The organism is Brachybacterium sp. AG952 (genome assembly GCF_004362645.1).
Classification (GTDB): Bacteria; Actinomycetota; Actinomycetes; order Actinomycetales; family Dermabacteraceae; genus Brachybacterium; species Brachybacterium conglomeratum.
Genome location: NZ_SNXV01000007.1, coordinates 55,248 through 112,918 on the forward strand (window position 1 = coordinate 55,248; position 57,671 = coordinate 112,918).

The following is a 57,671-nucleotide window of genomic DNA, read 5'->3' on the forward strand; positions in this document are numbered from 1 at the left end:
GGCGAGGGTCTGGTTCTCCGCCTTGATCTTCACCCCCTCCTTCGCCTCGATGGCCTGGTGCATGCCCTCGTTGTAGCGGCGGCCGGCGAGGATGCGCCCGGTGTGCTCGTCGACGATCATCACCTCGCCGTTGAGGACCACGTAGTCCTTGTCGCGCTTGAACAGCTCCTTGGCCTTGATGGCGTTGTTCAGGAAGCCGATCAGCGGGGTGTTCAGCGACTCGTAGAGGTTGTCGATGCCGAGGTGGTCCTCGACCTCGTCGATCCCCGACTCGAGCACGCCGACGGTGCGCTTCTTCTCGTCGACCTCGTAGTCGCGGTCGCGGCGCAGGTGGGTGACGACCTTCGCGAACTCGCTGAACCACTTGTTCGCGTCCCCGGAGCCGGGGCCGGAGATGATCAGCGGGGTGCGGGCCTCGTCGATGAGGATCGAGTCGACCTCGTCGACGATCGCGAAGAAGTGACCGCGCTGGACCCGCTCCTCCGGGGAGAGGGTCATGTTGTCGCGCAGGTAGTCGAAGCCGAACTCGTTGTTCGTGCCGTAGGTGATGTCCGCGGCGTACTGCTCGCGGCGCTCCGCCGGGGTCATCCCGGACTTGATCACGCCCGTGGTCAGGCCCAGGGTGCGGAAGACACGGCCCATCAGGTCGCTCTGGTAGCCGGCGAGATAGTCGTTGACCGTCACCACGTGCACGCCCTTGCCGGCCAGCGCGTTGAGATAGGCGGGGAGGGTCGCGACGAGGGTCTTGCCCTCACCGGTCTTCATCTCGGCGATGCGGCCGCGGTGCAGGGCGGCGCCGCCCATGATCTGCACGTCGTAGGGGCGCTGGCCGAGGGTGCGGTGCGCGGCCTCGCGCACGGCCGCGAACGCCTCGACCTGGATGTCGTCGAGGGTCTCGCCGTCCTCGAGGCGCTGCTTGAAGTGGTCGGTCTCGGCGCGCAGCTCGTCATCGCTGAGCTCCGAGAAGACGTCCTCCGCCTCGCCCACGCGCTTCGCGATGGATTCGAGCCTGCGGACCTCCCGGCCTTCGCCGGCGCGCAGGATCTTGTCGAAGAGGTTGGCCACTCGTGTGCTCCCGTAGATGGTGGGGACGTCCCCATGGACGGCTGATGCCCGACCCATCGTAAGCGTCGTCGCCCGTGGAGGAGAGCACCTGCGGGTCTCCTCACGCACCCGGGCGGGGTCGGGCGGGCCGCGGCGCGGGACCTGCACCGCTCCGCGCGGCGGGTTCAGCTCGCCGCGATCACGGCGGCGAGAGGTCGGGAGAGCTCCCCCGCCCCCTCCCCGGTGCGCACCTCGACGGCCTCGAGGCCCTGCCAGCGCGCGGCCCGGTCCAGCTCCGCGGCGAGCGCGGCGACGACGCGGCCCGTGCCCGGCCGCTGCCGGGCGGGCAGGTGCGGGAGCGGTTCGGCGAAGACGCCGCGCACCTCCAGCACCCCGCGCTCGCGGTCCGCGCGCAGATCGGTGCGCGCCGGGATCACGTCCCCGAGCAGGAGGAGCAGGGAGTAGTAGCCGGTGGTGCGCTGCGGCGCGGGGGTGTAGATGCCGATGCGGTACTCGACGTCGAAGAGCTGCTCGAGCCGGGGCCGGTGGAAGACGATCGGGTCGAAGGGGCTGACCAGGGCGGTCGTGCGCAGCGGGCTCGGGCCGGGCGCGTCGCGGTGGAGGAGCATGGTGCGGGTCCCTGCGGGATGGGCGACCTCGACCTCGGTCAGCTCGCCGCGCGCGAGCAGCTCGTCGATCGCGGGCCGCACCTGCCCGATCCGGAGGCGGAAGTAGTCGGCGATCGCGCCCGGGTCGGAGATCCCCAGCGAGCGCGTGGCGAGAGCCGTGAGGCGGGCGACCGCCTCCGCCTCGGGGACGGGCGGCTCCTCGCGCGGGGGCGCCGGCGTGTAGAGCCGCTCGAACTGGGAGTTGCGGCCGACGCAGTCCAGCTCCCCGCTGCGGAAGAGGTACTCCACGGCCCACTGGCTGCGGGTGCGCCGCCATCCCCAGCCCTCGCCCCGTTCGGTGTCGCCGAGGTGGCGGGAGAGGGCGGCCGCGCTCGCGGGGCCGATCTGGGCGAGCGCCTCCCGGACCTGGGGGAACAGGTGCGGGGAAGTGGTGGCGATCTCGCGGATCACTCCCCAGTCGCGCTCGGAGGTGGCGCGGCGGCGGAAGTCCAGCAGGGTGTGGACCTCCTCGGTCGTGAACGCGGCCTCGTGGGCGAGGGTCTCGCGGACCAGGCGGGAGCGTCCGGGCTGGGAGGCGCGGTCGAGGGCGGCGGGGTCCCAGATCCCGGTGCGGGTGAAGACGGGCAGGTGGTGGGCGCGGGCGAAGACGCTCACGGAGTCGATCTGCAGCAGGTGGGTGCGCTCGAGGGTGCGGACGAGGGCGCGCCGGCTCGCGGCGGCCTGCGGCATCGTCGTCCGGCGCGTGCCGCCCATCCCCTGGGCGCGCAGCGCGATGCGGCGGGCCGCGCTCCAGCTCAGCGCTTCGACCACGGCGCGCTCCGTCCCCCGTGCCCCCGATGCGGTCCTCGGCCGCGCTGCACCCGCCGGCCCCTGCACCGCCCCGAGGGCAGAGGGTGTTGTCCCGGGCGCACGGACGGGCGGGAGGACATCTCGCGATGCCCTCCCGCCCTCTGGAGCTGGTCCCGGATCAGGACGCCTTCTGCTCCCCGTCGAGCTCGATCACGCCGTAGCTCCAGCCCTTGCGGCGGTAGACCACCTTGGGGTTGCCGGACTCGGCGTCGACGAACAGGAAGAAGTCGTGGCCGACGAGCTCCATGTGGTAGAGCGCGTCGTCGACGCTCATGGGCTTGGCGGTGTGCTTCTTCTCGCGAATGATCACGGGGCTGCCCGCCTCGGCCAGGTCGGCCTCGCGGGTCTCGCCGGGCTCGGGGGCCTCGGTGCTCTCGGCGGCCGGTTCCTCGGCCGGTCGCAGCGACTCGGGCATCTCCTGGTCCGCGGGCATGGTGCGCAGGCTCGCGCCGGTCCCCTGATGGGCGCGGTCGCGTCCGCGGCGATGGTCCTTGCGCCGGTCACGGGCGCGACGGAGTCGTTCGAGGAGCTTGCCGTAGGCGATGTCGAGCGCGCCGTAGAGGTCGTCGGCACGGGCCTCGGAGCGGATCACCGCGCCGTTCTCGTGCACGGTGAGCTCGACCCGGTCGCTGAGCTCGGCCTGACGGGGGTTCTTCTCCTGCGAGACCTCCACGTCGACGCGGAGCGCCGCGGGAGCGAACTGGGTGACCTTGTCGAGCTTCTCGGTGAGATGACGGCGGAAACGATCCGGGACGTCCATATGACGTCCGACGACATTGATCTCCATGAGTGGTTTCTCCTCCTGTCCGGGTGCGGCCGCTCGGAGCCCGGCCGCGATGGCTCTTGGTCGGGGTGCGCACCTCCTGATCGAGGACTGCTCGCCCATGTGTGGCGAGGAACACCAAGCATGCCACGTTTCCCTCAGCGTTTCCTGGCCATCCGTCCCGAGGTTCCCTTCCGTGCGCGTGCTGTTCACCCGGGTTCGTCCGCTTCGCCCGGCCCCGGGGGCGCTTCGCCCGGTCCCGCGGACGCGACGACCCCGGGCACCCGCGCGGAGGCGATCACGGCCGCGCCGAGCACCTCGATCCCCTCCGCGTCGAGCGCCTCGTGCATGCCGCGCAGCGTCGCGCCGGTCGTGACGACGTCGTCGACGACGATCACCGGGGCGTCCAGGGCGCGGGCGCGCCGCGCCTGCGCAGGGTCCAGGCGGATCCGCCGCAGCCTCCTGGCCCGGGCGCCGCGTCCCTCCTGCGCGGTGGTCGGTGCGGCGCGCAGGAGGAGTGCGCGCCCGGCGCCCTCCCGATCGAGCGCCCGCACGAGCTCGGCGGTGTGGTCCTCCCCGCGGCGCAGCCGGGCCGCCGGCCGGGAGGGCACCGGGACGAGGAGGGGCTCGGCGACGCCCGATCCCTCCGCGAGCCGCCGCACCGCGGGGGCGAGTCCTGCGGCCAGCGCCCCGCACAGGTGCAGCATCCCGCCGTTCTTCCAGGCGAGCACGAGCCTCTGCAGGTCTCCCCCGTACTCGCCGAGCGCGAGCACGGGCAGGAGCGGGCTGTGGTCCACGCCCGCGGGCAGAAGCAGCCCCTCCCGGCTCTGCTCCCGCACCCGGGCGGCGCTGAGCACCTGGAGCGCATCGCAGCAGGCGTCGACCCGCAGCGGCGAGGCCTGCAGCAGCGCCGCGCAGTCCGGGCAGAGCCGGGTGCTGTCCCGGCCGCAGGGGCAGCTGCGCGGCGCGACGAGGGAGCAGGTCTGCGCGGCGACCTCCGCGAGCAGGGCGAGCGCGCGCTCGCCCCGGCCGGCCCCCGGGTCAGGCCGCGTGCGAGGAGAGGCGTGCCGTGGCGCTCCGCTGTGCATGGGCCGATCCCAGCACCGGGAGCGTCCCGGCACGAGCGGCGTGGCCGAGCGGTGGACGGGGCGGCGCTGGGGAGGGGAGGTCGACGGCGGTACGCGGAGCGGCTCGGGCGGCGTCAGCAGCTCAGGTGATGTCAGCAGCTCGGGCGGCGTCAGTAGAAGCCGGGATCGCGGCCGGTCACCTCGACGCCGCGCCAGCCCTCCCCGTCGGTGCGGCGCAGGTTCCCCTCCGCATCGGCGGCCCAGACCGTCTCGGCCACCACGGAGCCGGTCAGGCGCACGGTGCCGGGCGGCGGGGTGGGCAGCGGCTCGATGGTGCCGGAGAGGTCCTGCAGCTGGGCGCGCAGCTCGCCGGTGCCGGGATCGGTCCCGAGCACCACGACGGTGCCCTCGTCGTACCAGCTGACCTGGCGCACGTCGGCGAAGAAGGTGCGCACCAGGATCGGCTCGGTGAGGGCGGAGGGGACGCCCTCGGCGTCGCGCACCACGGCGCACAGCTCGAGCCGGCCCTCGCCCGCCTCGTCGGAGAGCACCAGCATCCGCGTGTCGTCGGCGGCGATGTCCAGGGAGCGCACCTCGCGGCCGGCGAGCCAGGGCGCATCGACCTTCGCGTCGTGCTCGGCCCCCTTGCCCGACAGGGCCAGCAGCGCGCCCGCGCTCGAGCCGACGGAGGTCCACACCCAGCCGGCGCCGTCGATGCGAGGAGGGACGAAGCCCGTGCCCGTCGCGGCCTCGCGCAGCGGGACCGAGCCGTCGGTCGAGGCGATCAGCACCTGCGCGCCGTCGAGGCTGCGGGCGGCGGCGAGCCCGCCGTCCGGGGCGATCGCCGGGGAGGCGATCTCCTGTCCGGCGAGGTCGGGGACGAGCTGCGGCGGGTCCGCGCTGCCGGGATCGGCCAGGGAGATCACGCCGGTGGGTCCGGCGGCGATCGGCCGGTGCCCCGGCAGGGCCCGCTCCACCCGGCCGTCCTCCTCGAGCGACAGCTCCCTGCCGTCCTGCACGAGGCGCACCACCGAGAGGCTGCGCAGGGAGCGCAGCGAGGACTCCAGCTGGGACAGGGCCAGGCGTCGCGGCTCCGCGGCCAGGCCGGTGATCACGCCCGGCACCTCGACCTGGGCGGTGCCGTCGGCCCCGCTCTCCACCTCGGCGTCCGTGATGCCGGAGCCGCGGGGGATCTGGCTGCCCACGGCCCCCTCAAGGAAGCTCACCGGTCCTGCGGCGAGGCCCTCGAGCACGGCCGTGGCGCCGCGGCGCAGCGGCAGCCAGCGGTGGTCGGGCACGAGATGCCGTTCCCGGGCGTCGAGGAAGTACAGGCGCGCCGGGGAGTAGAGGGTCTCGAAGGCCGCCTCGGAGAGGAAGATCCCGTCAGGCACCTCGCTCAGGCGCCACTGGTCCTCGACCTCCTCCACCGCGACGGCGAGCTCCTGCGGGGTGGGGCCGGCGAGCGCGCTGCGCACTCCGCGGGCATCGACCACGGCGACCGCCTGCAGGCCGAGCACCAGGCGCCCCTCGCTCTCCTCGCGCACCTGCAGCTCCTGGCTGCCGGAGTAGATGGTGATCCGGGCCTCGGGGTCCCAGCCGGCGCTCGCCTCCTCGGTGAGATAGGCGCGGGCGACGGCGAAGTCGTCCTCGGAGCCGACGCCGGCCTGGACGAAGCCCGCGAGGACCTCCTGGGCGGTCGCGCCGTCGGCCGGGGGCAGGGCGCGCACGTAGGGCGCTCCGGGATGGGAGCTGCCGGTCAGGGTGCGGCTGTCGATCCCGGAGTCGACGGGGATGCGGGCGCAGCCCGCGCCGAGGCCCAGCAGGGCGGCGGCGCCGAGGGCGTGCAGCACGGTGCGGCGGTCGGGTCTCATCGCGCTCCTGCGTCCTTCTCCTCGGCCGCGGCGTCCTCGGCCGGGCCCTCCCCCTCGGGGTGCCGGGCCGCGGCGTCCTCGCCGGCGGGATGGTCGAGGTCGGTGGTGTCGAGATCGGGCAGCAGGTCGGGGCCGATGCGGATCTCGCCGGTCGGCGTCGGGGAGACGGCGGCGTCGGCGAGGGCGCGGTCGAAGGGCCGCTCCAGCCGCAGCGGGGAGCGGACCAGCTCGGTGCCGGGGCGGCGCGGGAGCGTGAGCCGGAAGACCGCGCCCTCGCCCTCCTGTCCCCAGGCCTGCAGCCAGCCGCCGTGCAGGTGGGCGTCGGAGGCGGAGATCGACAGGCCGAGCCCCGTCCCGCCGAGGGTGCGGGCGCGGGAGGGGTCCGCGCGCCAGAACCGGTCGAAGACGCGGCGGGCGTCCTCCGGGGAGATGCCGTGGCCGAAGTCCTGCACCACCACGGCGACGGCGTCCTCGTCGCCCGCGGTCTGGACCAGCACCGGGCTGCCCGCGCCGTGCTCGATCGCGTTGGTCAGCAGGTTCCGCAGGATCCGGTCCACCCGTCTCGCGTCGACGACCGCGGTGGAGGCTCCCTCGCCGAGGCGCACGTCCAGCAGGCAGCCGCGTGCCCCGGCGAGCGGGCGCACGTCCTCGACCGCACGCATGACCAGCGCATCCATGTCCTCGCGCAGGGCCTCGAGCTGCGCCGCGCCCGCATCGAAGCGGGAGATCTCCAGCAGGTCGGCCAGCAGCACCTCGAAGCGCTGCACCTGCGCGGCCAGCAGCTCGGTGGTGCGCTGCAGCTCCCCGGGCAGCTCCTGGCGGCGCGAGTCCAGCACCGAGGAGGCCATCCGGATCGTGGTCAGCGGGGTGCGCAGCTCGTGGGAGACGTCGGAGACGAAGCGCTGCTGGACGCGGGAGAGCTCGGTGAGGTCGTCGACCTTCTGCTCGAGGCTGCGGGCCATGTCGTTGAAGGACTCCCCCACCCGGGCGAGCTCGTCGGCGCCCGCGACCTCGACACGACTGGTGAGGTCCCCGGCGGCCATCCGCTCGGCGGCGTGCGCGGCGCGCTTGAGCGGGGTGGTGACCATGCGCGCGATGGCGATCGCGATGCCGAGGATGAGGCTCAGCAGCACGAGCCCTCCGCCGAGGATCACCCGCTGGACGAAGGCGAGGGTCTCCTGCTCCTCCTGGAAGGAGTAGATGAGGTACAGGTCGTAGGAGCCCGCGCCGGGCACCACCACCCGGGTGCCGACGAGCAGCGCGGGCTCGGTGCGCCCCGTCTCGTCCTCCCTCCCGATCGAGCGCCAGGAGACGGCGTCGGGCTGCGCGGCGACGGCGGCCGCGAACTCGTCGTCGACCTCGTCGAAGAGGGTCCGGTCGGAGGAGGCGACCGGGAAGACAGTCCCCGTCGTCTCCACGGGCACGAGCGCGACCTCGCGGCGGTCGCCGCCTCCCTGCCCGCCCGTGGACTGCACGAACGCGCTGACCGCGTCCTGCTGCTGGGTGCTGGTCGCGCCGGAGAGCTGGGCGAGGGACTCCCCCAGCTCGTCGCGCACCTCGACCGTCTCCTCGAGGACCCGGTCGCGGCGCTGCTCGTAGAGTCCGTCGGCGATGACGGTGGAGAGATAGGCGCCGACGGCCAGCAGCGCCAGCGTCGACAGCAGAGTGGTCACCAGCACGACCCGCAGCGCGAGGGACCAGCTGCTCGGGTCCGCGGCCTGGCGGAGACGGTCGCGCAGGAGCGCCGGGGGCCGGGCCCTCTCCGGAGCGCTCACCGCGGCGCGGGCACGCTCAGGACCCGCTCCCCGCGCGGTAGCCGACCCCGCGCACGGTCACCACGATCGAGGGGTTCTCCGGGTCCTGCTCGATCTTCGAGCGCAGCCGCTGCACGTGCACGTTGACCAGGCGCGTGTCGGCGCTGTGGCGGTATCCCCACACGTCGCGCAGCAGCACGTCGCGGGTGAAGACCTGCCAGGGCTTGCGGGCCAGCTGGGTGAGGAGGTCGAACTCGAGCGGGGTGAGGGAGATCAGCTCCCCGTCCCGGCGCACCTCGTGGCCGTCGACGTCGATCGTGAGGTCGCCGATGGTCAGCTGCTCGGTGGTCGGCGGCTCGACGCGGCGCACCCGCGCCTTGATCCGCGCCACCAGCTCCTCGGGCTCGAAGGGCTTGGTGAGATAGTCGTCGGCGCCCGCCTCGAGCCCCTCGACCACGTCGGCGGTGTCGGTGCGGGCGGTGAGCATGATGATCGGGACCCCTGACTCGCGGCGGATCCGGCGGCACACCTCGATGCCGTCCATCCCGGGGAGCATGAGGTCCAGCAGCACGAGGTCGGGACGCAGGCGAGGGAACGCCTCCAGGGCGGAGGCGCCGTCGGGCGAGGTCGCGACCTCGAAGCCCTTGCCGCGCAGGACGATCCCGACCATCTCGGCGATCGCCTGATCGTCGTCGACCACGAGGATCCGTGAAGGCGTCGTCATGGGGGCCATTGTGCCACCGGGCGGGGCCGACGCCGGGGAGCCCGGCCGCCGGGGTGTCCGGACGGTAGCCTCGCGGGCGCCCCGAGCACCGCACCCCGCCCCACGACGCCCTGCACCGCGACGCCCGGTCGCCGGAAGACGCCGGGGTGTCGACGTTCGTCGTATCGGCGGCGGGCCACCACTCCGTAGGGTCGGCTCCAGCAGTCCTGCTCGACCCGCTGCGACGGGGACGAGCACCAGCCGATGGAGGAGCACCGATGAGCAGTCCGTGGACCGCCCCCGGGGCGGAGGTCCCGAGCGAGCCGACAGGCCCGGGAGGCTCCGGCGGCCCCGGCAGCTGGGGGCGGCCGGCCCCCTCCGCGCCCGACGGTCCCGCAGGGCCGGGAGGTCCGGCCCCGACGGGCGCGCCGCAGCGCGAGCTGGTGCAGTCCGTGCCGCTGTTCCCGCTGCGGCCGCTGGGGCTCGGCGAGATCCTCGGCGCGGCCGTGCGTATCTATCGCCTGCGCACCCGTGCGGTGCTCGGCGTCTCCGCGGCGGTGTACGGGGTCGCCTTCGTGCTCATCACCCTGTCCACCGGGGCGGGGATGATGCCGATGATCGGCGACATGCAGGCCGCGATGCAGGACCCCACAGGCTCGAGCGAGGTCCCCTTCACCGGCACCGTCGGCGACATCGTCCTGACCGTGGTCACCAGCGTGATCACGGGCCTCGTCACGATGATCGCGGCCTCCCTGGTCACGGTCGCCCTGACCCGCCTCGCGCTCGGCGAGGCCACCGGAACGCCGCTCCCGACCTCCGAGATGTGGGCGACGATGCGGCGCCGGGGCCTGCCCGCCCTCGGCGTCAGCCTGCTCATCGCGCTGATGTCGACGATCCTGTTCACGGTGCCCTTCGCGCTGGGTCTGGCGCCGATCCTGATCGTGCAGGAGCCGGGCTGGCTGACGATCCTCCCGATCCTGCTCGGCACGGTCGTGGGCTTGCTGGCGATGCTGTGGCTGTGGGCGCGGACCGTGCTGGCGATCCCGGCGCTGGTCCTCGAGGAGACGGGCGTGCTCGGCGCGATCCGCCGCGGCTTCGCGCTCACCCGCGGCAGGCGCCTGTGGCGGGTGCTAGGCATCGCGGTGCTGCTGTACGTGCTGTACATGGTCGTCACGTACACCGTCTCCGGGGTGTTCGGCATGGTCGCCGGCATCGCATATTTTGCGATCCTGCTGGTCAGCGCCGGGGAGGCGGTGGTGCTGGGCGTGGCTCTGCTGACCATCCTCTCGATGCTCGGCACGTATCTGGCGACCTTCCTCCTGGCTCCGTTCCTCTCCGCCGGGTACACCGCGCTGTACGCCGATGTGCGGATGCGCGACGAGGCCTGGGACGTGGAGCTCACCCGCCGGGCCCGTGACGCCTGGGCGGCGGACGGGGCCCGATGATCCCGGCCGCACCGCGGCTCGGCCCCGACGAGGCGCGCGAGCGGATCCTCGAGGAGCTCGCGAAGGACGAGTACGACGACTCCCCCGGCTTCGTCGCCTGGCTGCTCGGCGCGATCGAGGACTGGCTGGCGCGCATGGTCGACGGCGTCGACGGGTCCTCGGCCACGCAGACCGTGATCGCGGTGGTGCTGGCGCTGGTCCTCGCCGCGGTCGTGGTGCTGGTGCTGCGGCGCACCGGCCTGCTGCGCCGCAGCCCCGCCCTCGCCGTCGACGCGGCGCTCGACGCCGAGCCGGTGCTCAGCGGGGAGGAGCTGCGCGGCGCCGCCCGCGACGCGATCGACGCGGGACGCACCGACGACGGGACCGTGCTCGCGCTGCGCGCGCTGGTGCGCGACCTCGAGGAGCGCACCCTGCTGGACGTCGCGACCGGCATGACCGCCCACGAGGCCGCGACTCGTGCCGCGCTCACCTTCCCCGACCTGCGGGGCCGGCTCCAGCGCGGGGCGGACGCCTTCGACACGGCCGCCTACTCGGTGCGGAGCGTCGGGGGGAAGCCGGCCGAGGACATGCTGCGCCTGGCCGAGTACATCGCCGAGACGTCCCCCGACCTCTCCGCGCTCGAGCAGGCCGAGGCGGGGACCCCCGCATGAGCGCCCCCGCACCGACCGAGCCCGCCGCGCCCCGCGACGCGGCGGGGACGGACGCCGCCCCGCCGGGAGCGGGCGCTCCCTCCGGCGCCGCGCAGGAGCGGCGCCGGCCCTGGCTCGTCGCCGCCGTCGTCCTCGCGGTGATCGCCGCGGTCCTCGTCTCCGTGGCGCGGGGCCTGTACCGCGACGGCCCGCTCGAGCCCGACGCCCCCACCGGCCAGGGCGCGAAGGCCGTCGTCCAGGTGCTCGGCGACCTCGGCGTCGAGGTCGAGACGAAGCGGCACACGGCCGACGCCGCCGAGGACCTCCGGGCGGGCGGGACCGTGCTGCTGACCGCGCCGAAGAGCCTCAGCGGCGAGCAGCTCACGACGCTCGCGGAGGCGCGCGAGGAGGGCGGGGGCCGGCTGATCGTGCTCCGGCCCGACTTCGTCGCCCTCTCGTATCTCACCTCCGGCATCACCCCCTCCGGCGCGCTGCGGGAGCAGACGCGGGTCGAGGCGGGCGCGGCCTGCGGGGACCTGTCCCACGGCGCCCGCGTGCTGGAGGTGCCCGATGAGGAGGACGCCCTGGACGGGCCCGCCTCCCTCTACTCCGCGAGCGGCGCCGGGACCACGAGCTGCTTCGGGTCGGAGAGCGGCGCGCTCGTCGCCGAGTCCGACGGGGTCCTCGTGCTCGGCAGCCCGGACCTGCTCACCAACGACGGCGTGGGCCGGGCCGACAACTCCGCGCTCGCGCTCAACGCCCTGTCCGCCTCCGAGGAGCTGACCTGGTACGTGCCCTCGGCAACGGATCCCCAGGGGACCTCCTCGCCGTCCCTCGTCGACCACCTGCCAGGGTGGATCGGTCCGGTCGCGGCGTGGCTCGTGCTGGCCGCGGTGCTGGCGCTGATCGCGCTGGGCCGACGCCCCGGCCCCGTGGTGGTCGAGCCGCTGCCGGTGACCGTGCGCCCCCAGGAGCTGGTGCTCGGCCGGGCACGGCTCCTGCAGCAGGCCTCGGCCCGCGACGCGGCCGCCGCCGCCCTGCGCGCCGCCGCCGCGACCCGCCTCGCCGACCGGCTCGGGCTGCGCCACGAGTCCGCGCTCGACGGGCTCCTGGCGGCGCTGGCCCCGCACGTCGAGGAGTCCCCGGAGCAGCTGCGTGCGCTCCTCGGCCCCGCCCCCGTCGCAACCGACCGCGACCTCGTGCGCCTCGCCCACGACCTCGACCGTCTCGAGAAGGAGATCGACCGATGACCGACCCCGTCCCGCCGCGGCCCGACGCCCCCGGCGCCGGCGCGCCCCAGCCCTCCCCCGCCCCGCAGGGCGGCCAGCCCGATGCGTCGGCCGTCGCCCCGTCGACCCCCGCGGTCGACGTCGACACCCGTGCTCAGCTGCAGGGGCTCGCCGCCGAGATCCACAAGGGCGTCGTCGGCCAGGACGCGGCGATCACCAGCCTCGTCGTCGCCCTGCTGTGCCGCGGGCACGTGCTGCTCGAGGGCGTGCCGGGCGTCGCGAAGACCCTGCTCGTGCGCTCGCTCGCGGAGGCGCTCGACGTGCGGATGCGCCGCGTGCAGTTCACCCCGGACATGATGCCCGGCGACATCACCGGCTCCCTCGTCTACGACAACTCCACCAGCGACCTCGTCTTCCGCGAGGGCCCGGTGTTCACGAACCTGCTGCTGGCCGACGAGATCAACCGCACGCCCCCGAAGACGCAGTCCGCGCTGCTGGAGGCGATGGAGGAGCGGCAGGTGACGATCGACGGGGCGAGCCGCCCCCTGCCCGATCCCTTCCTCGTCGTCGCCACGCAGAACCCGATCGAGTTCGACGGCACCTACACCCTGCCCGAGGCGCAGCTGGACCGCTTCCTGCTCAAGGCGGTGATGCCGCTGCCGGAGCGGGAGGTCGAGGTGGACGTGCTGCGCCGCCACGCCGACGGCTTCGACACCACCGATCTCGCCGCCATGGGCCTGCGCGCCGTCGTGGACGTCCCCTCCCTGCACCGCGCCCAGCAGGACGTCGCCCGCGTCGCCGCGGAGGATCCCGTCGTGCGGTACATCGTGGACGTGTGCCGGGCGACGCGCCGCTCCCCGAGCTTCACCCTCGGCGTCTCCCCGCGCGGCGCGATCGCGCTGCTGCGCACCGCCCGCGCCTGGGCGTACCTCTCGGGCCGGGACTTCATCACCCCCGACGACGTGAAGGCCATGGCCCCGGCGACGCTCTCGCACCGGGTGCGGCTGACCACCGAGGCCGAGCTGGAGGGCACCCAGGTCGAGGCCGTGCTCGCCGCGACCCTCGCCTCCGTGCCGGTCCCCCGCTGAGCGTCCCATGAGGATCTCGTTCACCCCGCGTGCGGCCCTGGCCGCGCTGCTCGCGCTGCCCGTGATCGTGCTGTGGCCGCTGTGGTGGGTGGTCCTGATCCTGCTTGCGCTGTGGGCGCTCGTGGTCCTCGCCGATGCGCTGGCCGCCCCGGCCCCGCAGCGGATCCGGGTGCGTCGCGAGGCGCCGGCGCAGGTGCGTCTGGGCGGCACCGTCCCCGGGCGCCTGCTGCTGACGAACACCACCGCGCGCCGTGCACGGCTCGAGGTGCGCGACGCCTGGAACCCGACCGCGGGCCTCGCCTCCCAGCACAGCCGCCTCGACCTGCCCGGCCAGGAGCGGCGCGCGATCGCCCAGTCGTTCACCCCCACGCGGCGCGGCGAGCACAGCTCCCGGCAGCTGCTGATCGGCTCGCTCGGCCCGCTGGGCCTCGCCCGCCGCAGCGCCCGCGTCCCGGCGCCCGGGCGGATGCTGGCCCTGCACCCCTTCGGCTCCCGCAAGCACCTCCCCTCCCGCGTCCAGCGGCTGCGGGAGATCGAGGGGCTCGCCGCGATCCACCAGCGAGGACAGGGCACCGAGTTCGACTCCCTGCGCGACTTCGTGGACGGCGACGACGTCCGCTCGATCGACTGGCGGGCGACCGCGCGCCGGCGCAGCGTGGTGGTGCGCACCTGGCGGCCCGAGCGGGACCGTCACGTGCTGATCGTGGTGGACACCTCGCGCACCTCCGCCGGACGCCTCGGCGAGGCGACGAGGCTCGATTCCGCCTTCGACGCGGCGCTGCTGCTGACGGCGCTGGCCGGGCAGGCCGGGGACCGGGTGGACCTGCTGTGCGTGGACCGGATCCCGCACGTCTCGGTGCTCGGCTCCACCCGCACCAAGGTGCTCCACGACATGGTCGCCGCGACCGCGGCCGTGGAGCCGGCGCTGGTGGAGACGGACTGGGAGCGCGCCGCGGCCGCGATCGAGTCCCGCACCCGCCGCGGCTCCCTCGTCGTGCTGATAACGCCGGTGGAGGCTCAGGTGCTCCATGCCGGGCTGCTGCCAGTCGCGGCGCGCCTGGCCAAGGACCATCCCCTGGTGCTCGCCTCGGTCGCCGATCCCGCGCTCGAGGAGCTCGCCGGAGGGCGCGGCGATCTCGAGACCGTCTACCGGGCCGCCGCCGCGGAGCGCGCCCGCTCCGAGCGCGCCGGGGTCTCCCATGCCCTCGAGCGCGTCGGCGCGCACGTCGTCGACGCCCCGCCGGACCGGGCCCCGCAGGCCCTCGCCGACGCGTATCTCTCCCTCAAGGCCGCCGGCCGGCTCTGATCCGGCCGGCATCGCGTTCCAGGGGCCACTGCGCCCTCGCCCTCACCAGGAGGAAGGTCAGCCACGGGCGCTGGGCGTACTAGTACGCCAATATCGTCGTACTGGTACGCCCAGCGCCACTGCGTGACCATGCCGCTGCCGTGTGAGAACAGGATGGGGCGGGGTGAGCCGCTCAGACCGTCCCGGCGATGTGCCGCGGCTCGCGGACGATCAGCTGGTAGGTGTGCCAGTGCTTGGGTCCGGCGAAGGAGCGCCCGTCGTGCTCCTCCTCGTCGAGCGCGAGCACCTCGAGCCCGGTGAGCAGCTCCTCGAGATCCGCTCTGGTCAGGAAGGTGCCCTCCGTCCCCGCCCAGTCGTCCCGGTCGCCGAAGAGGTCCACCGCCAGGACGCCGTGCGGCCTCAGCGCAGAGCGCACGGCTCCCCACAGCTGCGGGAACGCCGCCCGGGGCACGAAGGACAGCGTCGCGCAGGACAGCACGAGGTCCGCAGGAGGGATCGGGAACGGGACGGCGAGGTCCGTCGTGGTGTGGATGATGTCCAGCGTCCGTGCCATGCCGGCCATCCCCGCCTCGACGCTGACGTCCGCGTCGAAGGTGTGCACGCGAAAGCCGCTGTCGGCGAGATGGCGTGCCTCGATTCCGGCACCGCTGCCGAGCTCGACCGCGACGAGCCGGTCATCGGGCGTCGTCCGAAGTGAGCGCCCGCGCTCCTCGAGCACGAGCTGCGCGGCGCGCACTGCAAGAGGCCGCACCGGCCGGCCCTCCTGGGCCTCGTTGTAGGCCGCGAAGTCACGGTCGGCGCTGCGCTCCTGCATCCCCCGAGGCTAGAGGACGTGCCGTCTCGCCCCGTCGCGCGCGGCCACGAGGCCCGAGCGGCGGTGACCGGCGCACGGCCACGAGGCCGCACCATCGGTGCTCGGCCCCCAGCCCTGGCCGCCGTCGCAGGGCTCGGCCCTCAGGCGGCGATCACCGGGCTCGGCGCTCAGGCGGCGGTGGCGACGCGGGAGCCGACGAGCTCCTCGGAGAGGTCGCCGGAGATCCCGGCGCGATGCGCCTGGCGGCCCCGCACGAGCATGTACGCGAGGAACGCCAGCCAGGCCGCCGCGCCGACCGCGATCCGCAGCGCCGGAGGCAGGGAGCTCGGCGTCACGAAGGCCTCGATGAACCCCGCGACCAGCAGCACGGGCACCAGCCCGATCGCGACGGTGACCAGGGAGCGGGCGGCGTGGGAGAGCGCCCACGGGCGCGGCAGCGGGCCGGGGCGCACCCAGGCCCAGAAGGTGCGCAGCCCCGCACCGGCGCCGACGACGATCGCGGTGATCTCCAGCAGGCCGTGCGGGAGGATGAACACGAAGAAGGTGTCCAGTCCCCCGTAGGCGCCCAGCACCCCCGCGGACAGGCCGACGTTCAGCCCGTTCTGCAGCAGCATGTAGACGGGCCAGAAACCGGTCACCCCCAGCACCACGGACTGCACTGCGATCCACGCGTTGTTCGTCCACACCCGGGCGGCGAAGCCCGAGGCCTCGCCCTCGAAGTAGTAGGCGACGAAGTCCCGCTGGGCGAGGGCGCGCTGCTGCGCCTCCGGCACCACGAGCTCGCGCGCGGTCGCGTCGAGGCCGAAGTACAGCCCGGAGACGAGGGAGGAGAGCAGGAAGATCGAGGCCGCGAGCGCGACCGTCCAGCGGGCCTGGAACAGCGCCGAGGGGAGGTCCTCCCAGAAGAAGGTGCGCGCGTGCTTCCACAGCGGGATCCGCGCCCCGGTGATCCGCAGCCGGGCGCGGTGGACCAGGAGGGAGAGCCGGGAGATCAGCGCGGGATCCGGCACGGTGGAGCGGACCGTGGAGAGGTGGGTGGAGACCTCCTGGTAGAGCGCGAGCAGCTCGTCGATGCCGCCCGCATCGAGGGTGCGGGCGCGGGTGAGCTCCTCGAGACGGTCCCACTGCGGCCGGTGCACGGCGATGAAGGCGTCGGTGTCCACGCAGACAGGGTAGGCGGTGCCCTCCCCCGTCCACGGCCGACGAAAGTCGGGGGCGGCCCGGCCGGAAGCCGACGCTCGACGCTGACGGCACCTCCTCGCTCCTGCCAGGATGGGGTCATGGCACTTTCGGGCACTGCGGCGGCCGTCTCTCCCTCGAGCCGCCGCGACGCGCTGATCACCGGCGATGCGGTCCTGCTCGACCTGCGCACCGCCTCCTTCGCGACCCGCATCGTCTCCGCCGTGATCGACGGGGTGCTGCAGCTGGCGCTGCTGATCGGGGGGATCCTGTCGGTCGCATGGTTCGCGGACCGCGCCGCCCTGGACGACGGCTTCCTCGCCGCCGGGGTCCTGCTCGCCTCGGTGCTGGCCTATGTCGGCTATCCGGTGCTCAGCGAGCTGCTGCTGCGGGGCCGCTCCGTGGGGCGGCTGGTGATGGGCACGCGGGTGGTGCGCGACGACGGCGGCCCGGTGCACGTGCGCCAGAGCGTGCTGCGCGCGGTGATGGCGATGTTCGAGATCTGGTCGACCACCGGCGCCGTGGCGCTGGTCTGCTCCGTGATCGACCGCCGCTCGCGCCGGATCGGGGATCTGCTGGCCGGGACGATGGTGATCCAGGAGCGCATGCGCACGCATCCCCCGCAGCGCATCGAGGTCCCGCTCTCGCTGCGCGACTGGGCGCAGGCGGCCGACGTGGGCCGGCTCCCGCTGCCGCTGCTGCAGGACATCCGCGCCTTCCTGCCCCGGGCCGGGCAGATCAACGCCGAGTCGCGCCATCAGCTCTCGCGGGACCTGCTGCGCCGCACGCTGCCGCATGTCGCGCCCGCACCGCCCCCGGGCACCCCGCCGGAGGAGTTCCTCGCCGCGGTGCTCGCCGAGCGCTCGCGACGGGACGAGATGCGGCTGCGCAGGGCGCAGGAGCGTCAGCAGGAGCTGGCCGCCGAGGTGCGGGCTGTGCCCTTCTCGGCCTGATCAGTCCGCCGACGGCGCCTCGGCGCGGCCGGCGATCAGCACCGGGATCCCGCCCTCGACCGCGTGGACGCGCCCGCAGTCCGTGCACTGGAGGGCGGCGTCGACGTCGTGCAGCTCCCCGCCGCAGTCCGGGCAGCGCAGCGCCGCACGCACCCAGCCGGGCACGTCCGCGCCGCTCGCCCCGGCCGGCAGCTGCGCGGGAGAGACCTCGGGAGCGTTCGCGGGAACGGCAGCGGGGACGGTCTCCGGGGTCGGCTCGGCAGAGGCCGGCTCGGGAGTCGACTCGGCGGCGTCCGCCACGCCGAGCACGAGCGTCCGGATCTGGTCCAGCACCTGCTCCATCGTCGTCCGCTCCTGCGCCTCGACGTTCAGGCGCAGCAGCGACTCGGTCTGCGAGGAGCGCAGCGAGAGCCACCAGCGCTCGTCCGGGGCGAGGTGCTCGTCCCAGTGGTGCACGGAGAGCCCGTCGAGCTCGTCGATCCGCGCGGCGGGCAGCGACTCGGCGTGGGCGCGCACCCGGGCGGTGGCCGCGACCGCGTCGTCGACGGGGAAGTTGTGCTCGCCGCTGCCGGCGTACGGGGAGTGCTCGGCCACCAGCGCGGAGGCGGTGCCGTCGGTCTCCGCGAGCGCGGCGAGGACGTGCAGCGCGGCGAGCATGCCGGAGTCGGCGAAGAAGAAGTCGCGGAAGTAGTAGTGGGCGGAGTGCTCCACCCCGGCCACCGCGTCCTGCTCGGCCATGATCCGCTTGATGCCGGCGTGGCCCACGGGGGTCAGCAGCATCTCGCCGCCCGCCGCCGCGATGACCTCGTGCACGTGGCGGGAGGCGACTGCGTTGACGGCCACGCGGGGACGCTCCTCCCCCGCGGCGCGGGCACGGGCGATCTCGCGCGAGGCGATCAGCGCCCCGATCGCCGAGGGCGGGACCGGGGTGCCGGTCTCGTCCAGCACGACGCAGCGGTCCGCGTCGCCGTCGAAGGCGAGGCCGAGGTCCGCGCCCTCGCGGCGCACCGCCTTCTGCAGGTCGCGGAGGTTCTCGGGCCGCAGCGGGTCGGCCGGGTGGTGGGGGAAGGTGCCGTCGAGGCCGAAGTGCAGCTCGATCAGCTCCACCTGCTCGAGCGGGCCGAGCACGGCGGGGGCGGTGAGGCCTGCCATCGCGTCGGCCGCGTCGACCACCACGCGCAGTCGCCGGCCCGCGGGCAGGTCGACCAGGCCGTGGAGGGTGCGGGCGTAGTCCTCGAGGGTGTCGATCCGCTCGGAGCGGCCCTCGCCGCGCACGGGGATCTCCCCGGCGGCGAGATACGCCTCGGCGCCCCGGCGCACGTCCTCGAGCCCCGAGTCCCGGCCGACGGGACGCGCGCCGGGCAGGCACAGCTTCATCCCGTTGTCGCGGGCCGGGTTGTGGGAGGCGGTGATCATCAGCCCCGCCGCGCGGTGCAGGCCGGAGGCGCAGTACAGCTGGTCGGTGGAGGACAGTCCGGCGTCGGCGACGATCGCGCCGCGGCGCACGGCGCCCTCGATCACGGCGCGGGACAGCTCCGGGGAGCTCAGGCGCATGTCGTGGGCGACGATCAGCTCAGGCTCCTCCAGGACGTCCGCGAAGGCGGCGCCGAGCGCGCGGGCGATCTCGGCCGTGAGCTGCTCGCCGGCGACGCCGCGGATGTCGTTCGCCTTGACGATGGCGGACAGGTCGTGGGTCGTCTCAGTCATCGCTGTTCCTGATCACGTGGAGGTGGCGGTCGCGCTCGGCAGGACGGCCGGCGGGGCGGCCGCCGGCGTCGCGGGGGCCGTGGCCTCCTGCGCGCGACGTGCCGCGGGGTGCGCCGTCGGGGGTGCCCGGGCCGGCGCTGCCGACCGGGCCGTGCGGGCCCTGGCCGGGAGCGGGCGCGACGGGGCGGCGCACGGCGTCGGCGAGGGCGACGAGGTCGTCGCTGACGTCCTCGCCGCCGGCGACCCGCAGCAGCTCCCAGCCGCGCGGCGGGGTCATGCGGGCGGCATGCTCGTGGCAGAGGTCGTAGGCATGGGGCTCGCTGAGGCGGGAGAGCGGGCCGAGCACCGCGGTCGAGTCCTGGTACACGAAGGTCAGGGAGCTGACTGCCGGCTGCGAGCAGGCGGTCCGGGAGCATTCACGAGCTGGCACGCACAGCAGTGTACGCAGGTCGCGGGCCCGGCGGGCGCGGCGCGCCCGTGGGAGGCGAGGGTGGGGTCCGGCACTGCGGGAGCGGGGCTACAGTGCACGGCATGGACCTCGAACCCGGCCGTGCCCCCGCCCCGCGAGGACCGCTCGGCCCGCGTCGCCGCGACCGCCGCGGCCGCGGCCGGCGCTGGGACCTCATCCCCCCGCACCTGCCCGGCCATCGCACGCGCCGGGAGCGCTTCGACGATCTCGTCGCCGATGCGGGGGCCGCGCTCACCGAGCGGTTCCCCCGGCGTCTCGCGCACCTGCAGGTGCTCGTCGAGGAGGTGCCGTCGGCGGATCCGGCACCCTGGGAGGAGGCCCAGGTGGTGCTGGGTCGTGCGGTGCCGGGCACCCGCGAGCACCCGCCGCGCGTGGTCGTCTACCGCCGGCCGCTGGAGACGCGGTGCGTGACCGCGACGGAGCTGGAGATGCTGGTGCGGCAGGTGCTGTCCGAGCAGATCGGCTCGCTGCTCTCGATCGCGCCGGAGGACGTCGACCCGGAGGCCTGGGACCTCTGAGCCGCCGCGCGACCGGCGCGGTGCGCGCACCGTGCGACGGTGATCGCAGCCCGAGCGCTCCGCGCGGCTGTCGCGGAACAGCAGGCACGGAACAGCAGGCGCGAAGCGGCTGTCGTGGGACCGGGAGCGCCTCTCAGTCGGTGAGGACGACCGGGACGCTGTCGACGTCGCCCGCGTCGGGCAGGACCGGCAGCGAGGAGAGCAGCACGCCGCCCGCCCCGTCGGACTGGCGCTGCGTCCAGCTCGCGTGGACCGCGCCCGGCACCTCGGGCACGATCGACAGGCCCGCGGCGCCCTCCCCGCCGAAGCGGAGCTGCTCGTGGGTGAGGGTGCTGGTCGCGCCTGCGGCGAGGTCGACCGCGATCGGCTCCCCGGCCGCACCGTCGGCGCCGATCGGGATCACCCGGGCCTCGGTGTCCTCGTCCGCGGTGAGGGTGAGCGCACCGGTCGCGCCCTGCCCCGGCAGGGCGCTGACCGCATGGGTGCCGAGCGCCGGCGCGGGGGCGACGAGCGTGAAGTCCACCGGCGCGCCGACGGTGTCGCCGGGCAGGTCCTTCCCGGTGCGGGCGCTGCGGGTGACGGCGTCGAGCGGGCCGTCCGCGGAGACCTGCACCGCGTAGGTGCCGTCGGCGAGGCCCTCGAGGGCGGTGGGCACCACGGCGCCGGCGGGGACCTCGATCTGCGCGCGCGATGCCCCTGAGGCGGCGCCGTCCGCGCCCAGGACCTCGACGTCCGCGGTGACGGTGGAGCCCGAGGGGTTCGAGAGCACGAGGGTGGGAGCGGTCCCGGCGACGTCCACGCCGGGCATGACAAGCTCCTGCGCGGGGGCGGGCAGCGGATCGAGGATCTCGGCGCCGCCGGGGGTCAGCCCGTCCCGCTCGGTGGTCTGCACGTGCAGGGACAGGGGCGCGCCGAGCACGGAGACGTCCACGCCGACCGCGTCCTCCCCCGGCACCACGGACTCCAGCAGCACCCGCTCCTCGTCGCCCGGCGCGACGACGACCTGGCTGCGCCCCTCCATCGCCGCGGGCCCGTCGGCGGTGCGCAGCTGGACCGAGGCGGTGGCGGGGCGGTCGGAGGAATTGGAGAGCACGAGCACGGAGCTGTCCCCGGTCTGCGTGGAGACGCCGAGGAAGGACGCCTCGGTGGTCGGCTCCGCGCAGCGGGACAGGGACAGGGAGCGGAAGTCCCCGGACGCGGTCCAGGTGCCCTGGACGGCGTCGGCGACGGGACGACCGCCCTCGGAGGTCTGCGCCGTGACCCGGGGCGCGGTGCGCACGTCCCGCAGGGTCTGCACCGCGATGCCGAGATCCGTCGAGGCGGCATCGCCGGGAAGCTCCTCGCCCTCGGCGTCCGCGGCCGTGATCGCGGGGGCGGGCACGGCGCCCTCGGCGTCCTGTCGGGTGCTGGATCCGCTCACCTCGCCGAACAGGACGGAGGACGCGGGCTCGGCCGCGACGCTGCGCAGGGAGACCGACGGGGTGGGCGGGGTGACCGCGAGCGCGGCGTCGCCGCCCGTCTGCAGCGCCTCGTCCGGCACCTGCAGCGGACCGTGGCAGGCGAGGCTGCGGGGGCCGGGGCTCGCCGTGGTCGCGACGTGCTCGGCCGCGGCGGGCTCGCGGTCCGGGGCGACGGCGAGCGCCCCGGCGGCCAGCAGCAGGGGGACGATCGCGGCGACGCCCAGCAGCAGGCGTGCGGGCCGTCCGTGCGCGGTGGGCGCCCGTCCCGTCCCGCGGGCGGTCCCGGTGCGGGCCTCGGCTTCGAAAGCGGGCTCAGCCATACATCTCCTCCGCGGTGCGGGTGCGGACCCGCCAGGGGATCGCGATCAGCGCGGTGGCCGCGGTCGCGCCGTACAGCAGCAGCTTCCAGAGCGGTCGGGCGGGCTGGTGGCGGTGGATCTCGAGCTCTCCCCCGGCCCCGGCCGGGACGGTGAAGCCCTGCGCCCAGCCGTCGACCGCGACCGCGGCGAGCTCGGTGCCGTCGAGGCTCGCGCGCCAGTCCGTGTCGTGCCGCTCCGAGAGCACGACGGTGCGCTCCTCGTCGGCGGAGGCGATCTCGCCCTGCGCCTCCACGACCCCGCTGTCCAGGACGGTCGGCTCCTCGCCGCCGGTGACGACGGCGCGCGGCAGGGCGTCGATCACGCGCCAGGTCCCGCCCTCGGAGCCCTCGGTGACCTTCTCGAGCAGAGGGGAGCTGTCGAGGGTGCTCATCAGCTCGGGTCGGCTCTCGCGGCCCCCGTGGACCACCACGTAGGCGATCGCGGGATGGGCGAGGTCCGTGCCGTCCTCGGCGCCGCCGGAGAGCATCGCCGCCACCTCCTCGCGCAGTGCGGCGGAGGCGGGATCGTCGTCGACGGGCTCGCCGGCCAGCGCCGCCTCGACGTGGCGGGCGTCGACGAGGGCGGAGTGCTGGATCACGGTGTCCTCGCCGTGGACCACGAGGCGGGCGGCGACCGCGCCGTCCTCGGCCTGGTCCAGCACCAGCACCCGGGAGCGGGCCTCGGTGCGGCCCTGGTCGGCGGCGGCCGCGGGCACCTCCCCGCCCTCCACGCGCCCGATCTGCAGCGCGCGGGGAAGCAGCGCCATCCCGCCGACGACGGTGAGCAGGCAGGCCGCGGCGGTGAGGGCGCCGATCACGGAGGTGAGCAGGCGCCGGAGGCGCGAGTCGCGCTCCTGGCGGCGGGCGAGGGTGTCGAAGGTCGCCGCGGCGCCGAGGGCGAGGCAGAGCAGGGCCGCGCTGAGCAGGGCGTGCAGCGGCGGGGTCAGCACCTGTCCCTGGCCGACGGAGGTCCCGGTGGAGCGGGCCGCCAGCACGGCGAGCGAGCAGCCAGCGGCGGCGAGCAGGCTCAGCCGGCCCGCGCGGCCGGCCGCACCGCGCAGCAGCGGGGAGACCAGAGCGCCGAGCACCACCGGCGCGACGGGCAGCAGCACCAGGAGACCGGCGGCGTCCTCGCCGAGCATCCCGGCGAGCGGCGCGGCGAGATCGGGGGCGACCGGCCACAGTCCCAGCAGGTCCCGGGCGCTCGCCTCGCCCGCCGCGGCGGGCACGCCGGCGACGGCCAGGAGGGTGCGGGGGTGGCCGAGGTAGGTGGGCAGGTAGGGCGCGTGGAGCGCGAGCGAGGGCAGCAGCACCCACAGCAGGCGCAGGCGCCGACCGGGCGCGGCGATCGCGACCAGTGCGAGGGCCGGCGCGACGAGCAGCACCAGCACCGGCTGCACCGCCCCGATCACCAGCAGCAGCAGACCGCCCGCGGCGGCCGCGGAGACGGAGGCCTGGGAGACCTTGTGGGGCAGGCCGATCGCCCGGCCGATCGCGAGGGCCAGCAGCGGCAGCAGCACGTGCACGGCCAGCAGCGGCCACGCGCCGACGGCGAGGGCGGTCAGGAGCGAGGGGGCGAGCGCCCACACGCAGGCGAGCACGAGGCGGGCGCCGACCGCGCGGGTGATCGCGCCCGAGGCCCACCAGGCGGCGACCGCCGCGGCCGGCACCGCGGCGAACACCAGCACCTCGACGAGCAGGGAGCCGCTGCCGGGCAGGTGCCCGAGCAGGCGCACGAGCGGGTCCCCGGGCCCGCGGTCCCCGAGTCCGCCCGGGACCCAGGTCGGCCAGGCCGCGGCCCAGCGGTCGGCGGCGGTCTCGGGCACGGCGCGCAGACCCGCGCCGGCGAGCTCGCCGCGGCCGAACAGGCTCCGCAGTGAGAACAGGCCCAGGATCGAGGCGCCGAGCACCACCACCGCGGTCCACACGATGTGGCGGCCGTAGTCGGCGTCGTCCAGCCCGTGCCGGGTCCCGGCGATGCCCCAGGTGGTGCGGCGGATCTGGCGGCGACGGTCGTCGTCGGCGAAGAGACGGGTGCCGACGTCGTCGAGCCAGCGCCGCAGGCTCGCACCGCGCGGGAGGTAGAGCGGGGCGAGGCGTCGCCGGGGCACGCGGGCGCGCCGGCGGTCGCGGGCGCCGCGGCCGAGGACGCGTCGCATCCGCGGCAGGGCGGCGAGGACGGCGCGCAGCTCCATCAGCGCGGTGCGCGGCGCGGTCGCCGCGAGCGCCCCCGCCATCCGCAGAAGGGTCTCGAGCGGGAGGAGCAGGAGGGTGAGCAGCGCGTGCAGGAGCGGGCGGTGCTTGAGCACCGTGAGCAGGCGCCCGGTGCGCTGGTCCTGGAGGCGCTCGAGGACGGGCCGGGTGGGATGGGGGTGCAGGATCCGGGCGGCGGACTGCACCGCGACCCGCTCCCCGGAGCGCCACACGCGCTGGCACAGGTCGATCTCCGCCCAGGGGGCGGGGAGGTCGGGGTCGAGGCCCCCGAGCTCGCGCAGCGTCTGCTCGCGGATCAGCATGCCGGGCAGCGGCACGGCGAGGACGTCCTGGCGCCAGTCGGCCTGTCCCTGGTCGATCTCGCCGGGGTCCACGCCGGTGATGATGCGCCCGCCGTGGGTCAGGGTGATGCCGACGTCGACCAGGGCGTCCGCGGACTCGGCGGTCTGCGGGAGGTCGGCGCCCGGCTCGGCATGGCGCACCCGCTTCGCCCCGACCACCGCGGTGGTCGGGGCCTGCCGGACGCTCTCGAGCTCGCGCTCGAGCGCGTCGAGGGCGGGGATCTCGGGGTCCTCGAGGAACCACAGCCAGCTCTCCGCGGGGGCGCCCTCGGCGAGGCCCGCCCGGCGGCCGCTGCGGGGCCCCTCCTCGCGCAGCCGCACGGGCACGAGGGCGAGCGCCTCCGCGCGCTGGGTGCGCTCGCGCTCGAGGGCGTCGACGTCGACGGCGCGGGCACGCCGGCCGGCCCGATGCGTGGAGGACTGCGTGGCGGGCTCCGGGGCGTCGACGGGGCCGAGGGTGCGCTCGTGCTGCGCGGCGAGAGCGTCGAGTACCTCCTCGACGGCGGCCGCACGACCGGGGAGCGAGGGATCGGGGCGGGCGGGGACGTCGACGAGACGGTCCACCTCGCCCGAGGCGGTCAGGCTCTCGAGCGCGGCGCGCACGTCCTCGTCGAGATCGGAGGGTGCGGCGACGACCACCCGGTCCGGGAGCCGGGTCTGGGTGGTCAGTGCTGCATGGAGCGCGTCGTGGGTTCCCGCGGTCGTCGCCCCGCTCAGCAGGACGACCGCGGTGACATGGCGCTCGTTCACCGGGTCAGGATGTCAGACCACCCGGCGCTTGAGCTTGCGTCGCTCGCGCTCGGACAGACCGCCCCAGATGCCGAACCGCTCGTCGTTCTCGAGCGCGTACTCGAGGCACTCGGCGCGCACCTCGCAGGAGACGCACACCTTCTTCGCCTCGCGGGTCGAGCCGCCCTTCTCGGGGAAGAACGCCTCCGGGTCCGTCTGCGCGCACAGGGCGCGCTCCTGCCAGCTCAGCTCTGCATCGTCGGAGTCCTGCCCGGCGAGGTCGAGCAGGGACAGCTCTGCACGCGCATCGTCGTCGACTCGTTCCTCGTCCATGGCCACCACTCCTTCCACTGCTGTGTTGACCTGTCATGACCAGCGAAGGCCTCTTCCGGCCCCTAAAGTACACCGGTGTAGTTATGGTGCGTCAAGCGGCGTCGGCGCGTCGCGGAGCACATCACTGCGCGAACGGCCGTGCACGACACGGCGGTCGTCGCCCGCCGTTCCGACCGCCCACGTCCCGCGCCGCCGTTGCACTTTCCGGGGCGACGCCGCCCCTCCGATCCCTCGTCCCGGCTCCCCGCCCGCCGCAGGAGCCCGCCCCCGGGAGGCACCGTGACCACCACCCCGTCCCCATCCGATCCCGCCGACGCTCCCTCTGTCGCGTCCGCCACGAGCGCTCCCCCGCCGCAGGTCACGGTGCTGCCGCTGACCGGCCTCGGCGAGGTCCGGGAGGGCGCCGACCTCGCCGCCCTGCTCGCCGGGGCGCTCGCCCCGCTCGCCCCGCGCGAGGGGGACGTGCTGTGCGTCTCGACGAAGATCGTCTCCAAGGCCCTCGGCCTTCGGGTGAGCTCCGAGGAGCGGGACGCGGCGATCGAGCGGATCGCCGTGCGCACCGTCGCCCGCCGCCTCCACACCCGGGTGGTGACCTCGGTGGTCCAGATCCCCTCGGGCCCGGTCATGGCCGCCGCCGGGGTGGACGGCTCGAACGCGCCGGACGGCCCGCTGCTGCTGCCCGAGGACCCCGACGCCTGCGCCCGCGAGCTGCGCGAAGGGCTCGTCGCCCGTCTCGGGGTCTCGATCGGGGTGGTGCTCACCGACACCTCCTCGCGGATCTGGCGGGTGGGGGTCTCCGACATCGCGCTCGGGGCGGCCGGGGTGACCTCGCTCGAGGACCTGCGCGGCGGGGTCGATGCCGACGGGCGGCCCCTGAGCGTCACCGTGCGGAACCTCGCCGACGAGCTCGCCGCCGCGGCGGACCTCGTCAAGGGCAAGGCGAGCGGGATCCCGGCCGCGCTCGTGCGCGGGGTCCCCGGGGCGACGGGCGTCGACGTCCCGGCCCGGGAGCTCTCGCGCACGGGGGCCGACGACTGGTTCCGCAGGCCGAGCCTGGAGTCGGTGTGGGCGGCCCTCGGCCTCGCCCCGGAGCAGGAGCCGATCGCGCGGATGTCCCCGGAGCCCGCCGAGGAGCGGATAGCCCGGGCGCTCGAGGTCGCCGCGCTCCCCCGCCCCGGCGCCCCCCCGTTCCTCTCCCGGGCCGCCGCGGTCCGGGACCGCTCAGGCTCGACGCATATCGTGGTCGAGCGGGCCGATGCCTCCGCCACCGCGCTCGCCGACGCCGCGACCCTGGCCGAGCGGGTGCGCACCGCGCTCGGCGCCGAGTCCCTCGGCGAGGAGCTGCCCCAGGTGCCCGTGCTGATCGTCCCCGATCCCGAGGAGGACCCCCGATGACCTCGTCCCCGACGCCCGACCCCTCGACGACGGGCCGTGCACTGCTCGCGGCGCTCGAGGCGCTCGGCCCCACGCCGGCGCTCGCCTGGTACGGCGAGGCGTCCCGGATCGAGCTGTCCGGGCACGTGCTCGCCAACTGGGTCATCAAGGCGATCGGGCATCTGCACGACGAGGTCGCGCTGGAGCACGGCGACACGGTGGTCCTGGACCTCGCCCCGCACTGGAAGCGCCTGGTCCTCGCGCTCGCGACCTGGTCCCTCGGGGGCGAGGTCGCGCTGCTGCCGCGGACCGGGGCGGGTGATCCGTCGTCCGACGACGCCGCGGCCGCGCCGCCGGGCGACGGCGAGGACCCGCGCGTGGTGGTCACCGACCGTCCGGACTCCGCGCTCGCGGACACGGCCGACGAGGTGCTCGCCGTGCAGGGGGTCTCCCTCGCGCCCCGCTACGACGGGGAGCTGCCGCCGCTGGTGCGTGACTGGCTGGTCGAGGTGCGGGGCAGCTCGGACCGGCTCGGCGTGGCGCTGCCCGCCTGGAGCGGCCCCGCCCCCACCCCTAGCTCGGGCGGTGCCGCACCGCGACTGCTCGTGGCGGGCGACGGGCTCGAGACGGCGTCCCGCACGCTCGGCGCCTTCCTGGAGGGCGGCGGGATCGTCGGCCCCGCGGCGGCGGTCGCCCCGGAGCGTGCCGAGGTCGAGGGCGTCACCGACCGGAGCTGAGCCGCCGCCCCGGCCGGGGCGCGGCGGGCGGGGCTCAGCTCGCGCGGAGCGTCGCGATGGCCTCGGTGGGGTCGCCGTCGAAGACGGTGCGGCCCTTGCGCAGCACGACGATGCGGGTGCAGAGCTTCTCGAGCATCTCCAGCTCATGGGAGACGACGACCATGGTGCGCCCGGCCTTCTGCAGCTCCCGGATCCGCTCCAGGCACTTGCGCTGGAAGGGCTCGTCGCCGACGGAGAGGATCTCGTCGACCAGGAAGATGTCCGGCTCGGTGTGCACCGCGACGGAGAAGGCCAGCCGCAGGAACATGCCCGAGCTGTAGTACTTCACGTCGGTGTCGATGAACTCCTCGATCTCGCTGAACGCGACGATCTCGTCGAACTTCGCATCGATCTGCTCGCGGGTCATGCCGAGGATCGCGCCGTTGAGGTAGACGTTCTCCCGCCCGGAGAGGTCGGGGTGGAAGCCGGCGCCCACCTCGATCAGGCCGGCGACCCGGCCGCGCAGCAGCACCCGTCCCCGGTCGGGGAAGAGCACCCCGGAGATCGTCTTCAGCAGGGTCGACTTCCCGGAGCCGTTGAAGCCGATCAGGCCCACCGTCTCCCCCGCGTGGACGGTGAGGTCCACGTCGTCGAGGGCCAGGAAGGTGTCGGCGAGCTTCTTGCGCTGCAGCGCCGAGAACACCAGCTCTTTCAGGGAGTGGTCGTGGCGCAGCGAGAACTGCTTGGTGACGTGCTCGATCCGGACCATCTCGCGGTCGGTGGGGCGTGCGGCGGACTCGGGCACGGCGTCGATGTTCGGGCTCATCCTCGTCCTCCCCTCACAGTTCCTGGGCGAAGCGCCGCTTGGAGCGCTCGAAGACGACGGTGCCGATCACGAAGGTGGCCACGGCGATGAGCAGACCCGCCCACCACAGGCCGTAGGGCTCGTGCGGGGACAGCAGCGAGGGGTCGACGGTCGCGCGCTCGACGACCTGGGGGCTGTAGCGCCAGAACGCGACGTGGAACAGCTCCACCACGATCGTCAGCGGGTTCAGCTGGTAGAGCCAGAACCAGATCGTGCCGCCGATCGACTCCTCCACCATCGAGACGCGGTACAGCACCGGGGACAGCCAGGTGGCGACCATGACGATGAGGTCCACGAAGTTCTCCACGTCGCGGAAGGCCGCGTTCAGCGCCGCGGTGATCATCCCCAGCCCCATCGTGAAGATCAGCAGGATCGCCATGCCGAGCACGAAGGCGAGCGCCGCCGTCGGCGAGGGCAGCCAGCCGAACAGCAGCGCGCCCACGACCAGCACCAGCAGCTGCGGCAGGAAGTGCACCAGCGCCACGATCATGCTCGACCAGGGGAACAGCTGGCTGGGCAGATAGATCTTCGAGACCAGCGCCTGGTTGCCCGTGATCGAGCGGGTGGCGTTGCCGAAGACCTCGCCGAAGAGGTTCACCACGACGATGCCGCTGAACAGGTACACCGCGTAGGCCGGGGTGTCCCGCTGGAGCTGCAGGAAGACGCCGAGGGCGATGTAGAAGGTGATGAACTGGACCGCGGGCTTCACGTAGCTCCACAGCATCCCCAGCGCGCTGCCGCGGTAGCGGACGCGCAGCTCCTTGCGCACCAGCAGGCGCAGCAGGAACCGCTCCGTGACCGGGTTCAGCCAGCCGGCGTCCTGTCCGGGCGCGCGCCAGCCCTCGGCCTGCTCGGCCCGGGTGGGGAGCTGGCCCGCCCGCGTGCGGGGGGCCTCGCTCACGCCGAGGTGCTCTTGCCGCTCGCGCCGCTGCCGGCCGTGCCCGTGCCCGCGGCGCGGTCCTTCTCGCGCACCGGGGCGGGGTTCTCCGCGAAGGTCCGCTCCCACGCCTCGAAGGAGGTGATCCGGCCGGCGGACTCGCGGTACTGCGCGGCCAGCTCGTTCCAGCGGCGGTGGAGGTCCAGGTGCGCGGTCAGCGCCTGGGCGAGCTTGTCCCGCACCTGCTTGGGATCGCGCTTGTACCAGGCGACCTGGGTGCCCTCGGCGTTCGAGACCAGCGCGCTGTCGTAGGCGGACAGGCGCCACCACTTCGCGTCCAGGTGCGGCACGACCGCCTGCGGGTTCTCGTCCGCGCGGGGCGAGGTGGGCTTCAGCAGCTGCTTGGCCAGCGTCTTCGCCGTCCACACCGGGAGCATGAAGCGGTGCGGCTGGGTGAAGGGGCGGCCCTTGCGCGGGGGCTTGTCGACGTGGACGGGCGGGTAGGAGTCCTGGTCCTTCTTCGCGCTCGCGTCGGCGAAGTCGGAGGCCATGGCCCGGATCTCGGGCAGCTTCGTGCCGATCGAGGGGTGGAGCGCGTCGGGGCCCTCGAGCACGTCGCGCTGGGCCATCAGGCGCCCCGCCTCGGTGTAGTACTGCATCGAGATGAGGTGCTTGACGTCCATGAACTGCGACTCGCGCACCACACGACCGCCGCGGGGGTAGGGCGAGTGCAGCAGCGCGGTGATGATGCGGTTGCGCTCGTGGAAGTAGGCCTGCCAGCCCACCAGGTCGTCCTTGTCCACCCAGCTCATGTGCCACACGCCCGCGCCGGGCAGGGACACGGTCGGGTAGCCCGCCTTCTTGGCGCGCAGCCCGTACTCGGCGTCGTCCCACTTGATGAACACCGGCAGGCTCAGCCCGATCGCGCGCACCGTCTCGGTGGGGATCAGGCAGGACCACCAGCCGTTGTAGTCCACGTCGGCGCGGCGGTGGAGCCACGGGGTGGAGCGCAGCGGCTCGGCGGAGAAGTCGTGGCCCAGCTGGCCCTCGGTGTTCGCCAGCGCCGGCTGGATCCGCCAGGGGTTCACGACCTCGCCGAAGGTGTGCAGCACGCTGCGGTTGTTGAGGTCGAACATGTGAGCGCCGACGAGGGTGGGCCGGGTGGCGAAGTCCGCGAAGGTCACCAGGCGCACGAGCGTCTCGGGCTCGAGCACGATGTCGTCGTCGCAGTTGATCACGTAGGTGGAGGTGCCGTTGGTGGACGCCTCGTACATGCCGCGGGAGAAGCCGCCGGAGCCGCCGATGTTGCCCTGCTCGATGATGCGCAGCTGCTCGCCGAGCTCCGCCTGGAGCGGGGCGAGGTCCTCGGGGTGGTCGCCGAGGCGGTCCGCGCCCTGGTCCACGATGTACATCACGTCGAGCTTCTCGCGCAGGTCGGGGTTCTCCGCGACGGTGGCGATGTTGTCGAGCACGTAGTCGACCTTGTTCATCGTCGTCATGGCGATGGAGAAGGTGCCGTCGGTGCGGGCGAGGTCCGCGTCGGCCGTCCACTCGGCGCCGATGATGGTGAGGTCCTCGGCGCCGGCGTAGGCGTCGAACCAGTACCAGCCGCCGTCGCCGAAGGCGGTCAGCGGCAGCTCGAAGACGGTCTCGCCGGTGCCGGTGACGCTCACCGAGTCGTGGCGCTGCAGGCTGCCGCGCGCCGTGGAGCGCATGACGACCAGGGTGCCGGAGCCGGCGGTGCGCACCACGAGCCGCAGCGCGCGCACCGGGGTCCAGCGCCGCCAGTAGCTGGCGGGGAAGGCGTTGAAGTAGGTGCCGAAGGACCGCATGGACTGCGCGGGGATCCGCACGGAGTGGCGGTCGCTGAGCTCGCTGACGTCGACGGAGGCCGCGCTCGCGGCGGGCTGGCCGGAGGCCCCCGAGTCGGACGAGTCGCCGCCGCCGAGGCCGAAGGCGCTGCCGCTCGCGCCGGAGCGCGCGTCGGAGGCCTCGATGTACAGCGGGGCGATGTCGGGGGACGCCTCGGTGGGCAGGATCAGGCGCTGCAGCACGCGCTGCGGCGCGGTCGTCTCGGGCGCGGCGTTCTCGGGGGTTGCCGTGGCGGCAGGGGTGGCGTTCATGGTGCTCCTCGTCGGCGGTCGTCTCGGGCCCCGCGCTGCGGGGCGGTCGGGTCAGCCCCGCAGCAGGTCGGGCAGCTTGTTGTCGGCCATGGACAGGGCGGAGCCGATGGCCATGTGCATGTCGAGGTACTGGTAGGTGCCCAGGCGCCCCCCGAACAGGGTGCGGGGCTCGACGTCGGCGCGCTTGCGGTACTCGAGCAGCCGCTCGCGGTCGGCGCCGGAGTTGATCGGGTAGTACGGCTCGTCGCCGGACTCGGCGAAGCGGGAGTACTCGCGCTGGATGACGGTCGCGTCCTTGGTGTAGTCACGCTCGGGGTGGAAGTGGCGCGGCTCGATGATGCGGGTGTAGGGCACCTCGGCATCGGCGTAGTTCATGACGGAGGTGCCCTGGAAGTCGCCGACCTCCAGGTGCTCGGTCTCCAGGTCGATGGTGCGCCAGCCGAGCTCGCCCAGGTCGTGGTCGAAGTAGCGGTCCACCGGGCCGGTGTAGACCACCGGCAGGTTCCCGCGCACCGCATCGCGGTTCAGCGGCTGGGAGGTGTCGAAGTAGTCGGTGTCCAGGCGCACCTCGATGTCCGGGTGGTCCGCCATCCGCTCGAGCCACGCGGTGTAGCCGTCGGTGGGCAGGCCCTCGTGGGTGTCGTTGAAGTAGCGGTTGTTGTAGGTGTACCGCACCGGGAGGCGGGAGATGATCGAGGCGGGCAGGTCCTTGGGATCGGTCTGCCACTGCTTGCCGGTGTAGTTCTTGATGAACGCCTCGTACAGGGGGCGACCGATCAGGGAGATGCCCTTGTCGTTGAGGTTCTCGGGATCCTTCCCGGCGAACTCGCCGGCCTGCTCCGCGATCAGGGCGCGCGCCTCGTCGGGCGTGTAGGCGGCCTGGAAGAACTGGTTGACGGTGCCGAGGTTGATCGGCATCGGGTACACCACGCCCTGGTGGGTCGTGTAGACCTTGTGCTGGTAGCCGGTGAAGCTCGTGAAGCGGTTGACGTACTCCCACACCCGGTCGTTCGAGGTGTGGAAGAGGTGGGCCCCGTACTTGTGGACCTCGATGCCGGTGACCGCATCGGCCTCGGAGTACGCGTTGCCGCCGATGTGGGAGCGACGGTCGATGATGGTCACCTTCGCGCCGTGCTCGGCCACCGCGCGCTCCGCGATGGTCAGGCCGAACAGGCCGGAGCCGACGATCAGGAGGTCAGGAGTCGACACAGGGGGTCCTTTCGATGCTGGCGGGTTCTCCGCCGGGGACTCGATCACAGTAGCGGAGGCGCGACCGGGGGACGGCTCCCCGCCTCGGCGCGCCGGAGCGTGTGGCAGTGGTCATGCGGTGCGGCCGTCGTGCTCGACGAAGCGCCGGTAGGCCAGGCGGCGCGCCCATCCCGGGGCGAGGCGGTAGACGCCCCGCTCCCCCAGGTTGCGCAGGAAGCCGGCGGGGGTGGTCACGCGGTCCCTCACGAAGCGGCGCTGCAGGCGCAGGTCGCTCGCGAAGAGCCGCCACCCGCCGCGGCGGGCGAAGAGGTGCTCGTCCACGCGGTAGTCCACGAGCACGTCCGGGAGGTTCGCCATCCGCGCCCCGCCCAGCATCATCCGCTCCCAGAGCCAGTAGTCCTCCAGCAGGGGCAGGTCGCGGTAGCCGCCGACGGCGAGCACCGTGGAGCGGCGCAGCACCATCGTGGGGTGGTGGAAGGGGCTGTGCCGCGGGAGATAGGCGGTGATCTCGGCATGGGTCAGGGGCCGTGTGCGCAGCGGCCCCCGGCCGGGGGCGACGCGGTCGCTGAACTCGCGCATCGCCCCGCCCAGGAGATCGAGGCGGTCGCGCCGCATCCGCGGGATCTGGAGGGCGAAGCGCTCGGGGCGGCACATGTCGTCGGCGTCGGCCCGGGCGACGAGCTCGTACGGGGAGGTCTCGAGGCCGTCCTGGAGCGCGGAGGCGACCCCGCGATGGGCGCTGTGGCGCAGCACGGTCGCCGGGCCGTGGTCGCCGGCCTCCACCCGCTCCACCAGCGCCTCCAGCGGGGCGGGGAGCGGCCCGTCGACCGTGAGGATCAGCAGGTCGGGGCGGAGCTGCTGCGACTCGGTGGCGGAGACGATCGCCTGCCGGACCCGGTCCGGCCGGTCCTTCGCCCACAGCGGCATGAGCACCGCGAAGGGCTCGGCGCCCTCGACCCTGCCCGCGGGGCGGGCGGGTGCCTCGTCCTCGGCGCGGCGGGCGGACGGCTCTCCCCCTCCGCCGCCGACGGGCGGGGCGGGCTGTGCGGGATCGGTCACCGGCCGGCCGCCCGTTCGATCGCGCGCACGTCCGCGGCGGCCTCGCCGTCCGCGGCGAGCACCGCCGCGGAGGGGCGGGGGCCGCGACGCAGCGCCGCGAGCACGCCGCGCAGGCCCACCCCGGCCACGTCGCCGCGGTGGCGGGCGAGCACGCCGAGCCAGCCGAGCGCGGTGCGCCCGCCGTGCAGCACCCGCTCGAGGGGGCTGAAGGAGTCGGTGCGCAGCAGCGCCCACAGGCGGTTGCGCACGTCGTAGTAGAAGCGGCTGCCGGGGCTCGTCTGCGCGTTGCCGAAGCGGGCGGTGCGGTGCTCGACGACGGAGGACGGCACCTGCAGGCCGCGGCCGTGGCGCAGCAGGCGCCCGGTGTGCTCGAAGTCGTCGGACCAGATGAAGTAGTCCGCGTGGGGCAGGCCGAGGCGGCGCACGTCCTGGCCGTTCAGCAGCGCGGAGACGTAGCTGGCGGTGCGGATGGGGCGGCCGCCGGCGCGGGCGGCGTCGCGCTTCTCGCGGGCGCTCGCGCCGAGGCGGGTGCGCTGGGTGTTCATCGGGTGGTCGCGGCCGTCGGTCCAGACCGCGCGGGAGCTCAGCACGCTCAGCCGCACCGGCGAGCTGCCGAGGGCCTCCAGCAGCGCGGCGAGCGCGCCCGGCCGCGGCACCGTGTCGTCGTCCATCACCCACACCCAGTCCGCCTCGTGGCGCACGAGCGCGCGGGCGATCCCGGCGGCGAAGCCGCCCGCCCCGCCGACGTTGCGGTGCAGGTGCACCACGTCGGCGCCGAGCGGGTGCTCGTCGGCCACGCGGCCGCTGGCGTCGGTGGAGGCGTTGTCGATCACGACGACCGCATCGGGCCGGCGGTCCTGCGCGGCGAGGCCGTCGAGGCACTGGGCGAGCAGCTGCTCGCGGTTGTAGGTGACGACCACGGCGACGACGCGCTCGCTGAGCGCCTCGGGATGGGCGGCGGCCTCGACGTGGCCGGGCCGGCCGACGGTCGGACGGGTCTCGTCCGCGGGTGCGGTGTCGCTCACTGCGCCTCCTGCTGGGGGTTCCGTGTCGCCTGCGCGGCGCGACCCCAGTGTACGGAGGCGCCGCCTCCTCTCCGCGACGCCCGGGGGACGGAGCTGTGAAGGTTCTCGGGAGGTTCTCCGAATCCTGGCCCGCTCCCCCGTGCCCCTCGGGCGAGTCGGACGCCGCGCCCGCTACTCTGGCGAGCGCCGCAGGCCCGGAGCACCCCACCGAGCACTCTCCCCATGCCCGGATCCGATCTGCCGCAGACCGCCGGGACAGGGTCCCGGCCGGGAAGGAGACCGCTGTGAGCGACCAGCATCCGCCCCGCTCCCCGCGTCCGGGCGGGCCCCGCCGTCCCAGCGGGCACCGGGCCCGTGCCGGAGGCAGCGCCCGTGCGGTGCCGCGCCGCACCGACGGCGCCCCCGCTCCGCGCCCCCGCGGCGAGGGCCAGGGGCCCCACCGCTCCTCCGGACACGCGGACCGGGCCGGCGGCCCCGGCCGCAGAGGCGATGCCGCAGGTCCTGCGCCGACCCGTCCCCTGCCGCGCGTCGAGGGGTCCACGGGCGCCGGCGGTCCCGGGGAGCGTCCAGAGGACGCGCGCGCCGGAGCGTGGGGCGAGGAGCCGCAGCCCGTGCACGACGGCCGCGGACACGGCGGCCCTGCCGGGCCCGGCGGCCCGCCGCGCACCCGACGTCGCCGCTCCCGGATCCCGCGCCCGATGCGGCTCGGCGCGACCCTCGCGGTGCTGCTGCTGGTGATCGTGCTGGGCTGGGGCGCGGGCCTCACCCTCTGGGCGAACAGCCGGATCGAGCACGTCGACGCGCTGTCCGAGGCGGAGAACACGCCCGGGACCACCTATCTCATCGCCGGCTCCGACAAGCGCGACGGCGAGGCCGTGAACGCCGACGGCACCGAGGGCGCCCGCACCGACACGATCATGCTCCTGCACAAGGCGCGGGGCGGGAAGAGCTACCTGATCTCCCTGCCGCGCGACACGCTCGTGGACATCCCCGGGCACGGCGGGTACAAGCTCAACGCCGCCTACTCCTTCGGCGGCGCTCCCCTGCTGGTCGAGACCGTCGAGGAGTTCACGGGGCTGACCATCGACCACTACGTCGAGATCGGCTTCGACGGCGTCTCGCAGGTGGTCGACGCGGTCGGCCACGTGAACCTGTGCATCGACCAGGACGTGGACGACGAGAAGTCGGGGCTGAAGATGACGGAGGGCTGCCATGACGTGGGCGGCGAGCAGGCCCTCGCCTTCGTGCGCGCCCGCTACTTCGACCCGACCGCGGACATCGGCCGCCAGGCCCGCCAGCAGCAGTTCGTCTCCGCGCTGATGGACCGCGCCACCTCCCCCGCGGTGCTGCTGAACCCGATCGCGCAGGTGCGGCTCGCGGGCGCCGGCTCCGGCGCGCTGACTACCAGCGACGGCACCGGCATCGTGGACGTGGCCCGGATGGCGCTGACCGCCCGCTCCGCGATGGGCTCGGGCTCGCTGTCGATCCCGATCGAGGATCCCGAGTACCAGACCAACAACTCCGGCGTCGCGATCCTCACCGACGACGAGGACATCAAGGCGTTCTTCGAGTCGGTGGCCGACGGCACGGCCGAGCCCGAGCCGGCGGAGGGGTGAGTCGAGGGCGCGTGCGAGAGCGCCCTGCACGACGAGGAGCGGCCGACGTCCCGAGGGGACGACGGCCGCTCCCTTGTCATGGGTCCGTGCGGACCGGGGCCGCGCCCCGTGGGGCGCCCGGCTCAGCGGAAGAGCATGTCGATGACGATGTTCACCGAGTTCAGCACCGACTGGCCCTTCGAACGGGAGTAGTCGGTGTAGAGGATGTGCACCGGGTGCTCGGCGACGGTGAGGTCGTGGCGGCCGATCTCCTCGACGAGCTCGGAGGCGTGCGCCATCCGGTTCTGCTCGATGGTGATCTTCTCGCACGCCTCGCGGCCCAGGACCCGCAGCCCGTTGTGGGCGTCGGTGAGCTTCACCCCGGAGGTCAGGTTCGAGTACCAGACCGCCCCGCGCAGCACCATGCGCTTGATCAGGCCGGGCTTGGTGCGGGCGTCGAGGAAGCGGGAGCCGAGCACGATGTCCACGCCCTCCGCATCCCGCTTGAGGATCATCTCCGCGGCGTCGTCGACCTGGTGCTGCCCGTCGGCGTCGAAGGTCACGATCTGCCGCATCTGCGGGTCGCGCAGCGCGTAGTCGATGCCGGTCTTCAGCGCCGCGCCCTGGCCCATGTTGTAGGGGTGGCGCACCACGGCGGCCCCGGCCTCCTCGGCGATCCGGGCCGAGCCGTCCGCGCTGCCGTCGTCCACGCAGACCACGAGCGGGTAGCGGGAGCGCAGGTCACGGATCACGTCGCCGATGACGACGCCCTCGTTGAACAGCGGCACGACGAACCAGGTGCAGTCGGCCCCGGGCGCGTTCGTGGCGCGCGAGGGGTCAGGGCTGTCCATGGGTTCTCCTCGTGTGACGGAGCATTCGGCGGCCGGGAGGCGCACGCCCGAGGAGGATACCCTGTTGCGGTGGACACTCTGCTCGAAGCGCTCGGCCCCGCCCTCGGGGTGAGCGGGCGCACCTTCATCATCCAGCTGCTGCTGGTGGCGGGGATCGTGGCGATCGTCGCGTGGCTCTTCGTCAAGCGCGGCGCGAAGCAGCTCGCCGTCCGGCGGCTGCTCGTCATCGCCTTCGCCGTCTTCGCGGCGCTGACCGTGCTGTTCCCCACGATGCTCACGCGCGTGGCGCACATGGTCGGGGTGGGGCGCGGCGCCGATCTGCTGCTGTATGCGACGGTGCTGGTGCTGCTGGGCTTCCTGGCCCTCCAGGAGGCGCGGACGAAGAACGCCGAGAAGCGCACCACCTATCTGGCCCGACGGCTCTCCCTCGACGAGGCGGAGCCGGCCGCGCAGTACCGGGAGCGCTCCCTGCGCGAGCACGACGGATGACGGGCGCTGCGAGCCTCCTCCTCGTCGTCCTGATCGTCCTCGCCGCCGCGTACGTCCCCGGCTATCTCGCCGTCCGCGCGCTGGCCGGGTCCCGCCTGATCGCCCTCGCGTTCGCGCCGGCGATCGGGACCGCGGTGGCCGGGATCGGCGCGATCATCGCCTCCCTGGCGGGGGTGGCCTGGACGCTGCTCCCCTTCGCGGTCCTCTCCGCGCTGCTGGTGCTCCTCGCCCACCTCCTCGCCCGGCGCGGGGTGCGTCTCCCCTCGACGGTGCTCGACGGCCCGCTGCTCGCCCCGCGCCCGCTCGCGGCGCATCTGGGCTGGGCCGGCGTGCTCGTCGCGGGGCTCGCGGTCGCGGTGGTCCCGATCGCGCGGCAGGCCGGCGGCGCCGGCGCCGTGCTGGAGCGCTACGACACGCTCTACCACCTCACCGCGCTGACCCACATCCGCGAGACCGGCGACGGCTCGAGCCTCACCCTGAACGCGGTGACCAGCAGCACCCGGGCCCCGTCCTCCTATCCCGCGGCCTTCCACGACCTGGCCGCGCTGGTGCCCGGTGTCGACATCCCGATCGTGCTGAACGGCTCCGTGCTCGCGCTCGCGGTGGTGCCGTGGGTGGTGGGCCTCGCGCTGCTGGCGCGGACCCTGTTCCCGCAGGTGCGGTGGGCGCCGCCCGCCGTCGCTCTGGTCGCCGCGGTGATCCCTGCCAGTCCGCTGAATCTGTGGATCCATCTCTCCCCCGTCCCGAACCTCACCGGCTTCGCCGCCCTGACCGGGGCGCTCGCGGGCGCGGTCGCGCTCTGGCACGCCCTGACCGGCCCGGTGCGCGCCCGGGCGGGCCTCGACGAGAACGCCTCGGTCTCCGTCCTGCAGCCGGCGTCCTCCCCTGCCGGGCACGATGCGTCGGACGTCCCCGATGACGCGGCCCCGGTGCGGCCTGCGGTCGGGGCGGCGCTCGGGGTGGTGGGCGTCTCCGGGATCGGCCTCACGCTCATGCAGCCGAACGTCGGGGTGATGGCGCTGATCCTGATCGCGGTGCTGACGATCGTGACGGGGCTTCCCCTGCGGCACACCCGCCGGCGCCTCCTCGCCGTGCCGGTCCTCGCGCTGCTCCCCGTCGCGCTGCTGACGTACACCCCGCTGGGCGCCCGGGTGACGGGCTTCTCCGGCGGTCTGCAGGTGCCGTGGTGGTCGGCGCTGGGCGAGGTGGGCCTCGGCCTGCTGACGGTCTGGCCGATGGCGCTGGGGACGGTGATCGCGGTGCTGTGGTGGCCGGGCCTGGTCTCCACGCTGCGCGGGCCGCTGCGCTGGCTGCCCGTGGCCTGGATCGTGGTCGCCGTGATGTACCTCGACGCCGCGGTCGACTCGCCGCTGAACCTCTCGGTGCTCTTCTTCCGCGGCCAGGACCGGATCGCGATCCCGCTCGCGATGCTGTCCGCGCTGCTGGTGGTGCCGGGGTTGCAGGCCTGGGCGCGCCTTCTGCGGCGCTCCCTGCCGCTGGGCGGGCCGACCGTCCGCGGCCGCGCCGTGGTCGCGGTGCTGGTCGTGCTCGCGACCCTCGCGGCCCTCGGCTCGGTCCCGCCGCGGCTGGACAACGCCGAGAAGAACCTCGCCGCGGAGTATCCCGGGCGGGGCCGCTTCCTCCAGGCCGACGAGCTCGAGGCCTTCGCCCGCATCGCCCCGGAGCTGGACCCGGACAGGTCGATCCTGGCCAGCCCGTACTCGGGCGCGGCGCACATGTACTCGCTGCACGGGCTGAACGTCCATCTGCCCGTCGCGGGCACGGCGCTGACCGACCAGGACCGCGCCGCGATCGCGGCGGTCCCCTACGCCGACCGGTGGACCTGGCGCTGCCGGACCCTCGCGGACGCGGGGATCGGCTACATCTACCAGGAGCGGCAGCCCTACCAGTACGACCCCGCCTTCAGCGCGATCGAGCACGGCGGGGAGTCCCTCGGCACCGTCCTGTTCGAGACGGACCACTCGCGGCTGATCCGGATCGAGTGCGATCCGACGCTGTGACCCCGCCCGGTCGCTGATCGCGGCGGAGCGCCGCCCCCTGCAGGGGGCCTGCCGCCGCTGCCCCGGCAGGGCGGCTCTCCGCCGCCCCGCTCCCCCGCACGGACGGCGAGAGGGCGCCACGGCTCGCAGCCGTGGCGCCCTCTCCGCATCTGCCGGGCCTCCGTGGGATCAGCCGGCGACGGCCTTCCGGGTCACCTCGATGACACGCTCGACGTCATAGTCGGTCAGGCCAGGGAACATCGGCAGCGAGATCTCGCGGCGGTAGTAGTCCTCCGCCACGGGGCACATCCCGCGCTGGTAGCCGAGGTCCTCGAAGACCGGGTGCCAGTAGGCGGGGATGTAGTTGACCTGCACCCCGATGCCCTGCTCGCGCATGGCCTCGAAGATGGCGCGGCGCCGCTCGGCGGGGACGCGCAGCGGGTAGAGGTGCCAGGCGGGCGCCGCCCCCTCGGGCACGCCCGGGATGTCGACGCCCTCGAGGTCGCCGAGCGCCTCGTCATAGGCCTTCTTCACCTCGGCACGGCGGGCCACGAACGCATCGAGGCGCGCGAGCTGGCTGGTGCCGAGCGCGCAGAGCACGTCCGGCAGGCGGTAGTTCAGCCCGAAGCTGTGGACCTCCTGGTGCCAGGGGCCCTCGTCGGGATAGCGCTGCACCGCCTTGTCGCGCACCAGGCCGTGGTTCTTGAACGCCCGGGCGCGGGCGGCGAGGTCCGCGTCGGCCGTCACGACGGCACCGCCCTCGGCGGTGGTGAGGTTCTTCGTGGGGAAGAACGAGTAGGTCGTGAGGTCGGCGAGGGAGCCCACCGGGGCGCCGTCCTGGGTGGAGCCGATGGAGTGCGCGGCGTCCTCGAGGAACAGCGCGCCCTGCCGGGAGGCGATCTCGCGCAGGGCCGTGCCGTCGACCGGCACGCCGGCGTAGTCGACGCCCGCGATGACCTTGGTCCGCTCGGTGACCGCGGCCTCGACGGCGGCGGGGTCGAGGTTGCCGGTGGCCGGGTCGACGTCCGCGAACACGATCTTCGCACCGTGCAGGGCGGCGCCCGCGGCGGTCGCGACGAAGGTCAGCGGGGTCGTGACGACCTCGTCGCCGGGCTCGATGCCGGCGGCGGCGTAGGCGACGTGCAGCGCCGCGGTGCCGGAGGTGACCGAGACCGCGTGCTCCACGCCCGCGCGCTCCGCGATCGCCGCCTCGAACCGGTCGACCTCGGGGCCCGTGGTCAGCCAGTCGCTGCGCAGCGCCGCCTCGACGGCGGCGATGTCGTCGGGCTCGATGGACTGACGTCCGTACGGCAGCACCTCAGATCCCTCCCTCGATGATGTCCGCGATCTCCTGCTGGGTGTACCACTGGTCGTTGGAGTCCGAGCGGAAGAAGAACCCGGGCTCGACCGGCACGGCGCCCTCGGGGGCCTTGTAGCCCCAGGTCGCGAGGTCGGGCTGGATGATGAAGTACTTGCCGTCCTCGATGATGACCGCGCGGCGGCCCTCCTCGGGGCTGATCATCTCCTCGTGGAGCTTCTCGCCGGGGCGCAGGCCCACGTCGACCATGTCGGCGCCGGGCACGACGGCCTGGGCGAGGTCGGTGACCTTCATGGAGGGGATGCGCGGCACGAGCAGCTCGCCGCCCTGCATGAGCTCGAAGGTGTCGATGACCATCTGCACGGCCTGCGGCAGGGTGATGAAGAAGCGGGTGCAGGTCATGTCCGTGATCGGCAGCGGCTTGCCCTCCTCGCCGAGGCGGCGGAAGAAGGGGATGACCGAGCCGCGCGAGCCCATCACGTTGCCGTAGCGCACCACGGCGAAGCGGGTGTCGTAGCTGGCGGCGTAGTGGTTGCCCGTGATGAAGAGCTTGTCGGCGGTGAGCTTGGTGGCGCCGTAGAGGTTGATCGGGCTGGAGGCCTTGTCGGTGGACAGGGCCACGACCTTCTTCACGCCGGCGTCGATGGACGCCTCGATGACGTTCTGGCTGCCGAGGATGTTGGTCTTGACGAACTCGAAGGGGTTGTACTCCGCGGTGTCGACCTGCTTGAGCGCGGCGGCGTGGACGACGTAGTCCACGTCCTTCAGCGCACGGGCGAGGCGGCGCTCGTCGCGGATGTCACCGATGAACCAGCGCAGGCGGGGGTCGTTGCCGAACTGGTTGCGGACCTCGTACTGCTTCAGCTCGTCCCGCGAGAAGACGACGACCCGCCGCGGGTTGTGGTTGTCGAGCACTTCACGCAGGAAGGCCTTGCCGAAGGAGCCGGTCCCACCGGTGATGAGGATGGAGGCACCGTTGAGGAGCGACATGCAGATCTCTTTCGTCGACGGGGTTGGGGCGGCACCCGGGCGACCCGGGACGCGCGTGCCATTATGGCACGGTGACCGATACACGAACCGTCGCAGTGATCCAAGCTCGTACAGGCTCCTCCCGCCTCCCCGGGAAGGTGCTCCGGCCGCTCGGCGGCCGACCGGTCCTGGGGTGGATGGTGCGGGCCGCCCGCGCCGCCTCGGGCGTCGAGGACGTGGTGGTGGCGACGTCCACCGCACCCGGGGACGACGCCGTCGCCGAGCTCGGCGAGGAGCTGGGCGTGCAGGTGGTCCGCGGCAGCGAGGACGACGTCCTCTCCCGCTTCGTGCTCGCCCTGGAGGAGACCGGGGCCGATGCCGTGGTGCGCCTGACCGCGGACTGCCCGCTGGCGGACCCCTCGCTGATCTCCGCCGTGGTGGGGCTGTGGAAGGCCGATCCCACGCTGGACTACACCGCGACCACGCTGGTGCGCACGCTGCCGCGCGGCCTGGACGTCGAGCTCGCCTCGCGGGAGGCGCTGCTGACGGCCGATGCGGAGGCCGAGAGCTTCCATCGCACGCACGTCACCTCCTATCTCTACGACTCCAAGCGCTACTTCCGCACCATGGGCCTGGTCGTCCAGCCGGCCGCGAACGACCTGCGGGTGACCCTGGACACCGTCGAGGACGGCGAGATGCTCGACGCCGTCGTCGCCGAGCTCGGGGATCGCGCCCCGGCGTGGCACGAGGTGGTGGACCTGCTGCGCTCGCGCCCCGACATCACGCGCATCAACGCGGGCGTGCGCCAGAAGAAGCTGGCCGACGGATGACCCACGTCGCGATCCGGTGCGATGCGACCCCGTCGGGAGGCATCGGCCACCTGGTGCGGGCGCTCTCCGTCGCCGACGCCGCCCGCGCCGCCGGGCACACCGTGGTGGTCGCCGGCTCGATCGAGGCGCCGCTCGCCCGGCACCTGCTGGAGGAGTCCGGTCTCGAGGTGACCGCGGCGCCCGAGGACCTCGGGATCCTCGCCGCCGAGCAGGGAGCGAGCGTCGTCCACGTCGACGACTACACGATCGGGGCCGACGCCCGGGACCAGGTGCGCGCCGGCGGCGCGCTGCTGTCCTCGATGGAGGACGGCACCTTCGGTCGCCGTCCCGCCGACGTCGTCGTCGACTCCACGATCCGCGCCGAGCGGGTCGGCCGCCCCGAGGACGGCAGCGGCGAGGTGCTCCTCGGCATCGCCTACGCCCCGATGCGCGCCGAGGTGCGCGCCGCGCGGGAGAAGCGGGTCGAGGCGGACCACGACGTCAGCCGCGGCGCCCGGGTGCTGATCGTCATGGGCGGCACCGATGCGACCGGCGCCGCCGGGACCCTCGCCGCCGTCTGCGCCGCGGCAGAGGGTGTCGCGCACGTGAGCGTCATCGCGCCCGAGCACGGCTGGGACGCGGTCCGGGCCGAGGCCGGGGAGGATGTCGAGCTGCTCGCCCCCTCCCCCGCCTTCCTCGAGCGGGCGAGCGCGGCGGACCTCGTCGTCAGCGCCGCGGGCACCACCGCCTGGGAGCTGGCCTGCATCGGCGTGCCGAGCCTGCTGGTCGCGGTGGTGGAGAACCAGCGCGCCGGCTACGAGGCCGCCCTCGCCGAGCGCATCGCCCGCGGGCTCGGCACCCTCGAGCAGGTGCGCGCCGACCGCTCCGCGGCGACCGCGGAGGTGGAGCGGGCGATCTCGGACCTGCGCGCGATGCGCAGCTGGACCCCGGTGGGCCGGGAGAAGGTCGACGGCCACGGCGCGGAACGGATCGTCGCCGCCTGGGACGCGGCGCTCGCGCGACGGATCGGGACGGCGGAGGCGCCGGTCGCGGCGCGGCCCGCGACCCCGTCGGACTCGCCGCTGCTGCTGCGCTGGCGCAACGACCCGGAGACCCGGAAGGTCTCCCGCGACTCCGATCCGGTGCCGTGGGAGTCCCACTCCGGCTGGTACGCACGGACGCTGGAGAACCCGTCCCGCGAGCTGTACGTCGTCGAGCGGGGCGGCGCGCCCGTCGGCACCGTGCGCTTCGACGCGCTGGAGGGCGCGTCGGCGGGCGAGGAGTGGGAGGTGTCCATCACCCTCGCCCCCGAGGCGCGCGGCCACGGGCTCTCCCGGCCGGTGCTCGCCGCCGGCGAGGCGGCCTTCGGGGCGCGTCACCCCGGCGCCGTCGTCGTCGCCGCGATCCTTCCCGACAACCTGCCGTCCCAGCGGCTGTTCGCCGGGGCCGGCTACGTGCTCGATCCGGATCGCGACGACGGCGAGTTCGACGTGCTGGTCAGACGAGATCCCAGCTGAGCGGCGTCCCGCGCTCGACGTCCTTCGCGAAGGTGCGGCCGAGGACCACGTCGAGATAGCGCGGCTCGAGCCCGCCCGCGGGGCGGATCGAGCGGACGTTCTCCGCGGTGATCTCCTCGCCGGCGCGCACGTCCTTCACGACGAACAGCGAGCGGCGCAGGCGCTGGGACTCGGCCTCGGACTTCGTCGGGCCGACGTGCACCTCGCCGAGCGCGAGCCAGGCGGCGTAGGACTCGTCGACCAGGGCCTTCAGCTCCTCGGGCTCGAGGGAGAAGTCGGAGTCGACGCCGCCGTCGGCGCGGCGCAGCGTGACGTGCTTCTCGAGGATCGCGGCGCCGAAGGCGACGGCCGCGACGCTCACGCCGATGCCCTTGGTGTGGTCGGAGAGGCCGCCGACGACCTTCCAGGTGTCGGCGAGCACCGGGATGGTGCGCAGGTTCGACGCCTCGGCGGTCGCCGGGTAGGAGGAAGTGCAGCCGAGCACGGCGATCTGGTCGTTGCCCTCGGCGCGGAGGGTCTTGACGGCGAGGTCCACGTCGCCGGCGTCGGCGGCGCCGGTGGAGAGGATCACCGGCTTGCCGGTGCGGGCCACCTTGCGCAGCAGCGGGATGTCGCCGATCTCGAGCGACGCGATCTTGTAGACCTCGGCGCCGAGGTCCTCCAGCAGGTCGACGGCCGTGTCGTCGAAGGGGCTGGAGAACGGGATCATGCCGTGCTCGCGGGCGCGGGCGAAGATCGCCTCGTGCCACTCCCACGGGGTGTGCGCCTCCTGGTAGAGGCTGTAGAGGTTCCGTCCGCCCCACAGGCCGTGGCTGTCGGTGATGCGGAAGGCGGGGCCGTCGGCGTCGATGGTGATCGTGTCCGCCGTGTAGGTCTGGAGCTTGATCGCCGGAGCGCCGGTCTCCGCGATCGCGTCGACGATCGCGAGGGCGCGGCCGAGGTCGCCGTTGTGGTTGCCGGACATCTCCGCCGCGACGAAGGGGGCATGGGCCTCGCCGACCTGGAGGTCGCCGATCTGCAGTTGCTTGGGGGTACCGTTCTGGCTGAAGGACATGCGCCGATCGTACCGGAGCAGGTGGCGGCGCCCGCCCGTCAGCTGCGACGCGAGGTCCGGACGAGACGCTCCAGGCGCGTCCGACAGTCCGCCATGACCAGATCGACGCATTCCTCGTACGAAGCCGTGAAGTCGATCCACGGCGGCGCGATGATCGTCGAGTTGCGCGAGAGCTGGTCGACGGAGGTCCTGCCGCCCGCCGTGCGGTAGAGGTAGTTCTCCGGTGAGAAGCCCAGCAGCCAGGTCGGCGTGCCGACGGCGGCGGCGAGCTCCATCGGGACCGTGCTGATGCCGATCACGAGGTCCATGGAGGCGACGTGCGCCGCGAGCCCCTCCAGGTCGTCGAAGAGGTCGACGTCCTGGATCTGCCGGATCCCGTGCTCCTCCAGGTACGCCCTCTCCCCGTCGTCGGTCGCGTGCTGGATCGACCAGAACTCGACCCCGTCCACGTCCAGCAGCGGGGCGAGCTGCTCGAGGCCGATGTACATCATCCGCCGGGTGCCGCCGGAGAAGTGGCTCTTCCACACCAGGCCCACCTTGAGCCTCCCCTCGGCGCGCGGCACGGCCCGGGCGGGATCCGGGACGAGATAGGCGCCGGTGTCCTGGCGCGGGAGCACGCCGGCGAAGCGGTTGAAGGTGAGGTTCTGGCCGTAGGTGACGTGGTCGGCGGTCTCGACGTAGGGGTCGCAATGGGCGGGCAGGTGGCTGGCGAGGATGAAGTCGCTGTACCGGCCGTCGTAGACGGGGTTCAGGACGCCGCGGATCCGACGGGCGACGTCGACGAACTCGATCGTGGGGAAGCTCCGCTCGAGCAGGGTCCGCAGGCGCGGGTCGCAGGTGGCGGTGACCCGGTAGCGGGCGGCGAGCTCGCCGAGGTGCTGCGCGCCGCGGACCTCGTCGCCCACGCCGTCGTCGGTGATGAGGAAGAGGGAGGAGCCGGGATCCTCGGGCAGCGGCGCGGCGTTCAGGAACCTCTCCCCGAGGTCGCGCTCGAGGATCCGCCACGGCGGCGCGGTGCGGCGCACGCTCCAGGCCTTCAGGTACTGGCCCGTGAGCATGAGGGTGGTCCCCTGGTCGCGGTCGCCGCGGCGGATCCCGGCGCGGCCGGCGCTGGCGCTGCCGTAGCCGATCTCGTTCCGGAGGTCGATGACGGTGCGGTCGCCGTCCAGGCGGGCGTAGACGAGCCGGAGCCCGGTCGCCGCGACGGTGTAGGTCGGGTCCTCGACGAGGACGGAGTGGAGCAGGTCCGCGGCGTCGCGGTGCTCGCCCCGCTCCATCGCGATCAGCCCGCGGCCGCAGCGGGCGCCGAGCATCGTCTCCGGCACGCCGCGGAGGGTGGGGACCAGGGCGTCGAGCTCGGGCAGGAGGTCCTTCACGGTGAGCACGCGCAGGAGGGAGTCGCGGGTGTGCACGTCCATGGCGTCGAAGCGGGAGGTCGTCGCCTCGAGGCACGCTTCGTAGAAGTCATGGTGCGCGGGACCCTGCCCCCGCAGGTCGTGGGCGAGGGCGAGCACGCCCGGCATGCCGCGGTGCTCGGCGGGGACGGCGTCGAGGTCCGGGACGAGGGCGCCCGAGTCGAAGCGCAGCGCGGCCTCGGCGACGGCGCGGTCGCGCAGCCCGTGCTCGGACAGCTGCCGCTCGAGGAGGGCGCGGGCGGTGTCCGCGTGCCCGTGGGTGACGAGGTCGTGGACGTAGCGCAGGTTGTCCTTCCAGCGGAAGGGATCCTCGTCCCCGCCGGCGAAGAAGTCCCTCACGTCGATCTTCTCGAACGCGGCCGTGCGGAGGCGGAACTCGCGGAAGCGCAGGTCCCGGAGGGTGGCGCCGGGGGCGCGTGAGCCGCCCTCGGAGGTGCGCAGCGTGCGGAGCGCCGCCACCTTCTCGGCGGCGGGGAGCCCCGAGAGCTGGATCCACTCAGCGAGCCTCACGCGCTGGGCCGGGGTGAGGTCCCGATCGGCGAGGGAGCCGAGATGCGGGGCCAGGAGCTGGTCGGCGCGCAGCCCCTCCTGGCCGCTGAGCAGGGTGACGCCGACGAAGCACTCGTCCAGCAGGTCCAGCCCGTCCGTGTCGATCCCGTCCAGCAGCGCGGCGGCGGAGCGGAAGTTCCTCATCCGTGCGAGATGGCGAGCCCCGGTCAGGACGATGTCCGGGTCGGTCCCCGGGTCGTTCGCCGCGACGAGCGCGCGGCGCTCCGAGAGATCGAGCAGCGGTCTCACGACACGGGTGAGCTTGCGGAACACGGCACCACCTGGGATTCGGGTCGAGCACCGATCGGCTCGTCACTGAGCCTGATCCTATCCGGGTGTCCGCGGGCAGCGACGGACCCCCGGCCGGAGCCGCCCCTCAGGCGGTCCCGAAGATGTCGTGCCGGCTGGCGGGGACCTCGTAGGGGACGAGGTCGTGCGGCGAGGTCGCGAGGCGGAACAGGCCCGACTCGACGTCCTGCAGGGTCTCCTCGTGGCCCGGCACCGGGATCACGAAGGTCGGGCAGCCGAGCGCCGCGGACTCCCACAGCGAGGTGGAGAACGTCCCGACCGCCATCGCGGAGCGCGTGATGGTGGTCAGCGTGTCCTCCTCGGCGATGTCCACGGCCTCCTCGAGGCCGGCGGCGGCGAGCTCGCGCCCGATGATGGTCCGCTGCGCGGGATGCGGGGCGATCACGACACGCAACTCCGGCCGCTCGCGGACGAGCTCCTGCACGAAGGCGAGGATCCGCCGGAGCACCCGCGGCTGCGAGATGACACAGACGTCCCAGCGCTTCTCCTCCGTGCTGGGGGCCTCGATCGCGGCGGTCAGCTCCTCCTGCTGGCGGGGCACCACCACGTGCTCGTCGTAGACGTTGGTGCGCGCCGCCCAGAAGTCCGACCAGGCGTAGAAGCGGGTCGCGCCGTAGCGGGGCTTCTGCCCGAACCAGAAGGACGGGGCGTAGTGGCTGGTCAGCGCGTACTGGATGTCCGAGATCTGAGCCCCGGAGCGGCTCGCGGCCGCGGCGATCCCCGCCCACCAGTGGCTGGAGGCGATCAGCACCTCCTCCGGCTGCACCCGCTCGAACACGGGCGTGAAGAACTCCCGCTCCCCCAGGAACTTCACCAGGCGGTTGCGCAGGTGGTCGCCGAGGTCCACCCGGATCCCGAGCGCCTCGCTCAGCGCGGCCTCGAACGGGCGCGCATCCACGGCGGGCACGCGCATGTGCGCCCAGCGCCGGCGCCACTCCTTCTGCCACTGCGTGAACTCTGCGAAGGGATAGACCATGTTCGTCTCGTCCACGTCCGGATAGCCCTCGGCGCCCGGCTGCACCACGAACAGCGACTCGTCGTCGACGAACGGGGCGGTGCGGTAGCCGCTCTGCCCGCGCCGCGCGTAGTCGAACACGACCCGGTCGGCCCGGGGTGCCGTCGACAGGCGCTTGCTGCCGAGGTACTCGTCCCGCACCACGCCGCCGACGGCGGGCGCCGCGCCCCAGAACCCGGCGGCCTCGGCCAGCTGGATCACCAGCGCCGAGCGACCGAGCTCCCACAGGTGCACGCCGTCGGCCGTGGTGATCTCGAACAGGCCGTGCTTCCGCTCGGCCTCGCAGAGGCGCTCGAACATCTCGCCGTAGGACCACGGCGGGCTCACGCGTCGGCGCGAGGCGCCGTCGCGCAGCTCCACCCAGTCGTACTCGCCGCGCATCGAGACCGTGGGGCGCTCGGCGGTGCCGGCGTTGCGTACCTGCACCCCGCCGGTCTGGTTGATCGGCGTGCCGAAGCTGTCCACGCCGGAGGTGACCGGGTACCACGGATGGCGCGGGATCTCGCGTCGGGTGGCCGCGCCCGGGGCCCGGGACAGGCCCGAGAGGATGCGCATCGTCGAGGCCGCGGCGCTCGGGCCAATGTCCAGCAGCGGGGCGAGGATCGAGCGGGCGTCGATCGGCCCGGCGGCGGGGGTCTCCTCCTCGACGTCGAGGTCCGCAGCCTGGCCGAGCGGGACCTCGCCCTCGGTGGGGTTCGCCGAGGGCTGCGAGAGCGTCGCCCCCTCGGCGCCGGCGAGCTCGCGTCGGGCCCGCATCCGGGTGCCGACCGTGGTGGCGACGTCGCGCACCTTCCACACGACGTCCCGCGGAGCCCGCACGGCGAGATGGGCCAGCGCGGTCGGGGCGTGCAGCGGGAGCGTCCCGCCGGAGGTCCCGAAGACGGTGTCCTGCGCTGCGGGCCGTCCGGCGCCGTACTGGGCATCACGGCGCAGGTGCGCGAGCACGACGAGCTCGTGCTGGGCGGTGGTGCTGGCGAGATAGCGCCGGTCCCCGGAGCCGGGGGCGGTGGTGTACGAGATCACCACGGGGGCGGAGGCCTCGAGCTCGATCCGGGTCGTGCCGCGCTGGGTCCGCACCTTGGCGGCCCGGGTCTGGACGCCGTCGTCGACCTGGACATCGTGCAGCCCGACCGGCGAGGTGACGGTGACCTGGTGGAGGCGACCACCGCGGGTGCGGCGCGCACGATGCTCGATCTCCCCCGTCCCGATCGGCTCCTGCCCGTCGGTGGTGAACACGCTCGCGAGATCCAGCGGCGCGTCGTGCGGGCCGAAGAACTCGCGGTACTGCTCGACGACGGCCGAGGGGGCGAACCGCTCGTCGTAGCGCTCCCGCGCGCGTCGTCCGAAGCGCTCCCGCAGCTCCGCGTCCGCGGCGACCTCGCCGAGCCGTGCCGCGAGCTGCTCGACGTCGCCGAGGGGGACGATGTACCCGCTGGCGCCGTCCTCGATCGCCTCGCGCGGGCCGAAGTCGAAGTCGTAGGAGACGGTGGGGCGTCCCTGGTACATCGCCTCCAGCAGGGGGTACGGGAAGCCCTCGGAGAGCGAGGACATCAGCACGATGTCCGCGGTGGAGTAGACGTCGTGCTCGGTGCCGAAGCCGGGCATGTGCACGCGACCCCGGAGGTCGAGGGAGTCCACCAGCTCGCGGACGGCGACGAAGTAGGGGTTGTTGCGGTTGATGTTCCCCCACAGCGTCAGGTGAACGGACTCGTCCTCGATCAGCGACAGCGCCCGCACCGCGTCGAGCTGGTTCTTGCGGTGCTGGAAGGAGGCGGGCAGGGCGATGTTCACGCCCTCGTGCTCGACGCGCTGGATCGCCCCGGGCCCCTCCCCGGGGAAGTTCGGGATGAACACCACGTCCTCGTCGGCGAAGGTCGGGATGAACTGCTGGCGCAGTCCGTCGGCGACCGTCTGCAGACGGTCGATGACGTCGCGGGACGCCATCAGCGGGTCCCAGAGCTCGGCGTGGTGGAGGTAGTCGCCGTGGATCTGCAGCACGGTGCGTGGGCGTCTGGCGTCATCGCCGAGGGCATGTCGGAAGGCGAGGGCCTGCACCGGGGCGGTGAACACGATCGTGTCCTCCTCCGTGAGCGCATCGTTGAGCTCCCGGAGGGCGGCCAGCTCGTTGGCCGTGAACTCGTAGTGCAGCGCGCCGAGGTCGCCGGTGAGCTCGGGGTGCGCGTTGCGATGCAGCAGACGGCCGCCGTCGGCCGGCAGCGCACGCAGCGTGTAGGCGGGGACCTCGAGGTCCAGCGGCCACACCGGGAGCATCCGGTTCGCGACGTCGCCGGTGCCGAGGAAGCCCAGCACCGCCACCGCGTATCCCGCCGCACTCAGCCCGTTGCCCAGCTGGACGACGGACTTGTGGTAGCCGGTGGGTCCGGCGACCTCGTTGGTGCAGATCACGATCATTCGGGCGACAACCTTCCTCAGGTCACGGGGGTCAGGGGAGAGTGCTCCACGGGGTCACCGTGCGGGGACGAGCGGCTCCGGCAGGAGGGCGTCGCGCGCGGGGAGGCGCGGAAGCCGGCCGGGCAGATGGCTGAGCGGGTGGCGCAGGAACACCAACGGGGACTGGCCGGAGCCGGCGTCCTGCGCGCCTTCGGTCCGCTCCACGAGGCCGAGCACCGCGCCCGCCTTCCGCAGCGGGGCACCGCCCCAGTAGCTGAGGAACGGTCCGGCGGTGCTGCGATCCCAGCCGAGCGCCGCCCGCAGCGCCGCCGGGGACAGCAGGTGCTCGTGGCCGAGCTCCGCCAGGGCGACGGCGCGCCGGGTCGCATCCTCGGCGGTGTCGTCGTGGAACTCGGGCCACAGCTCGCGCGTGCGACGGGAGACCTCGGTGCCGAGGGAGCCTATGGCGAGGTCGCCGCCGTAGATCGCGGTGGGCGTGCCCTCGGCGGCGGCGTAGATCACCGCGGTGGAGAGCTGGTTGGACACGACGCGCCGCGCCCCGCGGACGAGGCGGAGGATCCGGCCGAGGAACTGCGGGTCGCGCCGCTCCCCCGCGCTGACGACGCGGTGGCCGTGCTCGCTCCAGACCTGCACCTTCTCGGGGCGGTCGAGGTCCTCGGGGTGGAGGCAGACGAGCGAGGGGCCGTCGCGCTCGGCGAGCTCGCGGGCGAGGTCCGCGTCGTCGTGCCGGAGCTTGACGAGGCGGGTGTCGTGAACGGGGAAGGCGACGGTCGCCCCGAGATCGGCGACGGTTTCGTCGACCGTCAGCGCACTGAGGTACAGGAAGGGCGCCCCGATCGGCGTGGTGAGGAAGGGGTCCTCGGCGGGGTCCCAGCCCCGCGCCCGATGGCTCCACACCAGTCGGCGCGAGGTGCGGGGAAGGCGCGCGAAGTCGGAGAAGTGCACCAGCGAGGGCGAGCGGACGGTCCAGCCGTGCTGGAGGAGTCCGTGGAGGTGGCGCACGGCGTCGAGCCCCGCGTGGAGGGCGAGGGCGGCGCTGTGCCCGTAGTAGTGGTTCTGGATGTCCATGGGCTCAGCCGAAGATGTCGTGTCGGGAGGCGGGGACCTCGTAGGGGACGAGGTCGTGCGGCGAGGTCGCGAGGCGGAACAGGCCCGACTCGACGTCCTGCAGGGTCTCCTCGAAGCCGGGCACCTCGATGACGTAGGTCGGGCAGCCCAGCGCCGCGGACTCCCACAGCGAGGTGGAGAACGTCCCGACCGCCATGACGGAGCGCGTGATGGTGGTCAGCGTGTCCTCCTCGGCGATGTCGACCGACTCCTCGAGCCCGCTCGCGGCGAGCTCCTGTCCGATGATCTCGCGCTGCGCGGGATGCGGGGCGATCACGACACGCAGCTCGGGACGCTCCGCCACCAGCTCCTGCACGAAGGTCAGGATCCGTCGCAGCACCCTCGGCTGCGAGATGACGCAGACGTCCCAGCGCTTCTCCTCCGTGCTGGAGGCCTCGATCGCGGCGGTCAGCTCGGGCTGCTGCCGGGGGACGACGACGTGCTCGTCGTAGACGTTGGTGCGCTCGGCCCAGAAGTCCGACCAGGCGTAGAAGCGGGTGGCGCCGTAGTGCGGCTTCTGCCCGAACCAGAACGAGGGGGCGTAGTGGCTGGTCAGCGCGTACTGGATGTCGGAGACCCGCGCCCCCGAGCGAGCGGCGGCGGCGCCGATGCCGGCCCACCAGTGGCTGGAGGCGATCAGCACCTCCTCCGGCTGCACCCGCTCGAACACGGGCGTGAAGAACTCCCGCTCCGCGAGGAACTTCGCGAGGCGGTTGCGCAGGTGGTCGCCGAGGTCGATGCGGATCCCGAGCGCCTGGGTGAGCGCGGCCTCGAAGGGGCGCGCATCGACCTCGGGCACGCGGAGGTGGGACCAGCGCTGACGCCAGTCCTTCTTCCACTGCGTGAACTCCGCGAAGGGGTAGACCATGTTCGTCTCGTTCACGTCCGGATAGCCGTCGGCCCCGGGCTGGACGACGAACAGCGTCCTGTCGTCGACGAAGGGGGCGGTGCGGTAGCCGCTCTGGCCGCGTCGCACGTAGTCGAAGACCACGGTGTCCGCGGACGGCGCGGTGGTGAGCCGCTTGCTGCCGGTGTAGACGTCCTGGACAGTGCCCTGCGCGGCGGCGAGGGGACCCCACAGGCCGGCGGCCTCGGCCAGCTGGATCACCAGCGCCGAGCGGCCGAGCTCCCACAGGTGCACGCCGTCGGCCGTGGTGATGTCGAACAGCCCGTGCTCGCGCTCGGCGGCGCAGAACCGCTCGAACATCTCGCCGTAGGACCAGGGCGGGGTGATCCGTCGCCGGGAGGCGCCGTCGCGCAGCTCGAGCCAGTCGTACTCGCCCTGGATGCGGACCGTGGGCCGCTTCTCGGTGCCGGCGTTGGTCACCTGGACGCCGCCGCCGGAGTTGATCGGGGCGCCGAAGGAGTCGACGCCGCCGGAGACGGGGAACCAGGGGTGGCGGGGGATCTCGCGGTGGGTCGGCGCGGGCTCGGTGACCGCGACCGCCTGGACGAGCATCGAGGCGGCGGTGGAGGCGTAGGTCCTCGCGACCCGGCCGACGGAGCCCATCGCCTGGGCGGGGAGCCCGACGGCCTTTCCGAGGCCGCCGAGGGCTCCCGCGGAGCCGCCGCTCGAGTCGGCGGGGGCCGACGGGGCGGCCGGTGCGTCCGCCGATCCGTCGGGGGCCGACGGGTCGGGAGCGGACGTCGGCTCCGCCGTCTCCTGCGCGGTGCGCTCGGGCGCCCCGTCGGCAGGCGGCGTCGCGTCGCCCGAGGGCTTCGCGCCGCGGAGCGTGGGCAGGGAGGGCATGAGCTGGCGCAGCTTCCAGGTCACGGCGTCGACGCCCTGAGCCCCGAACTCGGCCAGGTCCGACGGGGTGGTGCGCCAGGAGACGTGCTTCGCCCCGCCGCGCGAGGCGAGGAGCGTGTCGGCGACCGGCGGCGTGCCGTCGCCGTAGTCGGCGTCCCGGCGCAGCCGGGGCAGCACGGGGAGCGTCCCGCCGTTCGCGGGGCCGGCGAGGTAATGGCGGTCGGTGCCGCCGGGGATCGTGCTGAAGGAGACGACGCCGCGGCTCCCGACGGGGAACTCGATCACGGTGGTCCCGCCCACGCGTCGCACCGCGGGGCGGCCGATGCGTTCGCCGTCGTCCACCTGGACGTCGTGCAGGTCCGCGGCGGAGCGCACGGTGACCTGGTGCGTCCGGCGCAGTCCGGAGCGCGTGACGCGGTGGCTGATCGCGCTCGCGGGCACGGGCTCCTCCCCGTCGGTCGCGAACACGGCGGAGAGGTCGAGGGAGCGGCCCGGGGGCGGGCCGAGCACGGCGCCGTACTTCGCCACGACCGCCTCGGCGGAGAAGCGCTCGTCGAAGATCTCGCGGGCGCGTCGGCCGAAGCGCTCGCGCAGCTGCGCGTCCGCGACCAGCTCGTCCAGCCGGGCGACGAGGGCGTCCACGTCGCCGACGGGGACGATGAACCCGCTGGCGCCGTCCTCGACCGCGTCCCGCGGCCCGAACTCGTAGTCGTAGGTGACGGTGGGCAGGCGGTGGTAGGCGGCCTCGAGGAGCGGGTACCCGAACCCCTCGGACAGCGAGGTCATCAGCACGATGTCGGCGCTGGAGTAGACGTCCTGCTCGGTGCCGAAGCCTGGGATCGAGACCCGGTCCCGCAGCCCGAGCGAATCGATCAGCTCGTTCACCGCGATGAAGTAGGGGTTCAGCGGGCTGATGTTGCCCCACAGGGTCAGGTGCACCGAGTCGTCCTCGAGCCGCGACAGGGCCCTGATCGCCTCGAGCTGGTTCTTGCGGTGCTGGAACGAGGCCGGCAGCACGATCTCGACGCCGGTCCTGGGTTTGCGCACCACCTGCGCGGGATGGTGGATGTTGGGGATGCACACCACGTCCGCGGCGTCGAAGCGCGAGGCGAACTGCTCGTTCAGCCCCTCGGCGACGGTCTGGACCCGGTCGATCACCTCCCGCGCCTCGTCCACCAGCGCCCAGAGCTCGTCGTGGTGGCGGTAGTCGCCGTGCACCTGCAGCAGGGTGCGGGGGCGCCGCTCCTGACCGGCGAGGGCGCGGTGGAAGGCGAGGGCCTGGACCGGGGTCGTGAAGATCACGGTGTCCTCGGCGGTGAGCTCCTCGTTGAGCTGGCACAGGGCCGCGAGCTGATCGGCGGTGAAGGCGTACGGCGTCGCGTAGACGCGCCCGGCGAGGACCGGATGGACGTTCGCGGCGAGCAGCCGGCCGCCCTCGGCGGGCAGCGTCTGGAGCGCATAGGCGGGGACCCCGGGATCCAGCGGCCAGCGCGGCATGGCGAGCTCGGCGCCGTCCCCCGCCCCCAGGAAGCTCAGGACTGCGAGCGGATATCCCCCACGATGCAGGGCGTTCGCGGTCTCCACCACGGACTTGTGGTAGCCGGTGGGGCCGGACAGCTCGTTGACGCAGATCAGGATCATGGTCCGCGCAGTCTATCCACGGGCCCCGCTCAGATCCGGTTCTTGCGAAGTGCCGCGAGCGCCCCGGTGACCAAGTGCACCGCTGCGCTCGGGACGGACAGCCGCTCCTGGCCCCGCAGCACCTGCCACACGGCGCGGATCGCACGGGTGCGGTCGGAGGAGTGCGAGTCCTCCTGCGCGGCGCGGTAGAGCGCCAGCGGCTCGTCGATCCCGGCGGCGGTGCCTCCATCGCGCAGGATGCTCAGCCACAGCGCATAGTCCTCGGCCCCGGGGACGTCCGGCATCGTCACCGGTCCCGTGCGCTCGAGGTCGACCACAGCGGTGAGGTTGCCGATCACGTTGCGGCGCAGGAGACCCTCGCGGGTGAGCTCCGTCGGGACGTGCACGATGCGGCCCTCGGACTCGAAATCCGCGCCGGTGCCCGCGAAGTCGGCCGACACACGGTGGTAGCCGCAGTACAGAAGTGACGCACCGCTCGTCCGGGCGAGATCGAGCTGCCGCTGCAGCTTCTCGGGGAGCCACAGGTCGTCCGCATCGCAGAAGGCGAGGAAACGCCCGGTGCCGCTGGCGATGCCCGAGTTTCGGGCCGCGGCCGGGCCGCCGCTGCGCTCCCGGCAGATGATCCGCATCCGCGCATCTCCCTCCGCGAGCTCCTCGGCGATGCGGACGGTCTCGTCCGTGGAGGCGTCGTCGACCACCACCAGCTCGAGGGAGCGGAAGGTCTGATCGAGTACGCTTGTCACCGATTGACGCAGGGTCCGCGCACCGTTGAACACCGGCATCACGACCGTCACCAGCGGAAGCGGATCCTTTGCGGTAGTCACGACGCACGATCATACCGACGCCCGAGGACGGCCCAGCCCGCCGCGCCCGTCCGGCTAGAGGAGAACGAACTTGGCAGATCAGAAGGCGGAGGTACCGCTCGCTCCGCGCCTGACATCCGCGGAGTCAGAAGCGCTCGCCGCGCGGGCGGGATTGGACGAGATGGGGGTCCGGCCCCCGCTGGGCCGCTACATCAAGCAGGTCTGGGAGCGGCGGTCGTTCATCTGGAACCTCTCCGCGTCCCGCGCGTACTCCCGCAACCAGGGCTCGTACCTGGGTCAGGCCTGGGCGATCCTGCGCCCCGTGCTCGACGCGGCCGTGTACGTGATCATCTTCGGCTTCCTGTTCCACTCGAGCGCGCCCGGCATCGAGAACCGCGCGGCGTTCATCACCATCGGCACCTTCACCTACTCCCTGTTCCAGACCTCGGTGATGTCGGGCCTGAACTCGGTGCCCACGAACCTGCAGCTGATCCGGTCCCACAAGTTCCCGCGCGCGGTGGTGCCGCTCGCGACGGTGATGACCGAGACCGTGCTCTTCGCCCCGATCCTGGTGGCGATGATCGTGGTGGTGCTGGTGACCGGCGTGCTGCCGGGCATGGGTGCGGTCATCCCGACCTGGTCGTGGTTGCTGCTCCCCTTCGCGGCGGTCCTGCTCGCAGTGTTCTCCGCGGGCGTGGCCATGTTCTTCGCGCGTCTCGGCGCGCGCGCTCCGGACATCGCCAACGCCATGCCCTTCATCCTGACGCTGGGCCGCTACGCCTCCGGCGCCATGTTCCTGATCTCGGCGATGGTCCCCGACGAGCTCTGGCTGAAGCCGCTCCTGCTGCACCAGCCGGTCGCGATCTACCTGGAGCTGTTCCGTGCGGCGTTCGGCAACGAGCCGCTGATCCCGATGACAGCGGGCCTCTGGCTCGAGGCCACCGCCTGGGCGGTGGGCGTCTTCGCCATCGGATTCCTGTACTTCTGGCGCGCAGAGGAGACCTACGGTCGTGACTGAGGACATCGATTTCGAGATCGACCCCGAGAACCTCCCGGACCGCGTGGACCGCGACAAGCCGCTGGGCGCGCCGTCGGTGGTGGTCGACGACCTGCACATCACCTACCGCGTGTTCGGCGCCCGCCGCAGCGGGACCACCAAGCAGCGCGCCTCGCTGTGGGACAAGATGGTCAGCATCGGCCGCCCCGACACCGGCCCGATCACCGAGGTGCCCGCCGTGCGCGGCGTGTCCTTCGTGGCCCACCATGGCGAGTCCATCGGCATCCTGGGCACCAACGGCTCCGGCAAGTCGACCCTGCTGCGGGCCGTGGCGGGGCTGCTGCCGCCGTCCTCGGGCCGTGTGTTCACCT

At 73.8% G+C, this 57,671-nt stretch carries 45 protein-coding genes (2 of these 45 cut by a window edge); 16 read left to right on the forward strand and 29 right to left on the reverse strand.

The window, feature by feature from the left end; all coding sequences use genetic code 11:
- The 7 genes from secA to mtrA form a co-directional block, all read right to left on the reverse strand.
- A protein-coding gene (secA, locus tag DEU31_RS15510) for a preprotein translocase subunit SecA (RefSeq protein ID WP_133677786.1) crosses the window boundary here: on the reverse strand, window positions 1–1,065 show its beginning. It extends 1,917 nt beyond the left edge of the window; the window shows 1,065 of its 2,982 coding nt (coding positions 1–1,065); the start codon lies at window positions 1,063–1,065; the stop codon falls past the left edge of the window.
- A gap of 164 nt (window positions 1,066–1,229) precedes the next feature.
- Window positions 1,230–2,483 (reverse strand): crosslink repair DNA glycosylase YcaQ family protein, encoded by a 1,254-nt coding sequence (locus DEU31_RS15515; RefSeq protein WP_133677787.1) that lies wholly within the window; start codon window positions 2,481–2,483, stop codon window positions 1,230–1,232.
- A gap of 157 nt (window positions 2,484–2,640) precedes the next feature.
- Window positions 2,641–3,309: a ribosome-associated translation inhibitor RaiA gene (gene raiA, locus DEU31_RS15520; protein WP_133677788.1), complete on the reverse strand. Its 669-nt coding sequence runs from the start codon at window positions 3,307–3,309 to the stop codon at window positions 2,641–2,643.
- 185 nt (window positions 3,310–3,494) lie between these two features.
- On the reverse strand, window positions 3,495–4,373 hold the full coding sequence (locus DEU31_RS15525) for a phosphoribosyltransferase family protein (protein ID WP_133677789.1): 879 nt from the start codon (window positions 4,371–4,373) through the stop codon (window positions 3,495–3,497).
- A 149-nt stretch (window positions 4,374–4,522) separates the two neighbouring features.
- Complete coding sequence (locus DEU31_RS15530) at window positions 4,523–6,223, reverse strand: LpqB family beta-propeller domain-containing protein (protein WP_133677790.1); 1,701 nt, start codon at window positions 6,221–6,223, stop codon at window positions 4,523–4,525.
- Window positions 6,220–7,998, reverse strand: a complete 1,779-nt coding sequence (mtrB, locus tag DEU31_RS15535) for an MtrAB system histidine kinase MtrB (protein ID WP_133677791.1) — start codon at window positions 7,996–7,998, stop codon at window positions 6,220–6,222. Before mtrB ends, DEU31_RS15530 begins: the two co-directional genes overlap by 4 nt.
- Before the next feature lie 16 nt (window positions 7,999–8,014).
- Window positions 8,015–8,710: an MtrAB system response regulator MtrA gene (gene mtrA, locus DEU31_RS15540; RefSeq protein ID WP_029360252.1), complete on the reverse strand. Its 696-nt coding sequence runs from the start codon at window positions 8,708–8,710 to the stop codon at window positions 8,015–8,017.
- 248 nt (window positions 8,711–8,958) lie between these two features.
- On the opposite strand from mtrA, the gene DEU31_RS15545 reads away from it, so the two are divergent.
- From DEU31_RS15545 to DEU31_RS15565, 5 genes are read left to right on the forward strand one after another with little or no spacing between them, the layout of a single operon-like run.
- Window positions 8,959–10,125, forward strand: a complete 1,167-nt coding sequence (locus DEU31_RS15545; RefSeq protein WP_133677792.1) for a glycerophosphoryl diester phosphodiesterase membrane domain-containing protein — start codon at window positions 8,959–8,961, stop codon at window positions 10,123–10,125.
- Complete coding sequence (locus DEU31_RS15550) at window positions 10,122–10,775, forward strand: DUF4129 domain-containing protein (protein WP_133677793.1); 654 nt, start codon at window positions 10,122–10,124, stop codon at window positions 10,773–10,775. Before DEU31_RS15545 ends, DEU31_RS15550 begins: the two co-directional genes overlap by 4 nt.
- Entirely contained in the window at window positions 10,772–12,004 is a 1,233-nt protein-coding gene (locus tag DEU31_RS15555; RefSeq protein WP_133677794.1) for a DUF4350 domain-containing protein, read from the forward strand. Before DEU31_RS15550 ends, DEU31_RS15555 begins: the two co-directional genes overlap by 4 nt.
- Window positions 12,001–13,071, forward strand: a complete 1,071-nt coding sequence (locus tag DEU31_RS15560) for a MoxR family ATPase (protein WP_133677795.1) — start codon at window positions 12,001–12,003, stop codon at window positions 13,069–13,071. The genes DEU31_RS15555 and DEU31_RS15560 overlap by 4 nt, the downstream gene beginning before the upstream one ends.
- 7 nt (window positions 13,072–13,078) lie before the next feature.
- Window positions 13,079–14,377: a DUF58 domain-containing protein gene (locus DEU31_RS15565; RefSeq protein ID WP_010549800.1), complete on the forward strand. Its 1,299-nt coding sequence runs from the start codon at window positions 13,079–13,081 to the stop codon at window positions 14,375–14,377.
- Between the two features lie 172 nt (window positions 14,378–14,549).
- Here DEU31_RS15565 and DEU31_RS15570 read toward each other — a convergent pair whose 3' ends face one another.
- Window positions 14,550–15,191 carry a class I SAM-dependent methyltransferase gene (locus DEU31_RS15570; RefSeq protein WP_133677796.1) on the reverse strand — a complete coding sequence of 214 codons (642 nt, stop codon included), beginning with the start codon at window positions 15,189–15,191 and terminating at the stop codon, window positions 14,550–14,552.
- A 167-nt stretch (window positions 15,192–15,358) separates the two neighbouring features.
- On the reverse strand, window positions 15,359–16,354 hold the full coding sequence (locus DEU31_RS15575; protein WP_133677797.1) for a stage II sporulation protein M: 996 nt from the start codon (window positions 16,352–16,354) through the stop codon (window positions 15,359–15,361).
- 117 nt (window positions 16,355–16,471) lie between these two features.
- Here DEU31_RS15575 and DEU31_RS15580 point away from each other — a divergent pair, with 117 nt between their 5' ends.
- Entirely contained in the window at window positions 16,472–17,323 is an 852-nt protein-coding gene (locus DEU31_RS15580) for an RDD family protein (protein WP_133677798.1), read from the forward strand.
- On the opposite strand, the gene DEU31_RS15585 is transcribed toward DEU31_RS15580, so the two are convergent.
- Together DEU31_RS15585 and DEU31_RS15590 are read right to left on the reverse strand one after the other, a co-directional pair.
- A complete protein-coding gene (locus tag DEU31_RS15585; protein WP_133677799.1) occupies window positions 17,324–19,030 on the reverse strand; it encodes a phosphomannomutase/phosphoglucomutase in 1,707 nt (568 codons plus the stop codon).
- Complete coding sequence (locus tag DEU31_RS15590; RefSeq protein WP_166649543.1) at window positions 19,023–19,460, reverse strand: DUF3499 domain-containing protein; 438 nt, start codon at window positions 19,458–19,460, stop codon at window positions 19,023–19,025. Before DEU31_RS15590 ends, DEU31_RS15585 begins: the two co-directional genes overlap by 8 nt.
- A 101-nt stretch (window positions 19,461–19,561) precedes the next feature.
- Here DEU31_RS15590 and DEU31_RS15595 point away from each other — a divergent pair, with 101 nt between their 5' ends.
- A complete protein-coding gene (locus tag DEU31_RS15595; RefSeq protein ID WP_053918226.1) occupies window positions 19,562–20,017 on the forward strand; it encodes a metallopeptidase family protein in 456 nt (151 codons plus the stop codon).
- Between the two features lie 133 nt (window positions 20,018–20,150).
- On the opposite strand, the gene DEU31_RS15600 is transcribed toward DEU31_RS15595, so the two are convergent.
- The 3 genes from DEU31_RS15600 to DEU31_RS15610 are packed head-to-tail and all read right to left on the reverse strand — an operon-like array spanning window position 20,151 to window position 25,452.
- Window positions 20,151–21,797, reverse strand: coding sequence for a DUF5719 family protein (locus tag DEU31_RS15600; RefSeq protein ID WP_133677801.1), 1,647 nt, complete (start codon window positions 21,795–21,797; stop codon window positions 20,151–20,153).
- Complete coding sequence (locus tag DEU31_RS15605; protein WP_133677802.1) at window positions 21,790–25,140, reverse strand: hypothetical protein; 3,351 nt, start codon at window positions 25,138–25,140, stop codon at window positions 21,790–21,792. The genes DEU31_RS15600 and DEU31_RS15605 overlap by 8 nt, the downstream gene beginning before the upstream one ends.
- A gap of 12 nt (window positions 25,141–25,152) precedes the next feature.
- The gene (locus DEU31_RS15610; RefSeq protein WP_010549808.1) at window positions 25,153–25,452 is read right to left on the reverse strand and encodes a WhiB family transcriptional regulator; all 300 of its coding nucleotides are present in this window, start codon (window positions 25,450–25,452) and stop codon (window positions 25,153–25,155) included.
- A 279-nt stretch (window positions 25,453–25,731) separates the two neighbouring features.
- Between DEU31_RS15610 and DEU31_RS15615 the strand changes: the two genes are divergently transcribed.
- Entirely contained in the window at window positions 25,732–26,847 is a 1,116-nt protein-coding gene (locus DEU31_RS15615; RefSeq protein WP_133677803.1) for a coenzyme F420-0:L-glutamate ligase, read from the forward strand.
- Window positions 26,844–27,563, forward strand: a complete 720-nt coding sequence (locus DEU31_RS15620; protein ID WP_133677804.1) for a TIGR03089 family protein — start codon at window positions 26,844–26,846, stop codon at window positions 27,561–27,563. Before DEU31_RS15615 ends, DEU31_RS15620 begins: the two co-directional genes overlap by 4 nt.
- Window positions 27,564–27,597: 34 nt before the next feature.
- On the opposite strand, the gene DEU31_RS15625 is transcribed toward DEU31_RS15620, so the two are convergent.
- From DEU31_RS15625 to DEU31_RS15650, 6 genes are all read right to left on the reverse strand, one after another.
- Window positions 27,598–28,368 carry an ABC transporter ATP-binding protein gene (locus tag DEU31_RS15625; RefSeq protein WP_010549811.1) on the reverse strand — a complete coding sequence of 257 codons (771 nt, stop codon included), beginning with the start codon at window positions 28,366–28,368 and terminating at the stop codon, window positions 27,598–27,600.
- A gap of 13 nt (window positions 28,369–28,381) precedes the next feature.
- On the reverse strand, window positions 28,382–29,308 hold the full coding sequence (locus DEU31_RS15630; protein WP_010549812.1) for an ABC transporter permease: 927 nt from the start codon (window positions 29,306–29,308) through the stop codon (window positions 28,382–28,384).
- Complete coding sequence (locus DEU31_RS15635; RefSeq protein ID WP_133677805.1) at window positions 29,305–31,407, reverse strand: glycosyltransferase; 2,103 nt, start codon at window positions 31,405–31,407, stop codon at window positions 29,305–29,307. Before DEU31_RS15635 ends, DEU31_RS15630 begins: the two co-directional genes overlap by 4 nt.
- 51 nt (window positions 31,408–31,458) lie before the next feature.
- Window positions 31,459–32,616 carry a UDP-galactopyranose mutase gene (gene glf / locus DEU31_RS15640; RefSeq protein WP_133677806.1) on the reverse strand — a complete coding sequence of 386 codons (1,158 nt, stop codon included), beginning with the start codon at window positions 32,614–32,616 and terminating at the stop codon, window positions 31,459–31,461.
- 111 nt (window positions 32,617–32,727) lie between these two features.
- Window positions 32,728–33,675 (reverse strand): glycosyltransferase, encoded by a 948-nt coding sequence (locus DEU31_RS15645; RefSeq protein WP_166649544.1) that lies wholly within the window; start codon window positions 33,673–33,675, stop codon window positions 32,728–32,730.
- A complete protein-coding gene (locus DEU31_RS15650) occupies window positions 33,672–34,700 on the reverse strand; it encodes a glycosyltransferase (RefSeq protein ID WP_133677807.1) in 1,029 nt (342 codons plus the stop codon). The genes DEU31_RS15645 and DEU31_RS15650 overlap by 4 nt, the downstream gene beginning before the upstream one ends.
- Window positions 34,701–35,311: 611 nt before the next feature.
- Between DEU31_RS15650 and DEU31_RS15655 the strand changes: the two genes are divergently transcribed.
- On the forward strand, window positions 35,312–36,316 hold the full coding sequence (locus DEU31_RS15655; protein WP_243733859.1) for an LCP family protein: 1,005 nt from the start codon (window positions 35,312–35,314) through the stop codon (window positions 36,314–36,316).
- 122 nt (window positions 36,317–36,438) lie between these two features.
- Here the strand turns inward: DEU31_RS15655 and DEU31_RS15660 are convergent, their stop codons facing one another.
- Window positions 36,439–37,146: a glycosyltransferase family 2 protein gene (locus DEU31_RS15660; RefSeq protein ID WP_053918247.1), complete on the reverse strand. Its 708-nt coding sequence runs from the start codon at window positions 37,144–37,146 to the stop codon at window positions 36,439–36,441.
- A gap of 69 nt (window positions 37,147–37,215) precedes the next feature.
- Between DEU31_RS15660 and DEU31_RS15665 the strand changes: the two genes are divergently transcribed.
- Both DEU31_RS15665 and DEU31_RS15670 read left to right on the forward strand, forming a co-directional pair.
- Entirely contained in the window at window positions 37,216–37,635 is a 420-nt protein-coding gene (locus tag DEU31_RS15665; RefSeq protein ID WP_010549819.1) for a DUF2304 domain-containing protein, read from the forward strand.
- The gene (locus DEU31_RS15670; protein WP_133677808.1) at window positions 37,632–39,656 is read left to right on the forward strand and encodes a DUF6541 family protein; all 2,025 of its coding nucleotides are present in this window, start codon (window positions 37,632–37,634) and stop codon (window positions 39,654–39,656) included. The genes DEU31_RS15665 and DEU31_RS15670 overlap by 4 nt, the downstream gene beginning before the upstream one ends.
- A gap of 168 nt (window positions 39,657–39,824) precedes the next feature.
- Here DEU31_RS15670 and pseC read toward each other — a convergent pair whose 3' ends face one another.
- Both pseC and pseB read right to left on the reverse strand, forming a co-directional pair.
- Window positions 39,825–40,952, reverse strand: coding sequence for a UDP-4-amino-4,6-dideoxy-N-acetyl-beta-L-altrosamine transaminase (gene pseC, locus DEU31_RS15675; protein WP_133677809.1), 1,128 nt, complete (start codon window positions 40,950–40,952; stop codon window positions 39,825–39,827).
- 1 nt (window position 40,953) lies between these two features.
- Window positions 40,954–41,943: a UDP-N-acetylglucosamine 4,6-dehydratase (inverting) gene (pseB, locus tag DEU31_RS15680; protein WP_133677810.1), complete on the reverse strand. Its 990-nt coding sequence runs from the start codon at window positions 41,941–41,943 to the stop codon at window positions 40,954–40,956.
- Window positions 41,944–42,014: 71 nt separating this feature from the next.
- Here pseB and DEU31_RS15685 point away from each other — a divergent pair, with 71 nt between their 5' ends.
- Together DEU31_RS15685 and DEU31_RS15690 are read left to right on the forward strand one after the other, a co-directional pair.
- Window positions 42,015–42,752 carry a glycosyltransferase family protein gene (locus tag DEU31_RS15685; protein ID WP_243733860.1) on the forward strand — a complete coding sequence of 246 codons (738 nt, stop codon included), beginning with the start codon at window positions 42,015–42,017 and terminating at the stop codon, window positions 42,750–42,752.
- Window positions 42,749–44,248 carry a bifunctional UDP-2,4-diacetamido-2,4,6-trideoxy-beta-L-altropyranose hydrolase/GNAT family N-acetyltransferase gene (locus tag DEU31_RS15690; RefSeq protein ID WP_133677811.1) on the forward strand — a complete coding sequence of 500 codons (1,500 nt, stop codon included), beginning with the start codon at window positions 42,749–42,751 and terminating at the stop codon, window positions 44,246–44,248. Before DEU31_RS15685 ends, DEU31_RS15690 begins: the two co-directional genes overlap by 4 nt.
- Here DEU31_RS15690 and pseI read toward each other — a convergent pair.
- From pseI to DEU31_RS15720, 6 genes are all read right to left on the reverse strand, one after another.
- Window positions 44,229–45,302 (reverse strand): pseudaminic acid synthase, encoded by a 1,074-nt coding sequence (gene pseI, locus DEU31_RS15695; protein ID WP_053918241.1) that lies wholly within the window; start codon window positions 45,300–45,302, stop codon window positions 44,229–44,231. The two genes, DEU31_RS15690 and pseI, sit on opposite strands and share 20 nt — an antisense overlap.
- A gap of 38 nt (window positions 45,303–45,340) precedes the next feature.
- A complete protein-coding gene (locus DEU31_RS15700) occupies window positions 45,341–47,539 on the reverse strand; it encodes a hypothetical protein (RefSeq protein WP_133677812.1) in 2,199 nt (732 codons plus the stop codon).
- Window positions 47,540–47,642: 103 nt separating this feature from the next.
- Complete coding sequence (locus tag DEU31_RS15705) at window positions 47,643–51,002, reverse strand: glycosyltransferase (protein WP_133677813.1); 3,360 nt, start codon at window positions 51,000–51,002, stop codon at window positions 47,643–47,645.
- Between the two features lie 54 nt (window positions 51,003–51,056).
- Complete coding sequence (locus DEU31_RS15710) at window positions 51,057–52,070, reverse strand: hypothetical protein (protein ID WP_133677814.1); 1,014 nt, start codon at window positions 52,068–52,070, stop codon at window positions 51,057–51,059.
- A 4-nt stretch (window positions 52,071–52,074) separates the two neighbouring features.
- Entirely contained in the window at window positions 52,075–55,500 is a 3,426-nt protein-coding gene (locus tag DEU31_RS15715; protein ID WP_133677815.1) for a glycosyltransferase, read from the reverse strand.
- Between the two features lie 29 nt (window positions 55,501–55,529).
- Window positions 55,530–56,324 (reverse strand): glycosyltransferase family A protein, encoded by a 795-nt coding sequence (locus DEU31_RS15720; RefSeq protein ID WP_243733861.1) that lies wholly within the window; start codon window positions 56,322–56,324, stop codon window positions 55,530–55,532.
- 160 nt (window positions 56,325–56,484) lie between these two features.
- Between DEU31_RS15720 and DEU31_RS15725 the strand changes: the two genes are divergently transcribed.
- Both DEU31_RS15725 and DEU31_RS15730 read left to right on the forward strand, forming a co-directional pair.
- Window positions 56,485–57,321, forward strand: a complete 837-nt coding sequence (locus tag DEU31_RS15725; RefSeq protein WP_133677816.1) for an ABC transporter permease — start codon at window positions 56,485–56,487, stop codon at window positions 57,319–57,321.
- A protein-coding gene (locus DEU31_RS15730; protein WP_133677817.1) for an ABC transporter ATP-binding protein crosses the window boundary here: on the forward strand, window positions 57,314–57,671 show its 5' end (the start). Its footprint extends 506 nt past the window's final position; only the first 358 of its 864 coding nucleotides appear in the window; the start codon lies at window positions 57,314–57,316; its stop codon lies off the right edge, out of view. Before DEU31_RS15725 ends, DEU31_RS15730 begins: the two co-directional genes overlap by 8 nt.

Bases quoted from the DNA above. Each gene is read 5' to 3' on its own strand.
- DEU31_RS15555 (WP_133677794.1), top strand. From the start codon at position 10,772: ATGAGCGCCCCCGCACCGACCGAGCCCGCCGCGCCCCGCGACGCGGCG.
- raiA (WP_133677788.1), bottom strand. From the start codon at position 3,309: ATGGAGATCAATGTCGTCGGACGTCATATGGACGTCCCGGATCGTTTC.
- DEU31_RS15550 (WP_133677793.1), top strand. From the start codon at position 10,122: ATGATCCCGGCCGCACCGCGGCTCGGCCCCGACGAGGCGCGCGAGCGG.
- DEU31_RS15715 (WP_133677815.1), bottom strand. From the start codon at position 55,500: ATGATCCTGATCTGCGTCAACGAGCTGTCCGGCCCCACCGGCTACCAC.
- DEU31_RS15525 (WP_133677789.1), bottom strand. From the start codon at position 4,373: ATGCACAGCGGAGCGCCACGGCACGCCTCTCCTCGCACGCGGCCTGAC.
- pseB (WP_133677810.1), bottom strand. From the start codon at position 41,943: ATGTCGCTCCTCAACGGTGCCTCCATCCTCATCACCGGTGGGACCGGC.
- DEU31_RS15560 (WP_133677795.1), top strand. From the start codon at position 12,001: ATGACCGACCCCGTCCCGCCGCGGCCCGACGCCCCCGGCGCCGGCGCG.
- DEU31_RS15595 (WP_053918226.1), top strand. From the start codon at position 19,562: ATGGACCTCGAACCCGGCCGTGCCCCCGCCCCGCGAGGACCGCTCGGC.
- DEU31_RS15620 (WP_133677804.1), top strand. From the start codon at position 26,844: ATGACCTCGTCCCCGACGCCCGACCCCTCGACGACGGGCCGTGCACTG.
- DEU31_RS15660 (WP_053918247.1), bottom strand. From the start codon at position 37,146: ATGGACAGCCCTGACCCCTCGCGCGCCACGAACGCGCCCGGGGCCGAC.
- DEU31_RS15585 (WP_133677799.1), bottom strand. From the start codon at position 19,030: ATGACTGAGACGACCCACGACCTGTCCGCCATCGTCAAGGCGAACGAC.
- DEU31_RS15710 (WP_133677814.1), bottom strand. From the start codon at position 52,070: ATGGACATCCAGAACCACTACTACGGGCACAGCGCCGCCCTCGCCCTC.
- DEU31_RS15570 (WP_133677796.1), bottom strand. From the start codon at position 15,191: ATGCAGGAGCGCAGCGCCGACCGTGACTTCGCGGCCTACAACGAGGCC.
- pseI (WP_053918241.1), bottom strand. From the start codon at position 45,302: ATGTCCTTCAGCCAGAACGGTACCCCCAAGCAACTGCAGATCGGCGAC.
- mtrA (WP_029360252.1), bottom strand. From the start codon at position 8,710: ATGGCCCCCATGACGACGCCTTCACGGATCCTCGTGGTCGACGACGAT.
- DEU31_RS15580 (WP_133677798.1), top strand. From the start codon at position 16,472: ATGGCACTTTCGGGCACTGCGGCGGCCGTCTCTCCCTCGAGCCGCCGC.
- DEU31_RS15545 (WP_133677792.1), top strand. From the start codon at position 8,959: ATGAGCAGTCCGTGGACCGCCCCCGGGGCGGAGGTCCCGAGCGAGCCG.
- DEU31_RS15705 (WP_133677813.1), bottom strand. From the start codon at position 51,002: ATGATCGTGATCTGCACCAACGAGGTCGCCGGACCCACCGGCTACCAC.
- DEU31_RS15530 (WP_133677790.1), bottom strand. From the start codon at position 6,223: ATGAGACCCGACCGCCGCACCGTGCTGCACGCCCTCGGCGCCGCCGCC.
- DEU31_RS15610 (WP_010549808.1), bottom strand. From the start codon at position 25,452: ATGGACGAGGAACGAGTCGACGACGATGCGCGTGCAGAGCTGTCCCTG.
- DEU31_RS15625 (WP_010549811.1), bottom strand. From the start codon at position 28,368: ATGAGCCCGAACATCGACGCCGTGCCCGAGTCCGCCGCACGCCCCACC.
- DEU31_RS15600 (WP_133677801.1), bottom strand. From the start codon at position 21,797: ATGGCTGAGCCCGCTTTCGAAGCCGAGGCCCGCACCGGGACCGCCCGC.
- DEU31_RS15635 (WP_133677805.1), bottom strand. From the start codon at position 31,407: ATGAACGCCACCCCTGCCGCCACGGCAACCCCCGAGAACGCCGCGCCC.
- DEU31_RS15690 (WP_133677811.1), top strand. From the start codon at position 42,749: ATGACCCACGTCGCGATCCGGTGCGATGCGACCCCGTCGGGAGGCATC.
- DEU31_RS15670 (WP_133677808.1), top strand. From the start codon at position 37,632: ATGACGGGCGCTGCGAGCCTCCTCCTCGTCGTCCTGATCGTCCTCGCC.
- DEU31_RS15725 (WP_133677816.1), top strand. From the start codon at position 56,485: ATGGGGGTCCGGCCCCCGCTGGGCCGCTACATCAAGCAGGTCTGGGAG.
- DEU31_RS15565 (WP_010549800.1), top strand. From the start codon at position 13,079: ATGAGGATCTCGTTCACCCCGCGTGCGGCCCTGGCCGCGCTGCTCGCG.